Here is a 56,490-nt window from a genome sequence, read left to right as displayed (position 1 = left end):
GGTTTTGGAGCGATCCAACCTGCACTACAAGCATGGATGATTGACCGCGTAGCACCGCATCGACGCGGCGTAGCAACGGCTACATTCTTCTCCGCATTTGACCTTGGAATCGGCGCTGGAGCGATTATATTTGGATTTATTGCTCATTTTACAAACTATGCAACTGTATATCGTTATTCCTCTCTATTACTTATTGCTTTTCTCTTCATTTACATTACAAGCATAAGAAAACAAAAGCATGGCGATAAAAACACGGAAAAAGCTGCTGGATAATTCAGTGGCTTTTTTTATCGTGTTAAAAGAATTGTTTCCCCTCAAGTTACTGTTATAAACTACATGCATTTCCCTACATATTTTCTTAACTTTCATCAAAAAATATACGATGAACTCGCAGATACTTTCCTCGATATTCGACTGAACAATATTATTCTAAAAAGTGTGATTTCTTTACAAAATTAAGATTTATACAAGATAAAAACCAATGAAATGCAGTTGTTTCTTTAAGGGATTGTAAACTTTTATTCCCTTTGTAAATTTAGTGTAAATTTTACTAGCAAACCGTTTACAGTGACTCAAGGTTCAGTTAATAATTACATCGTACATGAAATTTAAGGAGTGGAATGCGTGGAATATAATGTTCAAGATATGATCTTCCAGTTCATTGGTGGATTAGGTATTTTCTTATTCGGGATTAAATACATGGGCGATGGACTGCAACAAGCAGCTGGAGATCGTCTTCGCGATATTCTAGATCGTTTTACAACAAACCCACTTATGGGTGTACTAGCAGGTATGTTAGTTACTGTATTAATCCAATCCAGTTCAGGAACAACCGCTTTAACAGTCGGACTTGTAAGTGCCGGATTTATGACATTAAGACAAGCAATCGGTGTTATTATGGGTGCAAACATCGGTACGACAGTTACTGCATTTATTATCGGAATTAAAATCGGAGAATATGCTCTCCCAGTTATGGCAGTTGGAGCAATCTTACTATTCTTCTTTAAAAATAAAAAAGTACATTCTGTAGGTCAAGTTGTATTCGGTTTTGGTATGTTATTCTTCGGTTTAGAATTAATGAGCGCAGGTATGAAACCTCTTCGTTCTTTAGAATCATTCCAAGAATTAACAGTGAGCATGAGTGATAATCCAATTTTAGGAATTGTTGTCGGTACAGTCTTTACTTTAATTGTACAAAGTTCAAGTGCAACAATCGGTATTTTACAAGAACTATTCGGTCAAGGTGCAATCGATTTACAAGCAGCTCTTCCTGTATTATTCGGTGATAACATCGGTACAACAATTACAGCTGTATTAGCAGCAATCGGTACTTCAATTGCAGCAAGACGTGCAGCATTAGTTCACGTTATCTTTAATATTATCGGTACAATTATCTTTACAATTTTATTAATACCATTTACAAGTTTAATTCAATATTTCCAAACATCATTAAACTTGAATCCAGAAATGACTATTGCATTTGCACACGGAACATTTAACGTAACAAATACAATCATTCAATTCCCGTTCATTGCAGTGTTAGCATGGATCGTAACAAAAATTATTCGTGGTGAAGATGCAGCGATTGACTTCAAACCACAACATTTAAATCCAATCTTTATTGAACAATCTCCAGCCATCGCTTTAACTGAAGCTCAAAAAGAGATTATCCGTATGGCTGAGTTCTCATTACATGGATTAAAAGAAGCAAATCAATTTTTAAATACACAAGACAAAAAACACGCAAACATGGCTACTCAATTAGAAGGAGCTATTAACAATTTAGATAAAAAAATTACCGAGTATTTAGTTTTACTATCAGAAAAGCCACTTTCACCTACGGATTCTGAAAAACATTCTGTTTTAGCAGGTGTTGTTGGAGATATTGAACGTGTCGGTGATCATGTAGAAAACCTTGTAGAACTTGTAGATTTCCAAATTTCAAACCGTGTTTCACTATCAGATGAAGCATTAGCTGAATTAAACGAAATGCTTGAGTTAACAATTTCAACACTGCAAGACTCAGTTGAAGCTTTAACAAACTTCGATACTGAACTAGCTCAAACTGTTATTGCCAAAGAACGCAAAATCGACCAAATGGAACGTGTTCTTCGTAAACGTCACGTATTACGTCTAAACGAACGCAGCTGTTCAGGTGATGCAAGTATCATCTTCGTCGATATGGTAAGTAACTTAGAGCGCATTGGCGATCACGCTGTAAATATCGCTGACGGTGTTTTAGGTGAACAAGGAAAAATCAATCTAAAACAATCATTATAATAAGAAAGAGACGCTAACTTAAGCGTCTCTTTTTTCATTATATTTTAACAACTGTTCTTCCTTTTAACTTTCCTTGCAATATAAGTGCAAACTTCTTCTCTAATTCTTCTAATGTACATTCTTCTGTATAAGATAGTAACTCTTTATTTCCCCATTCTTTCGCTAAAAGCGTCCAAACATCTCTTCTCACATCTACTGGGCATTGCACGGAATCTATCCCTAAAAGGCTTATACCTCTTAAAATAAACGGATATACCGTTGTTTGTAGTTCCTGGCCTGCCACATTACCGCATGTCGTTACACAACCACCATACTTTACTGTTTTTAAAGCTGTTTCTAGCATATGTCCACCTACAGTATCGATAACTCCCGCGTATATCCCTTTTAACATCGGTCTTCCTGATTCATCATTCAATTCCGCGCGATGAATCACTTTTTTCGCTCCTAGACGTAGTAGCATATCTTCCTCTTCCATTTTTCCTGTCGCTCCTACTACGTTAAACCCTAGCTTACTTAATATACTAACAGCTACACTCCCTACGCCGCCTGTAGCACCCGTTACTAAAACATCTCCCATACTCGGCTTGACTCCTGCTCCAATAAGCTTATATACCGACAAAGCCGCAGTAAAACCTGCTGTCCCATACATCATACTTTCCTTTAATGACATTCCTTCCGGTAAAGGAACGACCCAAGATGATGGCACGCGAATATATTCTCCGAAACCACCAGAGGTATTCATACCTAAGTCATATCCCGTTACAATAACTTGATCTCCTGCTTTAATGGTAGCATCTTCACTACTCACAACCACTCCTGCAGCATCAATTCCTGGCGTATGAGGATATGTTCTCGTAACACCCTTATTACCAGTAGCTGAAAGAGCATCTTTATAATTTAATGAAGAATAATGAACTTGTATGAATACGTCTCCCTCAGGTAAACTACTTACTTCTCTCTCAACAACTTTTCTTACAAACTGATGATTTTCCTTTTCGTTCACAACGATTGCTCGGAATGATGTATGATTCATTATGCTCTCTCCTTTATCCGTCAAATTCTTCTTTATTATATAGAAGAAATAAGTAAGCTTACTCATCTCTTCTTGGCTATATTTCAACAAATCTTACTTCTCTATCACTTTCTCACAATATATATTTTCATTTCTACTAAAACAACTTATACTTATTCTACATCTCAAAAATATAATATAGAAAATCTGACTTTTTATAAATATATTGAATTTTTACGAAATGTAAATGTTTTGTAATGTTTTTTTTCGCTAAATTTCATTATAATAAGTGGATATGAGTGTCGTATTTCAATCCAAATGAAGGAGTACAGGAAATGGAGCAAAACCCATCTTTGCAAGAAAATACACGCAATAAACCGAAAAAAAATAAGAAAAAAATAAAAATTATTATAAGCGCTATATTATTCGTTTTATTAATAGGCGGCGGTTATACTTGGTTTTTAGTAAATAAAGCATCTTCTGCTGTTCGAAATGCCGCACACGATTTAGCACGCGGTGATAAATCTGATTTACGTGATAAGGCTGTAAAACCTATTACAAACAACGTCTCTGTTTTAATAATGGGTGTTGATGAAAGCGATGTCCGTGGAAAAGAATATGGTGAAGCTATAAGAACAGACGCGCTTTTACTTGCAACATTTAATAAAGATAGCAAAACTGTTAAACTATTAAGTATCCCACGTGACACATATACTTATATTCCAATAGAAAAGAAAAAAGATAAAATTACACACGCTCATGCATTCGGTTCTGCTAAAAACGGAAAAAATGGTGGACCACAAGCAAGCATTGATGCAGTTGAAAAATTAATGAATGTTCCTGTCGATTATTTTGTAAAATTCAACTTTAAATCATTTATAAAAATCGTCGATGACTTGGGCGGTGTTGAAGTTGATGTACCAGTTGAATTTACTGAGCAAGATAGCAATGATAATGCTGAGGCTATTCACCTAGAAAAAGGTGTTCAAAAGCTAAATGGCGAAGAAGCTCTTGCTCTTGCTAGAACAAGACACATCGATAGTGATGCAATGCGTGGACAACGTCAACAACTCGTTATCGAGGCTATTTTAAAGAAACTAACTAGTGTTGGTTCTGTAACAAAAGTTGGCAACATCATTGATGATATTAACGGCCAATTCGTTACAAACTTAACATTTGATGATATGCTTTCATTCTATAAATATGGATCGGATTCGGAAATTGAGAAATTACAAATCCAAGGTGATGATTGCTATATGGCAAAAGGTGACGATACTTGTAGCAAATCTGCTGGTGGTGGTCGAACTTACTACTACAATCCAGATAAAAAAGAATTAGCTAATGTTACAAATGAACTTCGTACTCATCTTGGACTACCTGCATATACAAAGTTTGACTCAGACTCTGATTCGAAAAAGACAAAAGAATCTAAGTCTGAAAATTCAAGTGAACGCGAATCAAGTAACCATGAAGTGAAAAATAAGAACAAAAATAGCAGTGAAGATACAGAAACATCGTCTAACGACAATGAATAGTAAAGAAGCCGTACTCTATGGAGGTAGAGTACGGCTTCTTTTTATTTCTTCAGAATTAAAAATCAGAACTTTCTAACTATCTTTTTTAATATTTTTAAATTATAATAAATAGTAGCAATCTATTCCAATTATCAGGGGGCTCATACATATGAAAGCTGCAGTAAAACATAACATCTCAGATTTTAAAGACTACTTAAAATCCAACGATATATACATGGAAGAAAATATAGATGAAAATGATGGCTCTGTTCATTTTTCAGTAGGATTAGAGACTGAAGCTGGCGCAAAAATTCAACTTATCGCTGCTTTCCAAAACGAACATCCTACGGTGGATATATACTGCTTCAATGTTGCTCACGTACCTGATGCAACATCAACAAATGATATTTTACATGTCATCAATGAATTAAATACATCTTATCGCTTTGCAAAATTCACATTAAATAAGCAAAATGCAATTGATATTTCAACATCTCTTGCATTCTCAGAACCAAACTTTAATCCAGCACTTGTCTTTGAACATACGAGAATGCTATATAAATTAGCGAATGACGAATATAAAAACTTAATGAAAGTTATTTGGGCATAAATAAAAGGATGGGCTGCAAGCAGCCCATCCTTTTATTTCGATATCATATCAATCCACATCTTAATAGCAGTGCCGACAATTAAAATCGATAACATATATTGTAGTACTTTTTGATTTATCCTCTTCCCGACTCGCGCTCCAAGTGGCGCAGCAAATATACTTGCAACCGCAATAATTAGAGCTGGAATGATAACTACTTGTCCAGTAATCACTTTTCCAGTCGTAATCCCTACTGAGGAAATAAACGTAATAGCGATAGATGTCGCTATCGTCATGCGCAATGGTAATTTTAAAATAACTAGCATAATAGGAACTAAAAGAAACGCACCTCCAGCTCCAATAATGCCCGAAACACCTCCTACAATAAACGCTAACACACTTGCTAACCATTTATTATACTTAACTGCTCCACTATTATTTTTCTTCGGTACAAACATCATCATAGCTGCAATGGTCGCCAATACTGTATAAACAACATTTACAGCGTGTTCATCTAATAGATTTGCACTAAAACTTCCTATAAAACTTCCTATTAATATACTAGCTCCCATATACATAACTAACGTTTTATTCATGTCATTACTTTTCCGGTATGCCCACGCGCCTGCAAAAGTTGCAAAGAATACTTGTACCGCTGTAATACCGCTCACTTCATGTGACGTATAGCCAGTAAATCCTAGCAATACTGGAATGTATAAGATCATCGGATAATTAATAATCGCGCCACCAATCCCAACCATTCCTGATATAAATGATCCTATAAACCCAATTATAAAAAGTAATACGACTAAGCTCATCTTACATCCCCCGCCTTCTAAAAAGAAGGTGATTTAAATGAATAAGTTTACATTCCCATCCGAAGCATCTGCTAAATATGCCCCTACACCTGCAAACTCTACGCCTTCCATAATCTCTTCCTCTTTTAACCCTAATAAATCTACTGTCATTTGACAAGCTACAAGTTTAATCCCCTGTTCTTTTGCCAAATCAATTAAATCTGGCAAAGGCATTGCATTATGTTTTTTCATAATGCCTTTAATCATCTTTGGTCCCATACCAGCAAAATTCATTTTGGATAACCCCATCTTATCAGCACCGCGTGGCATCATTCTTCCAAATACTTTTTCTATAAATGTTTTCTTTACATTCACATATTCATCTTTCCTTAAAGCATTTAATCCCCAGAAAGTATGAAAAATAGTTACCTCTTGATCATACGCCGCTGCGCCATTTGCAATAATATAAGCAGCCATTGCTTTATCGTAATCTCCGCTAAATAAAACGATTGTTGTTTTCTTCTGTTGTTCCATATTGTTCTCCCTCCAATTACCTATAGGGGTATTTTTATTTATAAAAATTGTTTCTCCCTATTCTACTTTTCCTTCCCAAGCTAACATACCACCTACCACATTGATTACTTGAAAACCGTAACTTTCTAAAAATTGAACAGCTCTTGCACTTCTCCCGCCTGAACGACAAACGATAATATATTCCTGATTTTTATTTAATTCATGCATACGAAACTCTAATAGTCCTAGTGGAATATTACATGCTTCTGGAATTTTCCCTTCAGCTACTTCTTCTACTTCACGTACATCCACAATATTTACCGCTTCTTTACGCAACAATTTTTCTTCTAATTCTTTTGTAGTCATTTCTTTCATTTTAAATTTCCTCCTCACAAACCATTCATACCACCTGAAACGTTTATTACTTGCTGAAACCCTAGTTTTTTCAATACCTTTGCTGCTTGCTTACTTCTCATTCCACTTTGGCAAATAACGATTACTTCCTTATTCTTATCTAATTGATTCGCCTTACTTGCTAGATCATTTAGGGGGATATTTTGAAAGCCTTTCATATGATTCCCTCTATATTCACCTACTGTACGGACATCAATAAAATACTTCCCCTTTTTCCCCACTATACTTTTCAATTCTTTGCCATTTATATTTTGAACACCTTTCACTGGTAAAAATCGTGAAATAACAAACCATGCAGCAAGTACAATGAAAAGCGTACTTAATATTGTGTTCATATAACCAACCTCTCTATATTTACAAAACTATTGCTTCACTACGCCTTCCTAATCCAAAACTTCAGCACATCGCCTTCTTCTTCAAGCTTTACGATGTCATGGCCACATTTATTTGCCCACGCTGGAATATCCTTAACTGACCCTTTATCCGTTACATGTATTTCTAACACTTCTCCAGTTTGCAAAGTATCCATTGCTCTCTTTGTTCTTACAATCGGCATTGGACATGCTAAACCTTTCGCATCTAACACTTGTTTTATATTCATCATCAATTCCTCCATTTTTTATTTATTTCATTATTCGTGCACTGCACAACGATTTGGACCAATCTCCATTTCACGCTCTTTATCCACACTTGGGTGAATTTTACCCATATTGGTTTGACGAATTTCTTCATATGCATTTGGCTGAGGTGGTAAGTTTTCTGTTACAACTTTACGGAACTCTCCCTCATCCTCAATATTTAATCCTGCATTATGCTCAAATAAATCTTTTAATTTTGCACTAACAATACCACTTTCGTTCATTTCACTTATTTTTGAATAATGAGCCGGTAACACAACTAAATTTTGAGATAGCTCTTTATATCGGCTATACAAAGTATTACGTAAATCACTCACCCAATCTTCAGCCTTACCAGCAAGATCAGGACGCCCAATTGAATCTACAAATAAAATATCGCCTGATAATAAATAAGAATCATCTACAATGAATGACGTACTTCCAATCGTATGCCCTGGTGAGTATAACGCGTCAATTTCAATTTTAGTACCCCCCACCGTAATAACAGATCCTTCAACGAGCGGTTCGTATGAGAAAACGACTTCCTCCGCATCTTTTGGCGGTAACCAATACGTACCCCCTACTTTTTCCGCTAACTTACGTCCTCCAGAAATATGGTCTGCATGTAAATGTGTATCCATTACATTCTTAATCGTAACGCCATGCTCTTTCGCAAACTCTTCATATGCCTCGGCTGTCCTTACCGCATCAATAACTGCTGCTTCACCGTTTGAAACGACCATATAAGATAAACAGCCTTTTCCTAGGCGGTTAAACTGATACATACTTCCGCCATTTTTTAAATCTCCAACTTTTATAGGCTTTACATATTCACTCCAAGCTTTCATGCCACCAGCTAAATAATAAATATTTTGTAATCCCGCCTCTGTTAATTGCTCTGCCACAAATATAGAAGACCCTTCTTTTGCACATACTACTAAAACATCTTTATCTTTAGGTAATTCACTTACAATATGATCTACACCATCTAACAAGTCAAAGTAAGGTTTATTAATAGAAGAAACTTGTTTCCCTTCAATTTTCCAATCTTCATAATCCGTCTCATTACGAACATCTAAAATGAATAACTCTCCGAATAAAACTTTCTCTGCCACATCTTTTGCTTGTAACGGTTTAACATTCATTTTATTACCCCCATAGGTATATTTTCTTTCAAAAAAATTTACTTCTCTATATTCCCTTTCCACTCTAACATGCCTGGGATGACATTTTTCACATTTGCATAACCTTTCTCTTTCAACATGTGGCAAGCTACATCACTACGGTTACCAGTTCGACAAATAACATAAATTTGCTTCATCTTATCTAATACTGCACTGTCTAATTCACCTAATGGCACCGAAATGGCGGATGGAATATGGCCAAAAGCAAATTCCGCTGCTTCGCGAACATCTAATACAATGCTCTCTTCTCCATGAGACAATATAGACTGTAATTCTGCATTCGTAATTGTATGTGGATATTTCACAACTTCATTCACTTCATGCTCGTTTGCTTTCCTAACATAATGCACCAATACATCACCCTCGTGTTTCGTCCCGATATATTGATGTCCTACTTTACTCGCCCAACTTTTTATATCTACCGTAGATCCTTTATCTGTTGCCTTAACTTCAATCACTTGCCCTGGTGCCAATCCTTCTATCGCCTTCTTCGTTTTCACAATAGGCATCGGACAAGCCAAACCTTTACAATCTAAACTCATATCCACTTTTATACTCATAATCGATTCCTCCACAATTCATATACAAATACCTGTAGGGGTATATTAAAACGTTTTTGAAAATCTGTCAACACTTACGTTTGACAGATTATCGGCTTTTTACAAGTAATTGAACAGCTTCTTTAATTAACTCTTCATTTGAACCATTACCACTTTCAAACTGTTCACGCAAACACTGCTCTAAATTCGTTCCAACAACGAGTCCAATTGTACGATCAAGTGCAGAACGAGATGCTGTTAACTGTGTAATAACTTCTCGGCAATCTTTTCCTTCTTCCATCATACGAAGCACACCACGAACTTGACCTTCAATACGTTTCAATCTATTTTTCATATCTTGATTATATTCCATTCTATAATCACCTCATTACCATTATGTCACCATTTATAACCTATGACAATATATTATACCCTATAGGGTATTTTGTAAACCCCTATTTTTAATTTTTGTCTTATATGTTCGCGAAACAAAAATTAAAACCTTAATCTATAGGTTTTCATCTTTCACTAAATCTTGAAGTAGAAGATGAAAAATATCAATATACAACACGTTCTGGCAATACTGTCCCATACAATTTAAAACCACCATCTACATTCTTTACCTTATATCCTTTTTCCATTAACATACGCGCTGCAACATACCCTCTCATACCAAGTTGGCAAGTGATATATATTTCTTTTTCCATTGGCACTTCATCCAATCGATCACGTAATTCATCTAACGGAATATTAATAGAGCCTTCAATCATTCCCTGTTTTAGTTCGTTAGGCTCTCGAACATCAATAAGGTACCCACCATTTTCAACAATGTGATCTATTTCATGCCATTGCACTGTGTCCACAAAACCATCTACTATATTACTTGCGGCATACCCCACCATGTTTACTGGATCTTTTGCAGAAGAATACGGCGGGGCATATGATAATTCTAAATCTGGTAAATCGATTACAGTTAAATTTGCCTTCATTGCCGTTGCAATAACATCGATACGCTTATCTACTCCATCACGCCCTAAAGCCTGTGCTCCGTAAATTTTTCCGCTTTCTTTATTAAAGATTAATTTTATTAGCACTGGCGTAGCATTCGGATAGTATCCCGCATGAGAATTTGCCTGTACATGTACTACCTCATAGGGTATATTTAATCGTTTTAATATTTTCTCATTTACTCCAGTCGAAGCAACTGTTAAATCAAAAACTTTAGCCACAGAAGTTCCCATCGTACCTTTATATAAAGAATCTGTATGCCCATGAATAATATCTGCTAACATGCGACCTTGACGATTAGCTGGCCACGCTAAAGGAATCATCGTTTCTGTTTCTGTAACAAAATCTTTCACTTCAATCGCATCACCAATTGCATATACATATGGGTCAGATGTTTGAAATTTCTTATTTACCTTTATCGTTCCTTTAACTCCTAATGCTAATCCTGCATCTTTCGCTAAACTACTCTCTGGTTGTACACCAATTGCTAAAATAATCATATCTGTTTTTATAACTGAGCCACTTTTTAAACGTACAACAGTCCCATTCTCTTCTAACGCATCTACACCATCTTCAAAAACAAGCTCAACATTGTGCACCTTCATATGCTCATGTACATATGCCGCCATTTCGTAATCAATTGGTGGCATCACTTGATTTGCCATCTCTACAAGAGTAACCTCAATCCCGCGTTCTCTTAAATTCTCAACCATTTCCACTCCAATAAATCCTCCACCAATAACCGTCACATGACGTGGTTTCTTCTCATCAATATACGCTTTTATACGATCTGTATCAGGTACATTTCGTAACGTAAACAACGCCTTCGCTTCTTCAATGCCCGGAATAGGTGGAACAATTGGTTTCGCCCCTGGTGAAAGAATCAAAACATCATATTCCTCGTTATATGTTTCATCTGTAGTTACATTCTTTATCGTAATTGTTTTCTCTTCTTTATTAATCTTTACAACTTCACTCAATACACGTATATCTAAATTAAAACGTTTTGACATCCTTTCAACAGTTTGTACTAATAACTTTTGTCTTTCTGTAATGACACCGCCAATATAATATGGCAATCCACAGTTTGCGAACGAAATGTATTCACCGCGTTCAAACATAATAATTTCATCTTCCTCACTTAAACGACGAAGCCTTGCAGCTACTGATGCCCCGCCAGCAACTCCGCCTACTACAACAATTTTTCTAGACATATGTCAAACCTCCATACTATTTATTATTTAATTCCCTCATATATCACACATATAAAACCTATACCTGTACGGGTATATAATAAATTATAAAAAATTTAATTTCAATCAATATGTCTTTCACAAATTTGAAACAAAAAAAGAACTTAGATATTTCCAAGTTCTTTACGAATGAATCAATCCATCGTTCTATTATCATACTTCCTATAATCTCTTTGTAAAACTATACTCCATGTTCCCGCCTAGGGCTGCCGCTGTATCACCAGTTTCTCTAAAATCATGTGTATATATTTTTTCAAATGAACCGAAATCTACTTGCTTATAAAATTCAAAACAAGGGAATCCATCATGCTCCCCTTGAATATCAATACTACCATCCTGTTTCACACATACATTTAATACATAATCCACAGGAGGTGCATATACATTTAATGGATTACTTGCACTCGCACTCATTTTGAATTGCACACCTTCAGAATTCCATGTGATATCAGTGCACACAATATTTTCTGTACTTGCTTTCCCTGTTCTTTTACTCACAGAACCATCTGGACTTGTAATCTTCTCGGTCGTAATACCCGTGTTCGCATATGAAAACACTTCTTCTTTATAGAAATCAACTACTACCTCTTGCTCAACTCTAGAGCGCATCGCATTTACCGCATACGGTGTGAATTCACGTGAATCACCTTCGAATTGAATTACTTTTTCTGTTTCCATATCCTTCTTAGCCTCAGTCCAAGACATTGGAATAAATACACTGGCTCTAATTTTCACGATATTAGTCATAAGAAACACCTCTATAATTTTATTTTAGATGCTGAATGCTTATTAAATAAAACAGACCATAATTTCAATCCTAAAACCAATAGATTTCTCTTTTACTTTTCTATTTCCTTCTAAAAAATAGCGCTATATTTATGTTTAGACTGTCGTTTTAAAGCTATATTCCATCTCTCCAGCTAGTGCTGCTGGGGTATCATCCGTTTTTCTGAAATCATGTGTGTATATCAATTCAAACGAACCAAAATCTACTTGTTTATAAAATTCATAGCAAGGGAAACCATCATGTACACCTTCAATATTCACAGTGCCACTTTCATTAGCTCGTATAGTCAAAAAATAATCAGCTGCAGGTGCTGCTGCGTTTAAAGGATTACTTGCACTTGCTCTCATTTCAAATGAAACTTCATCTTCACTCCATACAATATTTGTACATACAATGTTTTCTGTACTTGTTTCTCCCTTTTGATACTCAATTGAGCCATCTGAATTTGTAATCTTCACGGTGACGATACAAGCATCTGCATATGTGAAAATTTCTCTTTTATAAAAATCAATATTCACTTCTTGTTCTAACCTTGAACGCTTTGTGTTCACAGCTTGTGGTGTAAACTCACGTGCATCTCCAGCATATTCAAACACTCTTCCTGTTGCAGGGTCCTTAATAGGTTCCAGCGATGCATACGGTGCAAATACACTCCCTCTAATTTTCACGATATTAACCATGTGAAACCTCCATTGATTCTATATTATATAAATCATTATTTGTTCTACCGACATAATATAGTCAATTTGATTGACTATATTATGTATAGTACAATAGGCATTACATATAGTCAACTTAATTGACTACAAGCGCGGAGGTTATATACATGGATCAAACATTTAACGAGTTAGATCTTACATCGCTTTTATCATTATCATTTAGCACATTAATCACTGAGCTACATGACAAATTAAGTGAATTAGGATTTGAAGATATTAGGCCAGCACATGGTTTTATGTTCAAACGCATCCTTCCTAATGGGGCAACTGGTATAGAGCTAGCTGAGTATTTGGGGATTTCCAAACAAGCTGTAAGTAAAATGGTGGATTCTCTTGAGAGTAATGGCTACGTTACACGCAAAACACATCCTACTGATAAAAGAGGTAAAATCATCGTTTTAACCGCACGTGGTTTGTCAGTAATGAAAGCAAAAGAAGAAATAGTAGCTGAAATAGAACAGCGATGGATTGAAAACATAGGTACAGAACGAATGCAGATGCTAAAAGAAGATTTAACAACATTCGTTACTAAAGAAAATACAGAGAAATTATCATCAAATATACGACCTGTCTGGTAAACAAAAAACGAATTCGTTTTCATTTCATCTTTTTCACATACAAAAACTGTCCCGTAAATACGTTCTTCAACATTATTTATGCCTGTCTCTCTATGATATCCGACAAAATCAATACCTACAGGCGGCGTAATATCAACCTTACATACCCCTATTTTGCTCATTTGGATCACTCCATTTCTCTATGTAACTCCCTTTTTTCAAGAATAGCATATTTTTCCTATTTTAAATAAAAAAAAACGGACACAGTATCCTATGTCCGTTCTTCCCCTCACACATACTTCCGATGCACCATCTTCCCATCATAAGAAAACACAACGCCCTTACTCTCCACAATGGACTCCATATGCACCGTTCTTCCCCATAGCTGATGAAGATATGGTAATACTTTTTCTAAGTATTTTAAATCGAGCTCGATTCCTTCGTAACTATGTTTAATGTATAATTCTCCGTTCTTTAAGTAGTCTCCATCTTCTACTACTAAGTACGGGAACCCACCATTTGTCCGCATATTTACGAGTTGATCACGCACATTCTCCCATTCTTTATCTATTACTTTATATTCTTTTCCTTGGCGCTGGAATAAGTACATATCTTCTCGCATAACAAGATCTTTATTTAAGTAGTTTCTTAGGAACGATACGTCCCATTCAATTTCGCGTACTTCAAACATTTTGTCACGGCCAGATCCTGGTTTTACGCCTCGTCGTTTCATTTCTTCAGTCGGATTATTGTACCGTTCTTCAATATCTTCAAAGATTTTAATACCGAGGTAGTATGGATTAATACTTGTTTTTGATGGCTGTACAACACCTGCATTTAATTTCGCAAATTCAATTGCTTCATCAGAGGTTAAGTCCATTTCACGAAGTATGCGTTGATGCCAGTAGGATGCCCAGCCTTCGTTCATGATTTTCGTTTCAAGCTGTGGCCAAAAATATAACATTTCTTCGCGCATCATCGTTAATATATCACGCTGCCAATCTTCTAATTCACGGCTATATTCTTCAATAAAGAGAAGTAAATCTTTCTCTGGTTGTGGTGGAATTTTCTTCTTTTTACGCACATTGGAACGTTCCTGCTTTTTATTGCGATTATCTAAATTCCATAAATCATCGTATTGCGACACCTTTTTCTTTTCTACTTCTTCCTCTTCTAAATCATCAATACTCCATGCGAGCTTCGGACGCATAAGCGACGGATCAATATGCTCTTGAATGGCAAGTACGGCATCTAAAAATGTTTCTACCTCTGCCTTTCCGTACTTATGCTCATACGCTTTCACACGGTCCGCTGTTGCCGCCATACTCTCTACCATATCTCGCTTCGTATTTGAAAAACGAATATTATTTTTGAAGAAATCACAGTGTGCTAAAACGTGCGCTACAATTAATTTGTTTTGAATTAAAGAGTTCGTATCTAATAAAAAGGCGTAACATGGATCAGAGTTAATAACGAGTTCGTATATTTTACTAAGTCCTAAATCGTATTGTAATTTCATTCTGAAAAATTGTTTTCCAAAACTCCAATGTGAAAACCTTGTCGGCATCCCATATGCACCAAATGTATAAATAATTTCCGCTGGACATATTTCATAACGCATCGGATAAAAATCAAGCCCAAATCCAGTCGCAATTTCCGTAATTTCCGCAATCGCATATTGCAGTGCTTTATCATCACTTGCTCTCATTATTTTCCCTCCTTACACTTTCCCTTAAGAAAGTGTATGATGAAGAACAAGCTTTCATGAGGATTGATTGCATAATAAAAAGACACCCCCGCAAAAACGAGAATGTCTCATCTATTAACCTTCAATAATCTCCATCTTCTCCGTAATCGGAGTACGTGCTTTTCCTTCTGGCGCTTTATCGAAATAGCCGATATGAAGAATTCCAACGATACGTTGGCCTCTTGTTAAACCGATTCCTTCTATAAATAATGGATTGTAGTTTAATCCGCCTGATTTCCAAACGCAACCTAATCCGCGTTCCCAAGCAAGAAGTTGGAAGTTTTGCATGAATGCACATGTTGCAGCATAATCTTCATCACGTTGAATTTGACGCGGATCTTCATTTATATATACAACGATTTGTGCAGGCGTGCTTAAAAAACGATCTGATAAAATTTTACCGCGTTTCGCTCTTTCTTCTTCCGTGAAAGAGTTTAATACTGCATCTACTAATTTCTTGCGGCCTTCTCCGATGTATAGTTTACAATTCCATGGTTCACGGTGCTTATGATTTGGTGCCCATGTTGCATCGTTTAATAGTTCAATTAATAAATCTTTTTCTACTGCTTTGTCTGTAAATGTACGAACAGAGCGTCTTTCTTTAATCACATTAGCGATGGAAGTATATGTAGTCATATTTATCTCTCCCTTATTTTTATCTATATGTATAAGTTTATCGTCATCATTGATATTGATTTTCAATTTCGATTATACCTTAGTTTTTTACTATTAATCAATGTTTTATGTTGGAAAACTTCTAAAAACGTCATTTCATACTGTGAATAAAAAAACTTGATTTGTTCACAAGTATTTCACATTTTATGGAAATGATATGTGTACAGTTTTCTACATTATCCATCTAGGAGGAGTTTACATGTACAAAAAAATCGCTGTTTGTATGACTATGGCAGCATTATTATGCGGGATATCCACCTTCCCTACATCCGCTGCCACACCAAAAGAAGTAACAATGCATCACCATAAACCAATTCCAGAAGAAGAAGTGCAATCGCTAGAAAAACTCGGCTATAACAAACATGAAATTTGGAAAGCTGCTCATATTGCAAGAATTAGTAATAAAGAAATAAAAGATGTTTTAGCTTACTATAAGCAAAATAAATCTTGGGAGAAAACAGCCGAGCATTTCGGTGTAGATCCAAGTAAGCTGAAAAAGCATCATATGAATAAAGAAACAAAGCAAGCACTGCTACAACAGTTAGCAACTATGCAAAAATCCACACCTGATCAGCTAAAGCAAAAAATGAAAGAATATAACATCAAATTGCGTCATCTTACTGTGTTAACAATCATCTCTCAAAAAAGCAATACCCCTCTTGATGATGTATTAAAAATGAAAAAAGATGGAATGGACATTAAACAAATTGCCGAAAAATTAAATGTAAAAAGAGAAGATATACGAGCGGAAATGATGAAATTAGTGAAGTCTATTAAAGAACAAAAAACAAATTAAAATGCTAAAAAGGAAGAGGCTTTCACTACTCTTCCTTTTCTTTATGAACTTTCAATTTTTAAGTATAAATTCCCGTCTTTCCCAAAAACTAACACAAGTAAATGATGTAAGTTAGGGGTGAGAAAATGTTCGGTTTATCATCTAAGAAATCAAAAAAGACTAATACAAAAACACTTTGTTCTATCCCAGAATTTATACAAACCATGAAAGAATCAAGCGATTTTGTCTCTTATAACATACTTAAAGATGAAACGTTGTGCTTGTTTTATTATAAATCTGTCGTGGAAGCACTTATTATTAAACAATTCATTTTAACTCCTATAAAAAAGGAATCGGAACAAATCCAAAACATCTCTGATTTATGTAATATTATCTCTATTGAAGACATTATTACCTCCCCTTCTATTGATGATATTCGTGAAAAATTATTAGGTGGATATATTTTAATACGCTTAAAAAACAATTCGAATCCTGATCAATATGCTTTAATTCGTGCCGAAAGTACTGTTTTAGGAAAACGATTATATAACGATACAGAAAATGAGTATAGCGTAATCGGGCCTAAAATCGGTTTCGTTGAAAACCTTGATACAAATATCCACTTATTACGCCGAAATATCGTAACGGAGCAACTCATTTTTAAAGAAGTTACCGTCGGATCTATATCAAAAACAAAAGTAGCAGTTGCTTATATAGAAGGAATTACAAATGAACAATTTGTCAACACCGCAATTCAACGGCTAGAAGACATTGACTTTGATGTCCCATTTGATTCAACTATGATTGAGCAATTTATTAGTGATAATAGCAATTCACCTTTTCCTGTTCTATTACCTACAGAACGATTAGATCGAGCTGTATTTGCATTAATTAACGGGGAAGTTTTAATTTTAACAGATGGCTCTCCATATGCTTTATCAGGACCAACAACGTTACTGGATTTTTTCATTTCACCAGAAGATTATTATTTACCGTGGATGATTGGATCGTTCTTTCGTATTATTCGTTTTTTCGGAGCTATATTTTCTCTGTTTTCCTCCGCTATTTATACAGCGGCTTTAACATATCATTATCAAATGATTCCTGCCGATTTACTAGGTCCTATTATTTTCTCGAGAGCTAACGTACCTTTCCCTCCTATTCTAGAAGCACTCTTTTTAGAAATTACAATCGAATTACTTCGTGAAGCGGGAGCGCGTTTACCGACAAAAGTCGGACAAACGATTGGGATTGTTGGGGGGATTGTAATTGGCCAAGCATCTGTTGAAGCGGCTTTGACAAGTACAATTTTATTAATTGCAGTTGCTTTATCCGCTCTTGCATCTTTCACAACACCGACTGTAAAGATGTCTTCTACTATCCGGTTGTTACGCTTTCCTCTTATTCTTTTAGCCGGTGCATTCGGAGGATTAGGCCTTATTGTCGGATTTGTATTTATTTTAGCTCATTTAATTAAATTAAAATCACTTGGATCACCTTATTTATTACCTTTATATCCATTTCGTGGTTTAAGTACAGCAGAAGGTTTTCTTCGATTACCATTTAGTCAAACGGCACAAAGACCTTCTTTTCTTAGACCAAAATCAAAATGGCGCTATAATCCAAACAAATCGAAGCAAAAACGTGATGGTGAGAATGAATGAAAAAAGTTTTATTGCACCTTATCATTATCTTCTTCGTTTTACAAACTGGCTGTACACAAACGTATATAGTGGATGCACAGCGTATTATTCATATTGCTGGATTTGACATCACAAAAAACAAAAGATTCCAAGGAACTATCTTATTCCCTGAATACACACATGGTGTAAAATCTAAGCCAGAGACGCAATCAACATCTGCTCGTTCACTTGAAACAATCGCTTCACGATTAAATGCTAAATCTCCTCACAATGTCGTTTTAGGTCAAATGCGTGTTGTCCTATTTGGAAAAGCTCTAGGAGAACGCGGAATGGGAGAGATTATTACTAACTTACAACGTGACCCAAATATCGGACGCGATGTACAACTAGCAATTGTAGATGGATCGGCTGAAGAGCTTTTAAATTACGGAAAAAAAAATGGGTCTTTATATATTGCTGATTTACTCGAACAAAATATAAGAAATGAAAACATTCCACAAACCGAATTAAACATTTTTTTATATAATTATTACTCTTCCGTATGTGATGCCTATGTTCCTTATATTAAAATGGACGATAATCATTCTGTCGCTGTCAAAGGGCTTGCCTTTTTAAAAGGCGATAAAGTCGTCATGTATACGGATAAAAGACATTCTGTTTTAGCAAAATTACTTATTAATCCTACGAAAAATGGACGTTACGAAGCAGCGATAAAAAAGGATAAACATAAAGGTATGGTTGTTATACAAAACTTAGCTGGGGAAAATAAGTATAATATAGATCAAACTGGCGACATACCAAAAGTAAAAATCCATTTAAAATTAAATGGATTAATTAAAAACTCTCCTAATTGGATTGATTTAAGAAAAGAAACAAATATCAACTATATAAAAAAACAAATTGAACGAAATGTTGAAAAAGACTGTGAAGATCTAATAAAACAATTTCAAGAAAAGGAAATTGATCCTTTAGGAATACGAGATGAAATTAGAAGCCATACGAGAAAATGGAATATAACACAAATTCGAAATATGTATAAAAATGTAGCGGTGGATGTAAATTTAGATCTTAATATTGTACAATCTGGAATCGGAGAATAGTGAGGTGAAATAAGCAATGAATACAATGAATACAATGAATAAAACAAAGACAGTCTCTCCATATTTTGCATTTATTTTATTGCATTCTCTCCAGATTGGTATAGGAATTCTCGGATATCAACGTGTAATTTTAAAAAACGCTGGTTATGATGCCTGGATTTCTCTTATTATTGCGGGAATTGCAACTCATATTGTGCTGTTTTGTATGTTAAAAATGCTTGAAAAAGACGGAGATTTAATTAGCATTCATACAACAACCTTTGGAAAATGGGTTGGCTCTATATTTTCTGTAATTTTCACTCTTTATTGCTTATTATTTTGCCTTACTGTTCTTCGTACATATATGGAAGTGATACAAGTTTGGATTTTCCCTACCATTAAGTTATGGAAACTTACGCTTATGTTTTTATTAGTCACTTACTACATTATAAAAGGTGGCTTCCGTTCTGTGACAGGGATATGTTTTTGGGGTATTGTTCTTCCTATGTTCGTTGTATTCTTTTTAGTCTATCCGATGAAGTATGCACATTTTCGTAATATTTTACCTATTTTTACACATTCACCTTTTGACATGCTTATATCTGCAAAACACTCTGCATTGGAATTTCTAGGGTTTGAAACAATTCTTATCTTTTATCCCTTTATTGAAAAAGGAAAATCTTTAAAGCGATGGGCCCATGCTGGAATTGCTTTTAGCACCTTAATTTATGTAGTTTTAGCTATCGTATCTTTTATGTATTATAGCGAGGGACAATTAAATCGTACTATATGGCCTACTTTAACGATGTTAAAAATAATTAAAGTTCCTTTTATCCAGCGCTTTGAATATATTATTATTTTCGTTTGGTTTTTAATTATTTTACCAAACCTCTGCTTAACTATTTGGTCATCATGTCAAACGATGAAGCGTTCCTTTCATATTTCATTTAAATTTACATTACCGTTTTTTATTTCCATCGTCTTTATAGCTTCATTATTTTTCACAAACCGCGAAAGTATCAATACATTAAATACAGTGCTTTCTCAAGCTGGCTTATATATTGTATACGCTTATATCCCGATTTTATTTCTATTCCATTCATTACGATGGCACTTCAAAAATCGTTCAAAAAAAACTTCTCCCTAGGTGTCCCTTAGTCTGATACAATTTGATTAATACATTTGTAAAGGGGACAAGCGAATGAAAAAGTATGTATTTTCTTTACTTGCAGTACTAAGCTTAATTCTTGCTGGGTGCGGAAGTACTAGTACAAATGACCAAAAATCTTCTGAATCAAAAAAAGAAGAACATGACCACGCATCGCACACTCAGCAAGCTGACATTCAAGAGAAAACAAAAGGAGTCGACACACTTCCGACCTTCCTAGATAAGCTTGATCCACAAATGAAAGATATTTACACCGTCGCTGGACAAAATGCAGAGCTATTAGATTGGATTCCATGCTATTGTGGTTGCGGTGAAAGTGTAGGACATAAAAATAATAAAAACTGCTTTATTCGTGAAATTAAAAAGAATGGTGAAGTTGTTTGGGATTCCCACGCAACGACTTGCGTCAATTGCCTAGAAATCGCAGTTGAATCTGCTTCCATGAAACAAAAAGGAAAATCAACGCTTGAAATTCGTAACTATATCGATAATAAATACAAAGAAGGCTATGGCAAACCAACACCTACGCCAATGCCAAAAGCTTAAAAAACGAGGAAACTCCTCGTTTTTTCTTTTCATTCACTTTTTTTCTTAACAAATTCTTTCAAGTGTATTTCCCCTTACTTATCACACACTATATATAACTCTCGGTAAGGAGGGTACACAGTGCAAACATATAACGACTATGATAAAGCTCTCTATTACACGTATTGCTGTAATTGGGATAAATTACTCGTTCTCATGGTTCAAACGAACGATCAATTATTTTCTAAACGTATTGAGCATTTTTTACACGCTTATCAATACAGTAAAGAACTGCCAGAAGTTGATAAACAATTGCAGCTCCTATTTCAATATATTGACCACGCATCCCAAAAGTCGCATGTAGAAGAAGTAGAACAAATTCAAATGTAAAATATAGCGCTATTCTCTTTCGGAGAATGGCGCTTTTTTAAAATGTTTATATCAATAAAAGTTTCTCCTTATAAAACTTTTATTGATAAACATATTTTTTCTTTCTTTTCCATACCACTTCATACTATAATTTAGTATGTAACTATTATAAGAGAGGTATAAAATATGGGACGAGAAAAAAAGCAAGAATATGCTTTACTTACCGCATGGGGAGCTTCTTTTATCGCTACACTAGGAAGTCTGTACTTTTCCGAAATCATGAAATTTGAGCCTTGTGTTCTTTGTTGGTATCAACGTATTTTTATGTATCCATTCGTTTTATGGCTCGGTATCGCTGTAGCAAAGAAAGATTATCGCATTGCAAGTTATTCTTTACCAATCGCAACTATTGGTGCTTGTATTTCTTTATATCACTATGCAATTCAAAAAGTCGCAGCATTTTCAGCTGCTGGGGCAGCTTGTGGACGTGTACCATGTACGGGAGAATACATAAACTGGTTCGGCTTTGTGACAATCCCGTTTTTAGCACTTATCGGCTTTATTACAATCGCTGTTTGTAGCTTTATTGTCATCAAAAACAAATAAGGAGATGAAAGAATGAAAAAAATGCTTATATTTGGTGGTATTATTATCGCCTTGTTTGCGGCAATTTTCGCTGTAACACAAATGGAAGAAAAAAACGCTTCAACTAGCCAAAAAATTGATAATGCTACTGGTAGTCAAACAGATGGTCCTGATTACTACACAAATAAAATCTCACTTTCAGATCTTCAAAAGAACTTAAAAGAGAAAAAAGAAGAAACAGTATACTTTTATCAAACATCTTGCGTTCATTGCCAAAAATTATCTCCTGTCGTAGTGCCAATGGCTAAAGACTTGAACGTTGATATGAAAGTTATGGATATTGAAAAATTAGATGTTCCTTGGGATGAATATAAAATTCAAGGTACACCAACAATCATTCATTTTAAAGATGGCAAAGAAGTGAGCCGTATTAGCGGTGAACAGCCGAAAGACAAATTAAAAGAATGGCTTGAACAAACGAAAAAGTAACGAGAAAAGGAAACTCCTTCTACACATGAAATGGGCGTAAAATCCCACACTAATGTATAAGGAGGGGGTTTTATGCCAGAAGTAAGATGTTCTGTTTCCAACTGTTCTTTTTGGGGACAAGGTAACTTTTGTCAAGCAAGTGCGATCATCGTTCAGCCTGATGCAGATGAAACTGGTCAAACTGAAAATGATTCATATACAGCTGCTGTTTTAACAAACGAGACGCTAGAAAGTTCTGTAGCAACGAGTGTAGAGACTTGTTGTCATACATTTAAGCCTAGATATTAACAATTATTCCACCTCATATACGTGAGGTGGTTTTTTCTTTCCCTCTTCTTGTTTACGTCATCTCTAATTCTCCCTATAATAAAGTTAACATTTTTATGAATACGAAGGTGAAATACTATGGCTAAAACAATTGCAGATATCGCCAAATTGGCTGGAGTTGCAAAAAGCACAGTCTCTCGTTACTTAAACGGCGGATATGTAAGTGATAAAACAAAACTTAAAATCGAAGGTATTATTCAAGAAACAAATTTCTCTCCCAATACATTTGCTCAAAGTTTAAAAGCAAAAACAACAAATTTAATTGGTGTCATCATCCCCCGATTAGACTCCTTCGCTACAATGAAAACACTTATCGGGATCGATAAAACATTACAGGAAAATAACTATCAAATGCTTGTAGCAAATGCAAATCAAACAATCGGAACTGAAATACAAGCAATTGAAAACTTTATAAAACAAAAGGTAGCTGGCATTATTTTATTAACAAAAACATTGACGAATGAACATCAAAAAATTATGGCTAATTCAAACATCCCTATTTTATTCGTCGGGCAAGAATATAAAGATCAATATTGCCTCGTTCACGATGATTATGATGCAGCTTATGAGTTAGGGGCATACGTTTTATCGCAAGGCCATCGACATATTGCTTATTTAGGGATAGAAAAAGATGATATTTCTGTTGGAATAAATCGAAAAAATGGTTTTCAAAAAGCAATTGAAAATTTAGAACCGACTTGCAACGTTTCATATTACGAAACAACTTTCCGCATAGAAGATGCCATGAAACAAGTACAACATATCTTAGATAATAATCGCCCAACTCTTATCGTATGTGCTACAGATAACATCGCTCTTGGCGCAATGAAAGTCATTCACTCCCACTCTCTTTCTGTACCAGGTGATATTTCTGTAACAGGATTCGGTGGATATGATATTTCAGAAATGGTACACCCTAGTTTAACGACAATTGCGTTTGACTATGAGTATGCTGGAAAGCTTGCTGCCACTTCTCTTTCACAGCTTGTTGAAAACAAAACTATACCAAAAATATTACACTCTCGTTATACATTAAAAATCCAAGAAAGCGTTGACAAAATATAAAGGCGCTCTATAATAAAATTAAAACCGGTTCCACATTTTAAAAACAGGATTTTCAACATCATTTCCCTGTTTTTTATTTTAATTTTTTGCGGAACCGGTTCCACAAAAGAAAATTTATAGTAAGGGGGAATTTTTATGGATATGAAACAAATTGCAACTCAAGTAATACAGAATATTGGTGGAAAGGAAAACATTGTTCGTGCCACACATTGCGCGACTCGCCTTCGTCTTATATTGAAGGATGATACGAAAATAAACGCTGCAGAAATCGAAAACATCGATGGAGTAAAAGGTGCTTTTGCAACGACCGAGCAATATCAAATTATTTTTGGAACTGGCATAGTAAACAAAGTATATGATGAATTCTCAAAACTAATTGGAATAGCTGAACTAGATTCTACAACATCAAACGATATACCTAAGAAAAAAATGAATCCTGTCGCCCGCCTAGCAAAGACACTATCTAATATTTTTGTTCCAATTATTCCAGCTATCGTTGCAAGCGGTTTACTTATGGGTCTACTCGGAATGTTGAAAGCGTTTAAATTAGTTCCTGGAGATCACTCACTTATCCAATTACTTGATATGTTCTCAAGTGCAGCTTTCATCATTTTACCTATTTTAATTGGAGTTAGTGCCGCTAAAGAATTTGGTGGAAACATTTTCTTAGGTGCAGTTGTTGGTGGTATATTAACTCACCCAAGCTTAACAAATCCTTGGACTCTTTCAAATGCAAAACCCACTGTTTTACATTTCCTTGGTATGGATATTGATATGATTGGCTATCAAGGTACTGTTTTACCTATTTTATTATGTGTATATGTTATGAGTACAATTGAAAAAGAACTTCGAAAACGTGTTCCGAACTCTTTAGATTTATTAGTTACACCATTCTTAACAATTATTATAACTGGCTTTTTATCACTTATTATTATCGGACCAATTGGATATAAAATCGGTGACGGCATTACGTACCTTTTAAATACAATTTATCAATTTGCAGGACCAGTAGCTGGACTTATATTCGGTGGATTGTATTCAACAATCGTTCTTACTGGCTTACATCATAGTTTTCACGCTATTGAAGCGGGCTTACTCGCAAATAAAGATATCGGTGTCAATTTCTTACTCCCTATTTGGTCAATGGCGAACGTTGCACAGGGCGGTGCTACTTTAGCTGTCTATTTCAAAACAAAAAACAAAAAAACGAAAAAAATTGCAATTCCAGCAGCAGCTTCAGCATTTTTAGGAATTACAGAACCAGCTATCTTTGGTGTCAATTTAAAACTTGGTAAACCATTTATTGCAGCAGCTATTGGCGGCGCAATTGGAGGCGCTTACGTTGTTTGGATGCAAGTAGCGGCTAATGCATACGGTTTAACAGGTATTCCGATGCTTACAATTGTTGCACCTCTTGGCATGATGAACATGATTCACTATATAATTGGTTTCGCTATTGCAGTTATCACTGCTTTTGTTGCCACATTCATTTTATATAAAGAAAGTAAATAATAACGGGGTGAAAACCTATGTCAAAATATAAAACAATACTGCAATCTAATAAAGACGAATTACATTCTTTATATGAAATTGCAAACCAAGATTCATGGAAACCAATTTATCATATCCACCCACCATTTGGATTAATGAATGATCCTAACGGTGTATCATACTACAATGATGAATATCACGTTTTTTATCAGTGGTATCCATTTGGTCCCATTCATGGAATGAAGCATTGGGGGCATGTGAGGTCAAAAGACCTTATTAACTGGGAGCGTATGCCTGTAGCCATCATCCCTACTGAAAGCTATGAATCACACGGTGCATATTCTGGTAGTGCTATCGTAAAAGATGGCCTTCTTCATCTACTTTATACAGGGAATATAAAAAAGCCTGATGATTCCCGTGATGCAAAACAATGTATGGCAACAATGGATTCACAATATACGATGACGAAATATAGTAATAATCCTGTTATTGATATAATTCCTGACGGATATACAAAACATGTACGTGATCCAAAAGTCTGGAAACATAATGATATGTACTATATGTTACTCGGTGCCCAACGTGAAAATAAAACAGGAACTCTATTACTATACAAATCACAAGACCTATACAATTGGCATTTCCAAGGCGAAATTACAACAAACTTAAAAGAATTCGGATTTATGTGGGAATGCCCCGATTACTTCCAATTATCAGGGAAAGATGTACTTCTCTTTTCACCGCAAGGAATTGAAAAAGACGGAGAAAACTTTCACAATGTATACAATGTCGTTTATGCTATAGGCCATTTCGATATTAAAAATTTATATTTCCATGTTGATTCCTATTACGAAGCTGATAAAGGGTTCGATTTTTATGCCCCTCAAACTTTAGAAGACTCTACTAGTCGTCGCCTATTGTTTGCTTGGGCAGGATCAAGTGAAATCACATATCCTTCTGATGATTATATGTGGGCTCATTGCCTAACACTTCCACGTGAATTAACATTAGAAGATAACATCTTAAAACAAAAACCAGTTTCAGAATTAACAAAACTACGAACAACAAAAAAAGACATTTCAGGAGATATAACAGCTGGATTAAATGTATTATCAACGCTTGATGATGAAGACTCCTATGAATTAATTGTTACACTTAAAACAGAAGATGCAAAACGTTTTGGTCTTTCTCTCTTCCACAATGAGGAGGAATGTTTCCCCATTACATTTAATCGGGAACAAGGTACTATTTCTATAGACAGGGGCAACTTCTACCATCAATTTGGCGGAGAATATGGATTTGAACGCTGTAAAAAAATCGATATTCAAGATACGATAGAACTACAAATATTTGTAGATAAAAGCATCGTGGAAATTTTCTTATACGATGGTTCAACAGTCTTTACGTCCCGAGTTTTTCCTCGAAAAGACATGAAACATCATATCGCAATCTTTTCAGATGCAAAACTAAACTTTACCATCACACAATATAAGCTGAAAAGAGGGATTGTATGAGAAATGTCTTTTGTATAGGTGAACTATTAATTGATTTTGTGTGCCGAAATACTAATGTTTCTTTAGTAAACGGTTCAGATTTCGAAAAAAAAGCTGGTGGAGCACCCGCTAACGTTGCTGCTGCGATTACAAAATTAGGTGGACACGCTACATTTATGGGGCAAGTAGGAAACGACCCATTTGGTGAGTTTCTTGAACAAACTTTACAGCGTGCGCAAGTCGATACATCCATGCTCATAAAAGATAAACAAACAACACTTGCATTCGTATCCATCAATCAAGATGGCGAACGTGATTTTACTTTTATGCGTGGTGCAGATGGTGAATATCAATTCAATAGCATTGATTTATCAAAAATACAAACGAATGATTTAATACATTTCGGTTCAGCGACAGCTTTACTATCAAGCCCATTAAAAGAAACGTATTTTCAGTTGTTACAATATGCGAAAGATAAAGGCCATTTCATTTCTTTTGATCCAAATTATCGAAGTGCACTCATTACAAATACAGAACAATTCTCTCAAGATTGTCTAACCTTTATAAAACATGCACACTTCGTAAAAGTAAGTCAAGAGGAAGCTACTATGCTCTCTAAAGAGAGTGATTTACAACAAGCTGCACTCAAATTATTAAATTATGGCGCAAAAGTAGTAGCTATTACACTTGGAAAAGACGGTACCCTTCTTGCGACAAATGAAGGTCAAACTATTGTCTCTTCTATTTCCATTCAACAAGTCGATACAACTGGTGCTGGTGACGCTTTCGTTGGAGCAATGTTATATCAGATTGCCCAAAGTGAACATACACTTTCGTATCATTTCAAAGACTTAACAGCATTTATCTCCTTTGCAAATAAAGTAGGCGCTATCACATGTACAAATTACGGTGCAATTGCCTCTCTTCCATCATTAACAGATATAAAAGCATACGATTAATCGTATGCTTTTTTTACATTCCTCTCCAAAAATCATGCATAATAAAAAAGTACAAAATAACGAGAACGGCCGTCCCGCATAGGGTAATGCGCCGATATATACTCTTCTCTCCTTCCCTCGCTTTCACAAACGCCCAAATAAATCCGAAGAATAATATTAAATCAACATATGGAACATAAAAAGAAAAGACGAGAAACGCATATAAATACACGATAAATAAACAGGTCGTTACTAAGAAAACTTTAAACGCAAATTCACTTTTCATAATATAACCGCCCCCTATCTGTACTGTATTATATTCAGCAAAATACAATAGTTGCAGTTAAACTCCAAGTATAAATAAGCTACCGTCTATAATACGGTAGCCATTACGGAACATTGTATTTCCGTTTATATATATTACTTAAAATCGAAGAAGGAATTTGCTCGTAACGAACTTTCTCTCCTGTTTCATCTATAATATACGAATTGTTTCCTATATAATATATTCCATCTTTTCGTTTTGAGTACACTGGATATCTTTCATTTGGCAATACCGTTTTCACTTTCGTTAACTGTCCATTTGGTTCTTGCCAATATATATCCGCGCGGTCTACTAACGTAAGTACTCCAATTTGTTCTTTTTCTATTTTTCGACCATTCCAGCTCACAACGCGATAACCAAGTTTATTCGCTTCATATTCGGGGCTCGTATGAAAACGAGAAATGATTACTTTTGTTTGTAATTGTACTCGGTCATATAACCATTGTATATCCCTGTCATGCATACGAATACAGCCATTTGATTCCCTACTTCCAATCGTCCATTCCCGGTTCGTCCCGTGAATTGCATATTCATTCTTATCTAGTCCAAGCCACCTCGTACCAAGAGGGTTATTCGGTGCACCCCCAGGTATTTTTTTTCGATGGTATTCTTTATTTTTAAATTTAGTTATAATACAAAAATTACCTTCAGGCGTAGGTGTACGATCTCTTCCAGTCGTTACTGGAAATGTTTTTGTGTAATTTCCATTTTCAAAAAAAGACAACTGGTTCGTCGTAAGATTTACTAATATTAAATGATCTGTATTAGCAAAAGCACTAACCGGTAGGATGAAAAATAATAGTATGATGAAACATAACTTTTTCAGCTATATCCCCCCTAGCGCTCCCTATAATAAGTGGAATTAACATTACTTTGCTCTTATAAATGAAAACTATCCATTTACAATAACGCCCCCATTTACATGTATCATTTGCCCAGTAACATAGGATGAATCACCAGATGCCAAGTATACGTATGCCGGCGCTAATTCATATGGTTGACCAGGCCGTTGCATCGGGACATTGCTCCCAAACTGAGAGACTTTCTTCTCATCAAAGCTCGATGGAATAAGCGGTGTCCAAATCGGGCCTGGTGCAACACCATTTACCCGAATCCCTTTTTGCACTAACGATTGAGAAAGTGATCTTGTAAAAGCTACGATTGCTCCTTTCGTTGCGGAATAATCAATTAACGTTTCATTTCCTTCATATGCAACGATAGATGCCGTATTTATAATGACATCCCCTTTCTTCAAATGAGAAAGGGCTGCTTTCGTAACGTGAAAATAAGAAAAAATATTAATACGAAATGTTTTTTCTAGCTGTTCTGCTGTAATATACTCTAGCCCTTGCTGCGGATATTGCTGTGCAACGTTATTCACTAAAATATTTAAACTACCTAACTGCCGGGCGGTTTCTTCCACAATATCTTTACAATGCTGTTCATTACTCAAATCCCCCGGCAACAATACACACTTTACACCTTCTTTTTCAACACGTTGTTTCGTCTCATTTGCATCTTCTTCCTCATCTAAATAAGCAATCGCAACATTTGCTCCCTCTTTTGCAAAAGCGATGGAAACTGCTCGTCCAATTCCGCTATCTCCTCCCGTAATTAACACATTCTTCCCTTTTAACTTTTCACTTCCTTTATAGTTTGCATCTTCAAACTGCGGAAGGGGGCTCATTAATGATTCAATACCTGGCTGCTTATTTTGATGTTGCGCAGGCATTGTTATAAAGTTTTTTTGCTGTGGCATAGCTGCTTTCAACTCCTTTTCCTTAGCATGTGCACAATAAAAAGCTGAAATTCACACATCGTTTTACGATTAATATTCGAATTTAAGACACAAAATATGAATTGTTATAAACTTTTTATGCAAAACTATTGCAAAATAGATAAAAAACGAATATTATATATAACTGTTGTGAAAATTATTCGTAAACAGAAAGGATGTTTATATGTTTAACCTTTCAAAACATAAAACTTCTATTAAAACTGAAATTATGGCAGGTATTATTACCTTCTTAACAATGGCATATATCATTGTCGTAAACCCTGTTATCCTTGGAGATGCAGGTGTTCCATTTGAACAAGCATTTACAGCAACAATTATCGCTGCTGTTGTCGGAACATTATTTATGGCAATCTTTACAAACTTACCAATCGCAATCGCGCCAGGTATGGGATTAAATGCTTACTTCTCTTACTCTGTTGTAAAAGCGCATGAAGGCATGACTTTCGCAATTGCATTCTCTGCTGTATTCGTAGCAGGTATGATTTTAATTTTGCTATCATTTACATCTTTCCGTACAAAATTAATGGAAGCAATTCCTGAAAACTTAAAACATGCAATTACTGCTGGTATCGGGCTATTTATCGCCTTTATCGGTTTACGTTTAACAGGTATCGTTACAAAAAATGATGCAAACTTAGTTGGACTTGGTGATCTTCACTCTGCTCCAGTACTACTAGCATTAGCTGGACTTGGAATTACAATTGTCCTTATGTCTTTAAATGTAAATGGCGCACTATTTATCGGGATGCTATTAACTGGTATTATCGCTTTCTTCACGGGACAATTATCATTCTCAAACGGTGTTACATCAATGCCTGGTTTACCAGAAGGAATTATCGTTTCAAATCCAATTACTGCTGTATCTGACGTAATTAACTACGGATTATACGGCGTTGTATTCTCATTCTTCCTTGTTACACTATTCGATACAACAGGTACATTACTTGGCGTTGCACAACAAGGTGGATTTATGAAAGACGGAAAGCTTCCAAAAGCAGGACGAGCTCTTCTATCTGACTCATTCTCAGCAACTATTGGTTCTATGTTCGGAACGACACCATCAACAGCTTACATTGAATCATCTGCTGGTGTTGCAGCTGGTGGTCGTACTGGTTTAACAACTGTTACAGTAGCGGTTCTATTCGCACTAGCAGCATTCTTCGGCCCATTAGTAAGTGCTGTTTCTGGTGTATCAGCTATTACTGCACCATCATTAATTATCGTTGGTAGTCTTATGATGGGTTCAGTTCGCCACATCGATTGGGACGCATTTGATGAAGCATTCCCAGCATTCTTAGTAATCTTAAGCATGCCACTTACATCAAGTATCGCAACAGGTATCGCACTTGGATTTATTTCATACCCACTTATGAAAGTGGCAAAAGGTAAATTCCGTGCTGTTCACCCACTTGTATATGTATTTGGAATTTTGTTTGCTTATCAATTGATATTCTTACCACATTAAAATCTCTCATAAAGAGGGATTTTTTTATACATAAAAAGTAGAGCATCGAAATTCGATGCTCTATTTTCCTTTTTTAAAAGCAATATAAAAAGACTGCAGAGAACTCCATCTCCACAGCCTAATTATTATTTTTGCAAGAACGCCTGCAAATCTGCAAATTGCCTCTTTGCATCTTCATAGCCTTGCTCGTATAAATTTTGTAGTTTTGCTGTATCTTTTTCCATACGATCTACTTGAAGCGGCACTTCTGGGCGAATAACAAATAAATTGCCAGCTTGTTCTTCTTTTTCAATATAGTGAAGTGTTTCATTATACACTTCATAACGATTCAGCATCGTGTTAACAAGGTTCGGATATTTTTTATAAGCTTTCGCAGCAATCCACCCAAATCTTGATTTTTTCTTTGTGTAACCATGATTTCTCGTTAAAATTACGACTGATTTTTTAAATCCATCTTCCTGTGCTTTACGAACTGGAATTGGATCAGAAATCCCACCATCTAACAGTTGTTTACCGCGGTAATTTACTACTGGTGCAATGAAAGGCAATGAACTAGACGCTTGTAATAAATTTAGCGCATCATCATTCGTTCCTTCTTTTTCAAAATAAACAGATTGCCCTGTTTCACAATCCGTCGTTCCTACAAGGAAACGTTCCGGGCTATTAAAGTATGTTTCAAAATCAAACGGCACATGCTTTTCTGGAATTTCGTGGAAAATGAAATCCATATCAAATAGCTGACGTTTTCTCCATAAGTTTTTATACGATAAATATTTCGGATGTGATGCATAATCAATATTGACCGTTTTATTTCTATTTCTTTGTCTGGAAAGATACGACGCTGCATGACAAGCACCAGCTGATACACCGATTACATATGGAAAATATAAATCTTGTTCCATAAAGTATTCTAATATCCCGCCCGTGTATACACCACGCATACCGCCGCCTTCTAATACTAACCCCGTATTTTCAAGCATGTTACTCTCTCCTCTATATATATTGACTCTTTAATTATTCACCATGTTAAGTATCTTTTTCTATTATATATGAGTTCTTTCAGAAATTATATTTAAAAGACTTGAGAAAAAGGAGTTTTTTCTTCCAATTATATTTCCAAATGACCGGAGACATCCTTTATAAACCTTTGAATAAAGTCTTGCTCTTCTTTCGTATATCCATCTAAAAGTAACAACCACTTTTCTTCAGCTTGCTTATGCAATTTTTCATGAGCTTTATATATTTCATTCCCACTCTCCGTTAAGCTGAAGAAGATTTCTTTTTGATTATCTAACATTTGCAGCTTCTCAACGAATTGCTTTTGAAACAACTTTGTACAAATTTTAGAGATTGCTCCCTTCGTCATGCCCATTTCTGTCGTAATTGCCGTTACATTCATCAAACCATTTTTTCCGATACATTCGATTACATGTAACTCAGATAAAGACATACTACTTACACCTGTCTCACGAAGAAACTTCTCGTTTTGTCGTTTTAAATGTTCTTCTTTTTTATGCAAAAGTGTACGAATGTCCGACAGTATTTCCATTTGCTTCCTTGTATACTTCAATCCGTTCGCCTCCTAAGTTTCCAAAGAAACAATTTAACTATATACCATTTTAAAATTATTTTTTCATCTTTACAAGTGAGAAAATCATGTTAAAATAAATTTAGTTTCCAAGGAAACTAAAATACAAGGAGGTTAACAAGATGAAAAAATCTAAACTAACTTTCATTTTATATGTTGTCTGTATTAGTGCCTTACTCGGTTCCTTCGCTCAAAATATTTACACACCTATCTTACCGATGATTCAAAATTCTTTTCACACTTCTCTTTATCTTGTAAATGTAACAGTTTCACTTTTCACATTCGTTCTTGCAATTATGCAGCTCGTATATGGACCTTTAATTGATACAAAAGGGAGAAAATCTGTCCTTATCCCTAGTTTAGTCATTAGTACAATTGGTTCAATCGGATGTGCTTTTTCGGCAAACATTTATTTATTTCTCTTTTTTAGAGCTGTTCAAGCTATAGGAATAGCGGCTATACCTGTAGTTTCAGCAACGATTATCGGCGATTTATTTGAAGGAAAAGAACGCGGAGAAGCGATGAGCCTATACCAAATGTTACTTGCCCTCGCACCTGCAATGGCTCCTCTCATAGGTGGTTATCTTGGCAGTATAAATGGTCACTTATCTGTATTTCTCTTTTTATCTACACTTGGCATTATCTTATTAATTATAAACATTTCACTACTCCCAGAAACAAAGCCAAATATAATTAAACAATCTAAAGCACAAAAGAATTACTCTCTTATCTTAAAAAATAAAACTGGATTTTCTATTACTCTTATTGGCTTCATTCAATTTTGTATTTACTTTTGCTTTCTCGTTTTTTTACCGAGTATTTTAACAAATTCATTTCATTTAACTGTAAATAAAATTGGTCTTATGTTTGTACCAATGTCTCTTTCTATCATGCTAGGAAGTTTTTGCTACAAGTTTTTGCAAAAACGCCTCACAACAAAGCAAGCTTTATTTATTACGAGTTTCTTCAATATTATATGTGTCGTTTTATTCTCTTTCACATATAACATCAATATCCCATTCATCATTATCGTTACATCTTTGTACGGTTTTAGTATGGGACTTTCTATGCCAACTCACACTACTTTATTAACAGAAGAATTCGTACAAGAACGCGCAACAGCTATCGGTATGTACAACTTCATCCGCTATCTTGGTATGGGCACAGGGCCACTTATAGGTGGATTTCTTTTATTTAACCAAAATTACTTTTGGATTTTCTTCCTAGGCGCAATTATGTTTTTACTTGTAATCTTATATACAATGAAAATGCTAAGTTTTCATTCTGTACAAAAAGCAAAATAGAGCCCCCAAAAAGGTCGGCTCTATTTATCCTCTTTGATCCGCAACAATATGAATATCAATATACTTTGTTTGTCTCATAATTTCATTTACAATAGAGCCTTTTCGTATTTCTTCCCACCTTGTTCTAGCCGATTGTCCAAGTAAAATTTGCGTCACCTGTAATCTTTTTGCCACTTCAATAATAACATCTGCTGGCTTTCTTCCCTTTGCTTCTTCTAATACAAAACTTGCATCAAATTGATTCGTTAGCAACTTCCACTCTTCAATCGTCTGCTTTTTTCCAGCTGAAATAGAATCTATATTTTCCCTCTCAACGTTTAATACGTACAATTCAGCGTTTAACCGATCAGCCATGCGCCATCCCCGTCTTATTAATTTCTCCGCTGTTGAACTGTATTGTACACAAACGAGAATTTTTTCTTTCACTCCGATTGGTTCTATCACTGTTTGACTAATCTTTTCGTCCATATCGTCAGCGACTTCACGAAGCGATAATTCCCTAAGTGCTCCTAAATTATTAAGCGTAAAGAAATTTTGTAAGCTTTGCTGAATTTTTTCTTCTTTATATATCTTTCCGTCTATTAACCTCTTCCGAAGTACTTCCGGTGTTGCATCAACGAGCTGAATTTCATTTGCTTTTTGTAAAATAAAATCTGGAATTCGTTCTCTTACTTTTACATTCGTAATTTGAGCTACAATATCATGAACACTTTCTAAATGTTGAATATTAAAAGCTGATAATACCGATATACCAGCCTCTAACAATTCCTGCACATCCATATAACGTTTCTTATGTTTAGAACCAGGAACATTACTATGCGCAAGTTCATCCACTACGACTACTTGAGGCGCGCGTTTTTTTATTCCTTCCACATCAAGCTCATAAAATACCTTTCCTTTATACTGTATTTCTTTCAAAGGAACTTTTTCTAAATCAGCAATTGCTTCTTCCGTCTCTTTTCTTCCATGCGTTTCAATCAAACCAATTACAATATCAATTCCATCTTTTTTCATTTCCCTTGCATCAAAGAGCATTTTATAACTTTTTCCTACGCCTGGAGCTGCTCCTACATATAACTTTAACTTTCCCCGATTTTGTTGCCGAATATATTCTAAATATTCCTCTGGCGTTCGCCTTTGAAACTTCGGTTCATAATCATCCGCATACAAAATAAACACTACCTTTCATTCGAAACAACGCTACCTCAATCCGTTAGATTGAGGTAGCACTGTTACTATTTCATTAATTTTTGTAATGCTAAATTTAGCTTTAAGACATTCACTCGATCTTCTCCAAATAAACCAAGTGCAGCACCTTCTGTTTGATCTTTAATCAATTGATTAAGTTTTTCTTTCGGAATATTCGTTAATTTCGAAATGCGATCCACCTGCACCGAGGCCGCCTTTGGACTAATATCAGGATCAAGCCCTGAACCTGAATTTGTCACTAAATCTATCGGTACTTCTGTTACTGGAACTCTCGGATTTTGTTTCTTCCACTCTTCAATACTTTTCTCTACTCGTTTCTCTAAATCTGGATTAGATGGTGCATAGTTATTTGAACCAGATGCTTCAGCCTTATATTCAATACTAGAAACACGCCCTTGAAAATAACGTGGATCCGTGAAGTTTTGCCCGATTAATTTAGAACCAATCACTTCATTTTTATCATTATATATTAGACTTCCATCCGCATTATCCTTCATCACGGCTTGTGCAATACCAGTAACAATAAGCGGGTATACAAGTCCGCACAACACTAGAAATGTAAAAGTAATACGGATAATTGGTGATAGTATACTTTGTTTCTTCTCCATCTTTTTCCCCTCTTCCTTATATAAACAAGCCGATAATCATATCAATTAACTTAATTCCAATGAACGGAACGATAACTCCGCCAAGCCCATAAATAAGTAAGTTTCGGCTAAGCAATGCATTAGAACTCATCGGTTTATATGCAATACCTTTCATCGCTAACGGAATGAGTAATGGAATAATAACAGCGTTAAATATTAATGCTGATAAAATCGCTGACAGTGGTGATGTTAATTTCATAATGTTCAATGCCTCCATTTGCGGAATCGCAAGTGTAAACATTGCTGGAATGATTGCAAAATATTTTGCTATATCATTCGCAATACTAAACGTCGTTAAAGCACCTCGCGTCATTAACAATTGCTTACCGATTCCTACAACCTCAATAATTTTCGTTGGATTTGAGTCTAGATCAATCATGTTTGCCGCTTCTTTCGCTGCTGTCGTACCACTGTTCATCGCTAATCCAACGTCCGCCTGTGCTAATGCTGGAGCATCATTTGTACCATCACCTGTCATCGCTACAAGTTTCCCTTTATCTTGCTCTGCTTTAATGACAGCAATTTTATCTTCCGGTTTACACTCGGCAACGAATTCATCTACTCCAGCTTCTTTTGCAATGGTTGCTGCTGTTAACGGATTATCACCTGTACACATAACCGTTTTAATCCCCATTTGGCGTAACTGTTCAAAACGCTCACGCATACCCGGTTTTACTGTATCCTTTAAATAAATTAAACCGTAAATACGATTATCTACTGCAACTACAAGTGGTGTTCCGCCCTCTTTTGAAATTAAGTCTGCTTTTTGATTTACATCTTTCGGAATTGTTCCGCCTTGTGACTCAACCCATTCAATAACGGCACCTACAGCACCTTTTCTCACTTTCGTTCCGTCTTGTAAATCAACACCACTCATTCTCGTTTCTGCTTTAAACGGAACAAACTCACCTTGTTCTGCAAGTTCTCTATTATATGATATAGATTTTCCCTGCACATACTCGATAACAGATCGACCTTCTGGTGTTTCATCTAAAACAGAACTAATAGCGGCCCACTTTCCAACTTGCTCAATCGTTTCATTTCCTACAGGCAATAATGTATGAGCCATTCGGTTCCCAAAAGTAATTGTACCTGTTTTATCTAAAATAATTGTATTAATATCGCCCGCAGCTTCTACTGCTTTCCCTGACATCGCTAGCACGTTAAATTTTGTCACCCGATCCATCCCCGCAATACCAATCGCTGATAGCAAACCACCAATTGTCGTTGGAATTAAACATACTAACAACGCTACAAGTACAGCAGTATCAATTTGAAAACCTAAATAATTTGTAAAAATCGGCAACGTCACAACGACGATTAAGAAAATAAGAGTTAAGCTCGTTAATACTGTATTTAAAGCAATCTCATTCGGCGTTTTTTGACGAGCAGCTCCTTCTACTAAAGAAATCATTTTATCGATAAATGATTCACCAGGATTACTCGTAATGACAATTGTAATTTCATCACTTACGACCATCGTTCCACCTGTTACGGAACAAAAATCACCGCCTGCTTCTTTTATAACAGGAGCTGATTCACCTGTAATTGCAGATTCATCTACAGATGCTAATCCTTTGATTACTTCGCCATCACTTGGAATCATTTCTCCTTGTTTTACGATAACAACGTCACCTTTTCTAAGATCAGTTGCTGAAACTTGGACAATGTCTCCATTTTCTTTTACTACATTTGCAAACACATCTTTCTTCGACTGCTTTAAAGAATCGGCTTGCGCTTTACCACGACCTTCTGCTAATGCTTCTGCAAAATTCGCAAATAAAACTGTAAATAATAGAATGAGAGAAACTGTTATATTAAACCATCCTGGTATACTACTAGAACTGCTTGGAAGAAAAGATAAAATGAACGTAATGATAAATCCAATTTCCACAACGAACATAATCGGATTCTTTATCATGACTTTCGGATTCAATTTCGCAACGGATTGCTTCATCGCATGTGTTACGATATCACGATCCATCGTTTTCGCTTGTCTAACTTCATCTTCTACAGCATGTATTTGTGACTCATTTAATTGTTTTTCTTTTACTACTACCGGTCTCATCATTTACCCTCCATTACTTCAATGTAAGAAATTCTGCAATTGGACCGAGTACTAACATCGGGAAGAATGTTAATGCACCGACAATTACAATTGTTCCGATGAAGATGCCACCAAATAAACTATTATCTGTACGGAACGTTCCGACTGTTTCTGGCACTACCGTTTTTTCTTTCAATGAAGCTGCCACAGCTAGCATCGTAATTAAACTGAAGTAACGTCCTAAAAACATAACTAAACCAGTCGTAATATTCCAAAACGGTGTATTATCTCCTAATCCTTCAAATCCAGATCCGTTATTCGCAGCTGACGATGTATATTCATATACCACTTGCGTCAAACCGTGGAAACCGGAATGAGAAATAGCATCCGTCCCTAAATTTGTTGAAAGAGCTAATGCCGAAAATCCTAAAATGAGCAATGGATGAAATAAAATCGTGACCGCGATTAATTTCATTTCCTTACCTTCAATCTTTTTACCTAAAAACTCTGGTGTCCGTCCAACCATTAACCCAGATATAAACACCGCGATAATTGCATACATAATAATGTTTACAAAACCTGCTCCAACGCCGCCATACACAGTATTTAACATCATATTTACAAGCGGAACTAAACCGCCAATTGGTGTTAACGTATCATGCATCGTATTAACAGCGCCTGTTTCAGCAGCTGTCGTTACCGTTGCGTATAGTGAAGAAAATACTGTTCCAAATCGTACTTCTTTCCCTTCTGTACTTCCTTGTACATGTTCGATACCCATTCCATTTAATGCCGGGTTCCCGTTTAGTTCAGATGTCGTAATCGTTATAAACCCTAGTAAAAATACCATAAATAGTGACACGAAAAGGATGCGGCCTTGTTTTTTATTTCCGACCATTCGTCCGTACGTAAATGGAAGTGCTGTTGGTAATAACATCATAAGCATCATTTGCAAAATATTACTCATTTGTCCTGGATTTTCGAAAGGATGCGTAGAGTTTGCTCCGAAAAATCCACCGCCGTTATTTCCAAGTTCCTTAATGGAAACGAATGATGCAACAGGTCCACGTAAAATACTTTGCTTTGCACCTTCAATCGTTTGTGCTGTAACCGCCCCATCTAACGTTTGTGGTACGCCAAGTGCGACAAAAACTAGTGCCGCAATAAATGCAATAGGAAGAAACACTCTCGTTAACGCTCTCGTAAAATCAACGAAAAAGTTACCAAGTTCTTTTCCAGCAAGTCCTCTTATAAAAGCCATAACGAGCGCTAATGTCGTTGCTGGTGCCGCAAACATTAAAAATGTAATTCCGATTAATTGTGATAAATAAGATAAACCATTTTCACCGCTATAATGCTGTAAGTTTGTATCAGCCATAAAACTAATTGCTGTATTAAAAGCGAGCGTAGGCTCCATCCCTTCAATATGCGCTGGATTTAGTGGCAGCACACCTTGTAATCTGAAAATGAAGTATACGACAACGATCATAAATCCATTTAATAAAACTAATGATAATGCGTACTGTTTCCACGTTTGATTGTATGCTTTTACACCCGTAATTTTAAAAATAAGTTTTTCAAAAGGCCCGAATACTTTATCTAACGTTTTGCTACCTTGAAAAGCTTTTTCTAAATAAATCCCCGTTGGCTTTGCTACTAAAATAAACAAGAGCATTGTAATAATGACTGCAACCCAAATCATAATGAATGATTCCCCCTAATTAAAACTTCTCTGGATTTAATAATGCATACACTAAATACACTGTAATTGCTGCGACAATAACCGATAAGACAATCATCATGATTGCTTTCCTTCTTTCACAACTTTATCTGACCAACTTGCAAGACTTGCCATCGATGCAACTAATAAAATAAAAATCCCGACCATTACAACATCTAACATAACTATCCCTCTCTTTTTGTTAAAATTTACCATTTAAATATTGAAAAAGAACACTGAGCTCTACTCAGTGTTCAAAAAATGAACAACAAAAAGTAAACCTCCTCTCTAAACGCTTACGAGGTTAGCTGTCGGATTCGGGCCTAAAGAGTAGCCCTACTTTCAAAACTGAAAGATTCACCCCAAGTGACGATGCACAAAATTGGTTCCCCCGCTCCATTTCTGGAACTCAGCGATTTTAGGTTTTTTTGGAAATTTTATGAATGATTTATGAGAGTAAATATACTCCTCTATATTTCACTTGTAAAGGGGTAAATTACTGAAAATAATAATATTTACATTCATTTAAACGCTTACATTGAAGATTATTACTGTTATTTCATCTATTTTCTTTATTTCTCTTTTCTTTTCTTAAAAATGACCTTTTAAATATGAAATAAAAAGAGCGAATGACATGAAGTGCATAGCTTGTTGCACTCAGCATTCGCTCTTTTTTATTCAACCTTTATTCTCCTCGTAAAAATGCACGTAAATTTCTCCCACGAATATAAACTTGTGTCAATTCTGCATGTAGCTGCTCATACTCGGTAATATCCATCTCTAAATACAAAGCATCTTTTGATGGTAATATAATATATGGCCCTGGAAAAAGGGGATCAATCTGGACCAATTCTTGAACTCGCTCTACCGATACTGCCCAACGATTTGCTATATCTCCAAGTAATAGTACCTTCATCATTTCTTCCCCCGCCCTATTCAAAAAATAAAAAAGAAATATTATCACAATTTGTAAACACGACAAACTTAGCTCCAATGGTTTCATAGAGCCTCGCTGGATATCGTTTATTCCTTGTAACAACAGTAATAGGTGCTTGAAAAGAAAAACGAATGTGTTCTGTGAAGAAACTAACGATTGGAAGCTCATCCCCTAGTAAAATGACCTTCTTAATACACTCACAAATACTAGTAAAATCCTGCTCCTTACTACAACTATAAGTCCAATCAAACCCACAATTCCTAACTTCAGCCGCTACCTCTTCATTTGCTGTAAAAATAACTAACTCATGTTGAAATGCAACTAGATCTCTTAAACTATTTACCTTACTTTCTTCTCCAACACAAATAAGTGTTAGTTCCATGTACCTCATCCTCCTTAGTATAAAAGAAATCAAACATAGATTGATATTCCCCTATACTAATCAGATCGATGAAGTGATGTATCCATCATGGCACCGTCCTCTCTCAAGACGCTTACGAAGTTAGCTGTCGGATTCGGGCTTTGAGAGTAGCCCTACTTTCAAATTTGAAAGATTCACCCCTAGTGACACTGCACAAATTGGTTCCTCCGCTCCATATAATTGGACTCAGCGTTTACAAAAAAATATATTCTGGCTGATATATTACTCCTGTATTTTGAAAAAGTAAACAGAAAAAAAGCCAGTTATAAAACTGGCTTTTCACTTATCTATACACGCGTTCTATTCACTTTATACGCAAAATGATTCGTTGGTCCATGACCACTACCAATATTCAATGGCTCTTCAATTGCTATACTAATAAATCGTTTTGCTTCTTGAACAGCATCTTCAATTGAGTATCCTTTCGCAAGTCCTGCTGTAACCGCTGAAGCAAATGTGCACCCACTTCCGTGCGTTTGCTTTGAAGGAATTCGCTCGCTTCTAAACTCAATAAATTCTTCTCCATCAAAGAGGAAATCAATTACTTCATTACCTTGATATTCTGCATGTCCGCCCTTCATAAGCACATATTTAGCACCTAATTCGTGCAATACTTTTGCAGCTTCCTTACTATCTTCAACATTATGAATCTCCACCCCAGTTAACACTTCTGCTTCTGGAACATTCGGTGTTATAACGGTTGCTACTGGTAATAAATATTCTTTTAATGCATGAACTGCTTCTTGCTGTAATAATGATGCACCGCCTTTTGCGATCATAACGGGATCTAGCACAATATTATTCCAGCCAAATTTTTTAATTTGTTCTGCAACAATTTGAATTATTTCACTACTAAATAACATTCCTAGTTTCACTGCATCTGGTGTTAAATCCGTACCAATTGAATTCAGCTGTTCTGTAATACCTTCTAACGGAACAGGATATACCCCTTGAACGCCAAGCGTGTTTTGAGCAGTAATTGCCGTAATAGCCGTCATTCCGTATACACCAAGCTCTTGGAATGTTTTTAAATCTGCCTGAATTCCAGCACCGCCGCCGCTATCAGACCCTGCAATTGTTAAAGCTTTATTCACTTTCATCCCACTCATCCTTTTCTATCCAAAATAGCGATGATAAATTGTTTTTGCTTCGCTTATATCTTTCGTTCCATGTACGAGCACACGGCCATCTTTAAAGGCTACTAACCTCTTGTCTTCAACAGAAAATGATAGTAAATATGGATTTATATTTAAATCATTTACACGACCTTCCAACAACTCTTTATATTGTTCAAAATTCATTTCATCTTTATGAGGTGGTCTAATTTGAACTGTATTTCGCCCGCATAAAACTGCTGTTTTTGATGTGTTTTCTTTATTTAAATACGGATATAATGCATTCTCTCCGCATGAAGGACAATTATGCTGGCGAAGTTTTTGCACATTCATACATGAATACTCATTCTTCCACATATCAAACGATACAAGCCCATCTCGAAGTGATTCGTAATCTTCTACTAACAGTTTAAGAGCTTCTGTTACTTGATGAGAAACGACAAGAGATACAGCAGGTGATATAATACCCGCTGTATCACATGTTGCCCCGCCAAGCGGAATCGACTGTAATAAACATGATAAACATGGTGTTTTACTAGGAAGGATTGTGTAAGAAAGACCGTAACTACCTACACATGCACCGTAAATCCATGGAATAGAATATTTTTGTGATATATCATTTACAATAAAGCGCGTTTCGAAATTATCAGTCGCATCAATAATTACATCAACATTTATAACAAGTTCTTCTAGCTCTTCAGCTGTTACATCTTGAACGAGAGCTTCTATTGTTACATCACTATTAATCTCTTCTAAACGTTTTTTAGCCGCTATAGCTTTTGGAAGATTATTCTTTACGTCGCTCTCTGCATACAATTGTTGTCTTTGTAAATTACTCCAATCTACATAATCACGGTCAACAATTGTTATCTTGCCAACACCTGCTCTTACAAACATCTCTGCATTTGCACTACCTAATGCACCTGCACCGATAATAAGCACATGCTTTTCTCTTATCTTTTGCTGTCCTTCTTCTCCAATTGGAGAAAATAGTTCTTGGCGAGAATATCGATTATTCAACTACGCTCATTCCTTCTAAAGGACTACTTGCAGTTGCACAACGCTTACGTGCAATGCGACCTGCTTCAAATCCTAAACGGCCTGCTTCAATACTTAATTTCATTGCTTGTGCCATTTTAATAGGATCTTTTGCTCCTGATACAGCTGTATTTAATAACACGCCATCTGCTCCTAATTCCATTGCAAATGCCGCATCAGCTGGGCTACCAATACCGGCATCAACGATAACTGGTACTGTCGCTTGTTCAATAATGAAGCTCAAATTTAATGGATTTACAATACCAAGTCCTGATCCGATTGGAGATGCTCCTGGCATAATCGCATGCACGCCAAGCTCTTGTAATTTACGTGCTAATACAACATCATCAGATGTATACGGAAGTACGATAAATCCTTCTTCCAGTAACATTTCAGATGCCTTTAATGTTTCTACCGGATCAGGTAATAACGTTCTATCATCACCAATAACTTCTACCTTTATCATGTCACAAAGCCCAGAAGCTTTTGCTAATTTTGCAATACGAACAGCCTCTTCAGCGTTTTTTGCTCCTGCTGTATTTGGTAATAACGTATATTTTTTCACATCAAGTTTCTCTAATAAATTAGGTTGCTTTGCATCAAAGATATCCATACGACGTACTGCAAACGTTAAAATTTCAGCTTCAGAAACGTCAATTGCCTTTTGCTGTACGTCAAAATCAGGGAATTTACCTGTTCCTAATAAAAGTCTAGAATGAAATGAAAATGGTCCAATGTTTAACATAATCAACCGCCTCCTACGAAAGTTACAATCTCAATTTGGTCTCCATCAAAAACAGATGTATCTGTATGATTATCTTTTTGTAAAATATCTTTATTACGCTCTACTACAACAATTCTGTTATCTAGCTCTAAATGTGTAAGTAGCTCAGCTACTGTTTTTACACTCGCTGGCACTTCAATTTGGTTACCATTAATTTTTAAATTCAAACTTCCATCCCCTTTCTAAACTCTTCTAGAAAGCAATGAATCTAGCAAATGATTCTCTTGCGTTCCTTCTATTAAATCAGCCATATATTGGCCAGAAATAGGACTTAATAAAATACCGTTTCGATAATGGCCCGTGCAAGCATATAAACCTTTTATTTCTTCATGCTCTCCCATATAAGGAGCTTCATGATTCGATTGTGGTCTTAATCCTGCCCACGTGCTTTCCCATTCTGCTTCTTTTAAAGCTGGCAATATTGTATAAGCACGCTCTAATATAGAAGTTATACTTTCTGGCTGCACAGTTTTATTGAACGTATGTGGCTTCATTGTTGCCCCAATTACGTAACGTCCACCGCGCTTTGGAGTAATGTAAAATCTTTCTTGAAAAATAGGTGCTTTTAAAAGTTGTTTTCTACTTCTTACCGCAACCACTTCTCCTTTAACTGGATATGTACCCCAATCGCGGTGAAAATAACTGAGTAACTTCGTGCTCCATGAACCTCCTGCAATAACGACTTTCTCACATGTGACAATACCTTCACTTGTAATAACTCCAGTCACTTTATTATTTTCAATACGGATATCAAATACTTCTGTCTGTTCATATATATCAGCACCGGAAATCGCTGCAGAATGTGCGAATGCTTTCGTAAGCTCTGGTGCAATAACATGACCGTCTTTCGGATAATATACTGCTCCTATAATAGATTCGGATAGATATGGCTCTTTTTCCCGCACATGGTCTCCCGTTAGAAAATAAGAATCTTCACCTGTTTTCTGCTGCCAATCCATAATGTGAAGAATTCTTTCCTTCTCATCTTCATTTTGAGCAATACGATAAATTCCTTTTTCTTCATATCCAATATCAACACCCGTCTTTTCACGTAAAACTGCTGCAAGTTGTGGAAATATAGCTCGGCTTTCTCTAGCAAGTTCAAATAGCGGATCATACGCATCCCATTCTGCCTGAACACCAAGTAAACCAGCAGCTGCTTTTGAAGCTTCCGATGCAATACTTTGCTTCTCCACAATCGCTACTTTATGTCCTCTTTCTGCTAGAAAATGTGCAACTGAACTACCAATTACACCACCACCAATAATCGCTACATCATACTTCTCACACATGTTTTTCCGCCCACTTTCTTATTGATTCCTTATAAGATTTCGCTTTGCTATACGGGTTACTACTACTTACAATTCCAGACATAACTGCTATACCGCTTACACCGTTAGTAAGAACATCCACTGTGTTTTCTGGGGTAATTCCTCCAATTGCTGTAATCGGTATAGATAAACACCTTGCAATGTCTGAAATTTCTTCAAGCCCTCTCGCTGGCACACCTTTTTTACAATCTGTCGGAAATACATGGCCATAAACGAGTGAATCCGCTCCATTTTTAAAAGCTACTATTGCTTCATCTAGCGAATGCACAGAATAACCGACATGCAAATACGAAAACTTTTCTTTCACTGACTTTACATCTGTACTTCGATATCCTAGTTGAACACGAGGAATATTTAATAAAATTGCAATATCAATTCGATCGTTTATGACAATTTTAGAAGCTGGAAAGCCCTCCATTAATAGACTTTCCACACCTTCATATAATTCCTTCGTACTCTTCTCACGCTCACGAATATGCAAATAATCAATCTCACTCTCAATTTGCATCGCTACATTCACTAACTCTTCGAATGGCATATGGCCATTTGAGATTACGTGGAGCTCATTTTTCATATTCATTCGCCTACTTTAAAATATTTTCGAATAATTCATCGGCTGGGACGGTTTCTTTCGTCATTCCTTTGTCCTTCAGCCACTTATTTTGTTTCTCCCAAGATTCTTTTGAATCTGATAAGAATGGCTCATCTTTCGTTTCCATCTTCTCTAATAAAATTTTCATACTTTCCTTTTCAACTTCTGGCACAAGTGGGAAGTTTTCTTTTTCTTGATGATTTAATAAAATATTCAATGCTTCATCTGGGTTTTTCTTCATGAAATCATAGCCTTTTTTCGTACCACGTAAGAAAGCTTGCAACGCCTCTTTATCTTTTTTCAACGTTTTATCACCTGTTACAAACACAAGCTCATGATAGTTTGGTACTCCGTAATCAGCTGGATTAAAGTACGCTGGTTCATGGCCTTCATGACGCATAACAGGTACTTCATGGTTAATGTATGCCCCTGTTACCGCATCTACTTTCTTCGTAATTAATGCTGGTACTAAATCAAAGCCAACATCTACTACTTTCACTGTATCAGGATTACCACCAGCTTCTTTTACCATCGTTTTTAAATACATCTCACTTAATGGTGTTCCAGAGTATCCTACTGTTTTTCCTTCTAAATCTTTCGGTGATTGAATGCCCGCTGATTTCAGTGATACAACATGATTTAATGGTGAACGTACGACAGCCCCAATTGATTTCACTGGAATTTGCTCATTCGCTTTCGCCATAACAACATCTGGCTGATAATACAAGCCAACTGTCACCTTCCCTGCTGCTGCCAGCGTTAATGGATCAGTCGGATTAGAAGGGAATTTAATATTTACCTTTACACCTTCTTCTTTAAAGTATCCTTTTTCAATTGCTGCATAGATAAAGCTATGTACCGCATTTGGATACCAATCTAACATGACTGTTATTTCTTTCTCTTTTTTACTTTTGTCTGATGCTGAATTACTCGAACATCCTGCAATTATTGCAATTAATAATGTAAACACAAAGATGTGCTTTAAAAATTTCATGAATGCTTCCTCCAACTAATGAATTTCTTTTCTAATATGGAAATAATTACGACGAAGAAAATAGCTAATAATGATAACAATACAATAGGTGCAAATACGCCAGCTCCATCTAACTGCGTCATCATTCTCTTACTGAAATATCCAAGCCCAGCTTGTGCACCGAGCCATTCTCCAATTGCTGCTCCGATAACACTAAGCGGAACTGCAATTTTTAAAGCTGAGAAAAAATAAGGAAGAGCAGACGGCAACTTTAATTTAAGAAAAATATCTCTTTTTGTTGCTCCATATGTAACTAAGAGCTCCTCCCATTCTTTTTTCGTACTACGCAGTCCATCATACGTATTGACCGCAATTGGGAAAAACGTAATTAAAACTGTGACAACAACCTTACTCCAAATTGTATATCCAAACCATAAAACAAATAGCGGAGCAAGCGCAGTAATCGGAATCGTTTGTGAAGCAACTAATAATGGATAAAATGCTCTCTCCATCCATGTACTCGCATTCATTAACATCGCTAGCCCTACACCTAATACGATAGAGATAACAACACCTATTAAAACGACGTATAACGTTGCAGGTAAATGAACTGTAAATAATATGTCTTTTAGTTTCCATATCTTCATTAAAATCGCAGAAGGTGACGGTAAAATGTACATCTCATCTACAATTCTTGCTCCTATTTCCCACACAGCTAGTAAAATACTAGAAAGTGTAATAGCAGGAACTAATTCTTTCAATCGGTTCATCACACAAGTACCTGCCTTTGTAACATACTAAGAAGCTCATCTTTCAGCGCTAATACTTCCGGTTTATATAAATCTTTTCGTGTTCTGTTATGATCAAGCGGTACAGTCCGCTCAGTCAAAGTCGTTATCGGCTGCTGTTCCACTACTAAAACTCTGTTTGAAAGAAATAACGCTTCTTCAACATCATGAGTAATGAATAAAATTGTTTTTTCCCACTCTTGCCATTGTTCAAACAACCATTCTTGCAAAGAGGCCTTCGTTAAAGCATCCAACGCACTAAACGGTTCATCTAACAGCAATATCTCCCCGCCTGTTAATAAAGTTCGAATAAAAGATACACGTTGTCTCATACCACCAGATAAATCTTTCGGATATTTTTTCTCATACCCTTGCAAACCAAATTTATGTAACAGTTCCTTTGCCTTTACTTCTGCTTCTTTCTTCTGTACACCTTGGCACTCTAGCGGCAGGGCAGCATTCTCAATAATTGTTCTCCACGGCAAAAGCATATCTTTTTGCGGCATATATCCTACAGGATGGTTCTTTGTTTCTGTCAGTTCTATCTGTCCAGTACTTACCTTTTCTAGACCTGTAATAAGGCGAAATAAAGTACTTTTTCCACATCCACTCGGTCCGATAATACTGACAAACTCTTTCTCATGTATAGAAGCATTTAATTCATGGATGATTGGTTTCTCATCGTAATGAAAAGAAACATTATGAAACTGTAGTATGTTCTTGCTCCTCAAATCCCCACATCTCCTTACGATAGGACATATCCCAGAATAAATATTCAAATCGACTGGAATATAAGAAGATCTCCTCTAATCTTTCTAGTTCTTTCTCAGACTTTCCAACTGCCATTTCATTTAATAAATCTATTAACCAAATACAAAGATTACCGTATTCTTCCGAACTATATCCTTGAATCCACTCACCAAAAAACTCATGATCTCTTGCTCCAGGAATATCATTTAAACGCTTTCCAATTTCCCAATAGCTCCACATACATGGAAGAAGCGCTGCTATTAATTCCGCAAGTGTGCCATTTTGAGATACAGACATCATGTAATTTGTATAAGCTAAATTTTTAGCAGATGGTTTCGCAGACTCTATCTCCTCTATAGAAATTCCAAGTCTTTTTGCATATTGTTTATGGATTGTCATTTCGCCATTTAATATTCCATCAATTTGTTCAGCGAACTTTCCCATTACTTGTGGATTCGTTGCTTTTACAACACCAATCGCATATAACTTTGCATAATCTAGCAGATATAAATAATCTTGAATAATATAATACTGAAATTTATCTTTTTCTAACGTGCCATCTCCCATACCCACTACAAACGGATGATTATGACTCATCTCCCAAACCGGTTGCACAGTTTCTAATAATCTATCGCAAAATTTCATTTCTCTATCCCCTTTCAATATATGTATCTAAATAAAAAACCACTTCTATATATAAGAAGTGGTTACAGCAAATAAAGTTATACATTTATTCGATGTTCCACTTCCCTTCGCTAGTATTACCTAGATCAGGTGTTGTAAGGGTTAAGGATTATTCCTCTCTCAGCAAGTCAAGCACCCCTAGTGGTTTCAATATGAAATTTTCAAATAAAAAAGCCCCGTTTCTATACGCAAAGAAACGGGGACTCATTGTTAGTGTCCGAATTGCTTCCCTACGCTAGCATAATCTAGATCAGGTAATAAAAAGGATCAAAGGCTTACGGCCTACTCTCAGCTGGCAACACCAGCTCTCCTAGCAAACTATAAAATTATCACTGTCAGTATAACACCCTAATAAGACATCATCAACTTTTTTAATTTTCTTAATTATCAACATAATATCAAAATTATACAATACATACATTCTATTTTAGAAAATAAAACCCCAATTAATTGTATAAAAAGGAATCATTATCCTCAAAAAATTTATTTTTATATTGATTTCATATTACATTTATGTGAATACCCCCACTATATTATATCTTTATACTATAATAAAATTACAACTATACAACTAGAGGAGGTCTCTATTCCATGAATATGAAAGCTACTGCTTTAACAGCAACTACTGTAGCGATTGCTTCTTTACTTCCTTCTATGGGTGAAACAAATGTACAAAAAGCAAACGCTGAACAATTATCTAATATTAAAACTGGGTATGTCAAAGTCGATCAAGTAGCATTACATACAGAAGATAACGTAAAAAGCACATCAATTGATACAATTCGCTTTAATACAAAAGTGAACATCATTGAAACAACTAATGGTTGGTATAAAGTATCTGTTCATAATAAAGTAGGTTATGTACAAAAAGATGCTATTTTACTAAAAAACAAACTTCAATCTAATGATCAATACATCGTTAATGCTAATGCATTAAACGTTCGCTCTGAACCTAATTTAGAATCTTCCATTTTAGATGTATTACCAAATGGTAAGTTTATTACCGTTCAAGAAGATCAAGGCGAATGGTATAAAATATCACATAATGGCCAAACAGGTTACGTACAAAAAGCATTCATCTCTAATGGTTCACAACCCTTAGTAAAAGGAATCACCGTTCAAAATAATACAAAATATACTGTTGCAACACCTAATCTAAATGTACGTAGCACCGCTAGTACAAGTAGCGCTCTACTCGGTTCATTACAAAACGGTACTCAAGTACAAGTAGTAGAAACTGTAGGTACTTGGTATAAAATTCGTTTTGGCACAGGATACGGATATGTAGCAAAACACTATGTAGTACAAAATCAACCACAAGCTAAAACAGATCAGCCTTCATCAATTCCAGCTGCTTTCAAATTCCCCGCTCAAGGAAGAATTAGCTCAACCTTTGATATACGCTGGGAACAAATGCATTATGGTATAGATATTGCCGCTCCAGGAAACGTCTCTATCCAAGCTGCTGCTGCAGGTAAAGTTGTGAAATCTTATTATTCAGCTAGCTATGGCAATGTTGTTTTCATTGCGCATCAAATCAATGGGAAATTATATACAACTGTTTATGCTCATATGAAGGATCGCACTGTACAAGCTGGTGATCAAGTACAAACTGGACAATTAATAGGTCATATGGGAAACACAGGTCATTCATACGGGCAACATCTTCATTTTGAATTACATAATGGAGAATGGAATTTTGAAAAAACAAATGCAGTAAATCCACTGCCATATTTAGTTAGGTAAATTGTATGCCACGCAATATACCTCTTATAATTGAATACGTAGCCTTTTTAGGTTTAATCTGTTGTTTAATCATTTACAATACAAACATTGTATTTTTATCTATTATTATTGCTTTTGTTGCATTAGAAATTATGATGGAATCATTTCAAGTGCAACTAAAACAAAAAATTGCCCATATTTATAATGCTATTTTTCTTTTGAGTGCTCTCATAACAAATATAATTAGTAATGGCTTTTATTTATCTACTGTATTTCCAGTATTCTTTATGGCTGTTTTATTATTTGTAGCTAGATATATTAATGTCCCTTATAACCAAAAACAAAAACAAGAAGCTTAGAAAGAGGAGACACTGTGTACCAATCTTTCAAAGATACTCCAATAAAATACACATTGAATTTGTATAAGAAAGCCAATACTTTTTTTGGTATACAAGGAAGTTATACTGCACAACTCCTCCTATATGGAATGTTGTTTCTTGTCTTAATCACTTTCTCCTTGTTTTACTAACAAAAAAGGATCTCACATAAACTGGAGATCCTTTTTAATTTATATTAATTTTTCATATCGAAAATATTGTTTATCCACAAGCATATTTTTCATAAATAAAGCTCAGATTATATTTTTTCTCTAAGCTCATTCGTTGTTCGTCATCGCACCAATAGAAAAGAATATCATGAATCGTTGCGTAACGCTTATTTTTAAGAAATAGCCTAAAAAATGATGGTAAACAATCATGTAATTGTATAAATATATAATTGCGTAGTGTTTCTTCTTTATATTCAATGCCCTTACAAATATACAGTAATTCTTCACAATAATATGCATGCTGTGGAACTTGTATCATTTCGAAAAATGGCACATAAGATAGTAGCTTTCCAATAAAATGACCATATCGATCCATTACTCCTATCGTCATATGCTCCATCATTTCTTTCATCACATATAAATAATCATCTACATGCGTTGTCTTTAATGGGTCTAAGCGATCGGAAATTTGAGATAATACAGCTCTTTGACATGCTAAAACTGCCTGACTAGGTCCATAATATGATAGGAAATCTGTACACTTACGATATTTCCGTAATAAATCATGTGTATACAAATCATATACAAAAGTATTACAATACATTGCTAAACTCATCATATCACTATTTAATTGCTCTTTTGATAATGATTTCGCTCTCTTGCACATATAAAAGAATGTAAATTCCAATACTTCTTTATGAGATAATAAATGTTTACAATCGGTTATACACTTCTCATTAAATTTAACTCTATCCCAAATTTCAATATCCCTATCTGTCAATTCACCTATACGATATTTAATAATTAAATAATTTAAAGCAACTGATTGCGTCAAAAGATCCCATGTTTCATATTCCAATGAAGTATGAACAAACTCAGCTAATCCTTGCGCTATCATAAAATCATTTGCCTCTTCATACCAACCAATCTCTTGGCATAAGCGAAGAATACGCACTAAAGTTGGAATTTCATCTTTATGAAACTGCGGTAATTTCTTTGCTTTATTCATGCCATATACGATAAATGCCGCTAAATTTTCTTCTTTATAAAATTCTTTCTCTTTCCATACTAATATAGTTCGTTCTTTCCCCTCACCTTTTGGGTGACAAGGTACAAGCAAAGAAAATAATTCAGCGAAATTATTTGGTTCTATATATGTATCTGTAACCAAATTCCAATTTGGATCGCCCTGTACAGCCTTCATATAATTCCCCTTCCCTTTTCATCTATGTAGGAAATATTAATTTATTATCGCACCACTAAAAATTAATATTGTTATATTCAAAATCTCTCATAACACTTATATCTATCAGTATATCATCTTTTCTCTTATTAAAAATTAAGAATAACAAATTTTAAAAAAATGTCGAAATTATTAACCACATACTTATTATATAATGTCTCAGATACATCACGCTAACATATTAGTTTAATCCATATATACTAGAATAATGTATCTGAAATTTATATATAATTTAGCTCTTTATGAGTGACCATTAAACTCTCGGTTAATGAAAGTTTCAATTTACTCTGTACGCTCTGAGATTTCGCTCAAGGCAAATCCAGCTTGATCATCTGCTGATTCCCTTATAGCTAAATCTCCTAGTGCTAACATGCCAATAAGTTGACCACTATCAACTACTGGTAATCGTCTAATTTGATGCTGTGCCATTAGCTCTGTAGCTTTTTCAATAGAATCATTTGGAGAAACTGAGATAATATTTGTTGTCATTACATTTGTAATCTTATTAGATCCAGGATGTTTTTCAGCAATCCCTCGAACGACTAAATCACGATCAGTAACAAGCCCAACAACTTGCTCATTTTCAACAACAGGAATTAATCCAATCGATTCTTCCTTCATTTTTACAGCTGCCTCATATACATTGTCTAGCGGTGTACAATGTACAATATGGGTACTCATTAAGTCTCTCACTCGTGTCATTATGATTTCCTCCTTTTTATACATACCATAGCTTTTCCAAAATTCCTTTATTTATTTCTGGAAAGTAACGTAATAAAAAGGATTAACAAAATAAAAAAGAGCCAGCATAATGCTGACTCTTTTTTGTATGACCCGTACGGGATTCGAACCCGTGTTACCGCCGTGAAAGGGCGGTGTCTTAACCACTTGACCAACGGGCCATGGCTCCGCAGGTAGGACTCGAACCTACGACCGATCGGTTAACAGCCGATAGCTCTACCACTGAGCTACTGCGGAATAATATATGGTGGGCCTAAATGGACTCGAACCATCGACCTCACGCTTATCAGGCGTGCGCTCTAACCAGCTGAGCTATAGGCCCATATACTTTACAGGGGCAGTAGGAATCGAACCCACACTGGAGGTTTTGGAGACCTCAGTTCTACCTTTAAACTATGCCCCTAAATGATGCCGGCTAGAGGACTTGAACCCCCAACCTACTGATTACAAGTCAGTTGCTCTACCAATTGAGCTAAGCCGGCATAAAAAAATGGTGGCTCGGGACGGAATCGAACCGCCGACACGAGGATTTTCAGTCCTCTGCTCTACCGACTGAGCTACCGAGCCAACATAAATGGCGGTCCCGACCGGGGTCGAACCGGCGATCTCCTGCGTGACAGGCAGGCATGTTAACCACTACACCACGGGACCATTTGGTTGCGGGGACAGGATTTGAACCTGCGACCTTCGGGTTATGAGCCCGACGAGCTACCGTGCTGCTCCACCCCGCGACAATATAAAGTTTTAAAAATGGAGGAGGTAGAGGGATTCGAACCCCCGCGCGACTCTCGCCGCCTGTCGGTTTTCAAGACCGATCCCTTCAGCCGAACTTGGGTATACCTCCATGAAGGAAAAAATAAATATTTTATTATTATATGTCTAAACCATTAAAGAAAAAATGGAGGAGGTAGAGGGATTCGAACCCCCGCGCGATTCTCACCGCCTGTCGGTTTTCAAGACCGATCCCTTCAGCCGAACTTGGGTATACCTCCGAGACATATATTAAATAAAGTGGAGCCTAGCGGGATCGAACCGCTGACCTCCTGCGTGCAAGGCAGGCGCTCTCCCAGCTGAGCTAAGGCCCCATGTTTTTTGGGAATATCGGGAAGACAGGATTTGAACCTGCGACCCCCTGGTCCCAAACCAGGTGCTCTACCAAGCTGAGCCACTTCCCGTTAATAAAAGCGCGCCCGAGAGGAGTCGAACCCCTAACCTCTTGATCCGTAGTCAAACGCTCTATCCAATTGAGCTACGGGCGCATATGGTGCCGAGGGCGGGGGTCGAACCCGCACGGTGGTCACCCACCGCAGGATTTTAAGTCCTGTGCGTCTGCCTGTTCCGCCACCCCGGCATGTCATATTGAAAATTGGAGCGGAAGACGGGATTCGAACCCGCGACCCCAACCTTGGCAAGGTTGTATTCTACCACTGAACTACTTCCGCAAGACATGTATGAGTTATTTTATTAAAAGTGCGGGTGAAGGGAGTCGAACCCCCACGCCAAAGGCGCTAGATCCTAAGTCTAGTGCGTCTGCCAATTCCGCCACACCCGCATATTTCATTAAAATGGTGAGCCATGAAGGACTCGAACCTTCGACCCTCTGATTAAAAGTCAGATGCTCTACCAACTGAGCTAATGGCTCTTAATGGCTGGGCTAGCTGGATTCGAACCAGCGCATGACGGAGTCAAAGTCCGTTGCCTTACCGCTTGGCTATAGCCCATTAATTAAGAATGGTGGAGGGGGGCAGATTCGAACTGCCGAACCCGAAGGAGCGGATTTACAGTCCGCCGCGTTTAGCCACTTCGCTACCCCTCCGACATATATGGTGGAGGATGACGGGATCGAACCGCCGACCCCCTGCTTGTAAGGCAGGTGCTCTCCCAGCTGAGCTAATCCTCCATTTTGCCTGGCAACGTCCTACTCTCACAGGGACAAGGTCCCAACTACCATCGGCGCTAGAGAGCTTAACTTCCGTGTTCGGTATGGGAACGGGTGTGACCTCTCTGCCATCATTACCAGACTGTATTCATTTAAGACAAGAATCATTTTAACTCATTTGACCTCGAAAGTCAACAAGTTTTTTATATTCTTTCAAAACTAGATAACATTTGCTACATATTATATGGTTAAGTCCTCGATCTATTAGTATTCGTCAGCTCCACATGTCACCATGCTTCCACCTCGAACCTATCAACCTGATCATCTTTCAGGGATCTTACTAGCTTACGCTATGGGAAATCTCATCTTGAGGGGGGCTTCATGCTTAGATGCTTTCAGCACTTATCCCTTCCGCACATAGCTACCCAGCTATGCCCTTGGCAGAACAACTGGTACACCAGCGGTGCGTCCATCCCGGTCCTCTCGTACTAAGGACAGCTCCTCTCAAATTTCCTACGCCCACGACGGATAGGGACCGAACTGTCTCACGACGTTCTGAACCCAGCTCGCGTACCGCTTTAATGGGCGAACAGCCCAACCCTTGGGACCGACTACAGCCCCAGGATGCGATGAGCCGACATCGAGGTGCCAAACCTCCCCGTCGATGTGGACTCTTGGGGGAGATAA

Annotated in this window: 62 protein-coding genes, 20 tRNA genes, 2 rRNA genes, 1 pseudogene and 4 riboswitches (2 of these 89 running past the window's edge); of the genes and pseudogenes, 22 read left to right on the top strand and 63 right to left on the bottom strand. The window is 36.2% G+C overall.

Going from position 1 to position 56,490, the window contains the following annotated elements; translation table 11 throughout:
* Together ACTL4X_RS04170 and ACTL4X_RS04165 are read left to right on the top strand one after the other, a co-directional pair.
* A protein-coding gene (locus ACTL4X_RS04170; protein ID WP_000503239.1) for an MFS transporter crosses the window boundary here: on the top strand, positions 1-273 show its 3' portion. The gene continues 930 nt to the left of window position 1, outside the view; 273 of the gene's 1,203 nt are visible here — the last part of the coding sequence; its start codon lies off the left edge, out of view; its stop codon occupies positions 271-273.
* A 351-nt stretch (positions 274-624) separates the two neighbouring features.
* Entirely contained in the window at positions 625-2,280 is a 1,656-nt protein-coding gene (locus tag ACTL4X_RS04165) for a Na/Pi cotransporter family protein (RefSeq protein ID WP_000456278.1), read from the top strand.
* Between the two features lie 37 nt (positions 2,281-2,317).
* Here ACTL4X_RS04165 and ACTL4X_RS04160 read toward each other — a convergent pair whose 3' ends face one another.
* Complete coding sequence (locus ACTL4X_RS04160; protein WP_001016960.1) at positions 2,318-3,313, bottom strand: YhdH/YhfP family quinone oxidoreductase; 996 nt, start codon at positions 3,311-3,313, stop codon at positions 2,318-2,320.
* 314 nt (positions 3,314-3,627) lie between these two features.
* On the opposite strand from ACTL4X_RS04160, the gene ACTL4X_RS04155 reads away from it, so the two are divergent.
* Both ACTL4X_RS04155 and ACTL4X_RS04150 read left to right on the top strand, forming a co-directional pair.
* On the top strand, positions 3,628-4,827 hold the full coding sequence (locus ACTL4X_RS04155; protein ID WP_048655907.1) for an LCP family protein: 1,200 nt from the start codon (positions 3,628-3,630) through the stop codon (positions 4,825-4,827).
* 148 nt (positions 4,828-4,975) lie between these two features.
* Positions 4,976-5,416, top strand: a complete 441-nt coding sequence (locus ACTL4X_RS04150) for a hypothetical protein (protein ID WP_000642362.1) — start codon at positions 4,976-4,978, stop codon at positions 5,414-5,416.
* Between the two features lie 32 nt (positions 5,417-5,448).
* On the opposite strand, the gene ACTL4X_RS04145 is transcribed toward ACTL4X_RS04150, so the two are convergent.
* The 11 genes from ACTL4X_RS04145 to ACTL4X_RS04095 form a co-directional block, all read right to left on the bottom strand.
* Positions 5,449-6,213, bottom strand: coding sequence for a sulfite exporter TauE/SafE family protein (locus ACTL4X_RS04145; RefSeq protein ID WP_048655908.1), 765 nt, complete (start codon positions 6,211-6,213; stop codon positions 5,449-5,451).
* A 33-nt stretch (positions 6,214-6,246) separates the two neighbouring features.
* Positions 6,247-6,726 (bottom strand): DsrE/DsrF/DrsH-like family protein, encoded by a 480-nt coding sequence (locus tag ACTL4X_RS04140; RefSeq protein ID WP_000437746.1) that lies wholly within the window; start codon positions 6,724-6,726, stop codon positions 6,247-6,249.
* A 57-nt stretch (positions 6,727-6,783) separates the two neighbouring features.
* Positions 6,784-7,080 carry a rhodanese-like domain-containing protein gene (locus tag ACTL4X_RS04135; protein WP_000661810.1) on the bottom strand — a complete coding sequence of 99 codons (297 nt, stop codon included), beginning with the start codon at positions 7,078-7,080 and terminating at the stop codon, positions 6,784-6,786.
* 14 nt (positions 7,081-7,094) lie between these two features.
* A complete protein-coding gene (locus tag ACTL4X_RS04130; RefSeq protein WP_001092318.1) occupies positions 7,095-7,454 on the bottom strand; it encodes a rhodanese-like domain-containing protein in 360 nt (119 codons plus the stop codon).
* A gap of 38 nt (positions 7,455-7,492) precedes the next feature.
* A complete protein-coding gene (locus ACTL4X_RS04125; protein WP_002182462.1) occupies positions 7,493-7,723 on the bottom strand; it encodes a sulfurtransferase TusA family protein in 231 nt (76 codons plus the stop codon).
* Between the two features lie 27 nt (positions 7,724-7,750).
* Positions 7,751-8,881, bottom strand: a complete 1,131-nt coding sequence (locus tag ACTL4X_RS04120) for an MBL fold metallo-hydrolase (protein WP_048655909.1) — start codon at positions 8,879-8,881, stop codon at positions 7,751-7,753.
* A gap of 38 nt (positions 8,882-8,919) precedes the next feature.
* Positions 8,920-9,480, bottom strand: a complete 561-nt coding sequence (locus tag ACTL4X_RS04115) for a sulfurtransferase TusA family protein (RefSeq protein ID WP_000023951.1) — start codon at positions 9,478-9,480, stop codon at positions 8,920-8,922.
* Positions 9,481-9,568: 88 nt separating this feature from the next.
* Positions 9,569-9,832: a metal-sensitive transcriptional regulator gene (locus tag ACTL4X_RS04110; protein ID WP_000456206.1), complete on the bottom strand. Its 264-nt coding sequence runs from the start codon at positions 9,830-9,832 to the stop codon at positions 9,569-9,571.
* Positions 9,833-10,016: 184 nt separating this feature from the next.
* Entirely contained in the window at positions 10,017-11,681 is a 1,665-nt protein-coding gene (gene cdr / locus ACTL4X_RS04105; protein WP_078187585.1) for a CoA-disulfide reductase, read from the bottom strand.
* 201 nt (positions 11,682-11,882) lie between these two features.
* The gene (locus ACTL4X_RS04100; RefSeq protein WP_000182101.1) at positions 11,883-12,467 is read right to left on the bottom strand and encodes a DUF3238 domain-containing protein; all 585 of its coding nucleotides are present in this window, start codon (positions 12,465-12,467) and stop codon (positions 11,883-11,885) included.
* A gap of 135 nt (positions 12,468-12,602) precedes the next feature.
* Positions 12,603-13,187, bottom strand: coding sequence for a DUF3238 domain-containing protein (locus tag ACTL4X_RS04095; protein WP_000247265.1), 585 nt, complete (start codon positions 13,185-13,187; stop codon positions 12,603-12,605).
* A 146-nt stretch (positions 13,188-13,333) separates the two neighbouring features.
* On the opposite strand from ACTL4X_RS04095, the gene ACTL4X_RS04090 reads away from it, so the two are divergent.
* On the top strand, positions 13,334-13,804 hold the full coding sequence (locus ACTL4X_RS04090; protein WP_139847157.1) for a MarR family winged helix-turn-helix transcriptional regulator: 471 nt from the start codon (positions 13,334-13,336) through the stop codon (positions 13,802-13,804).
* Positions 13,805-13,814: 10 nt separating this feature from the next.
* On the opposite strand, the pseudogene ACTL4X_RS04085 reads toward ACTL4X_RS04090, so the two are convergent.
* From ACTL4X_RS04085 to ACTL4X_RS04075, 3 genes and pseudogenes are all read right to left on the bottom strand, one after another.
* Positions 13,815-13,965, bottom strand: a pseudogene (locus tag ACTL4X_RS04085) (neutral/alkaline non-lysosomal ceramidase N-terminal domain-containing protein); the annotation flags it as partial.
* Positions 13,966-14,072: 107 nt separating this feature from the next.
* A complete protein-coding gene (spoVR, locus tag ACTL4X_RS04080; protein WP_001202702.1) occupies positions 14,073-15,491 on the bottom strand; it encodes a stage V sporulation protein SpoVR in 1,419 nt (472 codons plus the stop codon).
* Between the two features lie 114 nt (positions 15,492-15,605).
* Positions 15,606-16,166: a nitroreductase family protein gene (locus ACTL4X_RS04075; protein ID WP_000214819.1), complete on the bottom strand. Its 561-nt coding sequence runs from the start codon at positions 16,164-16,166 to the stop codon at positions 15,606-15,608.
* A 238-nt stretch (positions 16,167-16,404) separates the two neighbouring features.
* On the opposite strand from ACTL4X_RS04075, the gene ACTL4X_RS04070 reads away from it, so the two are divergent.
* From ACTL4X_RS04070 to ACTL4X_RS04010, 13 genes are all read left to right on the top strand, one after another.
* The gene (locus tag ACTL4X_RS04070; RefSeq protein WP_000276968.1) at positions 16,405-17,001 is read left to right on the top strand and encodes a hypothetical protein; all 597 of its coding nucleotides are present in this window, start codon (positions 16,405-16,407) and stop codon (positions 16,999-17,001) included.
* 125 nt (positions 17,002-17,126) lie between these two features.
* Entirely contained in the window at positions 17,127-18,644 is a 1,518-nt protein-coding gene (locus ACTL4X_RS04065; RefSeq protein WP_071740637.1) for a spore germination protein, read from the top strand.
* On the top strand, positions 18,641-19,723 hold the full coding sequence (locus ACTL4X_RS04060) for a Ger(x)C family spore germination protein (RefSeq protein WP_441394985.1): 1,083 nt from the start codon (positions 18,641-18,643) through the stop codon (positions 19,721-19,723). The genes ACTL4X_RS04065 and ACTL4X_RS04060 overlap by 4 nt, the downstream gene beginning before the upstream one ends.
* Before the next feature lie 25 nt (positions 19,724-19,748).
* A complete protein-coding gene (locus ACTL4X_RS04055; protein WP_071740653.1) occupies positions 19,749-20,849 on the top strand; it encodes a GerAB/ArcD/ProY family transporter in 1,101 nt (366 codons plus the stop codon).
* Positions 20,850-20,903: 54 nt separating this feature from the next.
* The gene (locus tag ACTL4X_RS04050) at positions 20,904-21,416 is read left to right on the top strand and encodes a PCYCGC domain-containing protein (protein WP_000761036.1); all 513 of its coding nucleotides are present in this window, start codon (positions 20,904-20,906) and stop codon (positions 21,414-21,416) included.
* A 120-nt stretch (positions 21,417-21,536) separates the two neighbouring features.
* Entirely contained in the window at positions 21,537-21,785 is a 249-nt protein-coding gene (locus tag ACTL4X_RS04045) for a YhdB family protein (RefSeq protein WP_001195459.1), read from the top strand.
* 165 nt (positions 21,786-21,950) lie between these two features.
* On the top strand, positions 21,951-22,370 hold the full coding sequence (locus tag ACTL4X_RS04040; protein WP_000532265.1) for a disulfide formation protein C: 420 nt from the start codon (positions 21,951-21,953) through the stop codon (positions 22,368-22,370).
* Positions 22,371-22,382: 12 nt separating this feature from the next.
* Positions 22,383-22,838, top strand: coding sequence for a thioredoxin family protein (locus ACTL4X_RS04035; RefSeq protein WP_000738436.1), 456 nt, complete (start codon positions 22,383-22,385; stop codon positions 22,836-22,838).
* A gap of 72 nt (positions 22,839-22,910) precedes the next feature.
* On the top strand, positions 22,911-23,126 hold the full coding sequence (locus ACTL4X_RS04030) for a DUF1540 domain-containing protein (RefSeq protein WP_001115482.1): 216 nt from the start codon (positions 22,911-22,913) through the stop codon (positions 23,124-23,126).
* A gap of 117 nt (positions 23,127-23,243) precedes the next feature.
* Positions 23,244-24,230, top strand: a complete 987-nt coding sequence (locus tag ACTL4X_RS04025) for a LacI family DNA-binding transcriptional regulator (protein WP_071740635.1) — start codon at positions 23,244-23,246, stop codon at positions 24,228-24,230.
* A 135-nt stretch (positions 24,231-24,365) separates the two neighbouring features.
* Entirely contained in the window at positions 24,366-25,742 is a 1,377-nt protein-coding gene (locus ACTL4X_RS04020; RefSeq protein WP_071740634.1) for a sucrose-specific PTS transporter subunit IIBC, read from the top strand.
* 17 nt (positions 25,743-25,759) lie between these two features.
* Complete coding sequence (scrB, locus tag ACTL4X_RS04015) at positions 25,760-27,235, top strand: beta-fructofuranosidase (RefSeq protein WP_000049750.1); 1,476 nt, start codon at positions 25,760-25,762, stop codon at positions 27,233-27,235.
* Entirely contained in the window at positions 27,232-28,173 is a 942-nt protein-coding gene (locus ACTL4X_RS04010; protein WP_071740633.1) for a carbohydrate kinase family protein, read from the top strand. Before scrB ends, ACTL4X_RS04010 begins: the two co-directional genes overlap by 4 nt.
* 13 nt (positions 28,174-28,186) lie before the next feature.
* Here ACTL4X_RS04010 and ACTL4X_RS04005 read toward each other — a convergent pair whose 3' ends face one another.
* The 3 genes from ACTL4X_RS04005 to ACTL4X_RS03995 form a co-directional block, all read right to left on the bottom strand.
* The gene (locus ACTL4X_RS04005) at positions 28,187-28,438 is read right to left on the bottom strand and encodes a hypothetical protein (protein WP_000834195.1); all 252 of its coding nucleotides are present in this window, start codon (positions 28,436-28,438) and stop codon (positions 28,187-28,189) included.
* 103 nt (positions 28,439-28,541) lie between these two features.
* Positions 28,542-29,303, bottom strand: coding sequence for a L,D-transpeptidase (locus ACTL4X_RS04000; RefSeq protein ID WP_025921749.1), 762 nt, complete (start codon positions 29,301-29,303; stop codon positions 28,542-28,544).
* A 66-nt stretch (positions 29,304-29,369) separates the two neighbouring features.
* Positions 29,370-30,236 carry an SDR family oxidoreductase gene (locus tag ACTL4X_RS03995; RefSeq protein WP_001136261.1) on the bottom strand — a complete coding sequence of 289 codons (867 nt, stop codon included), beginning with the start codon at positions 30,234-30,236 and terminating at the stop codon, positions 29,370-29,372.
* A 202-nt stretch (positions 30,237-30,438) separates the two neighbouring features.
* On the opposite strand from ACTL4X_RS03995, the gene ACTL4X_RS03990 reads away from it, so the two are divergent.
* Positions 30,439-31,740 carry an NCS2 family permease gene (locus ACTL4X_RS03990; RefSeq protein WP_000482713.1) on the top strand — a complete coding sequence of 434 codons (1,302 nt, stop codon included), beginning with the start codon at positions 30,439-30,441 and terminating at the stop codon, positions 31,738-31,740.
* A 125-nt stretch (positions 31,741-31,865) separates the two neighbouring features.
* On the opposite strand, the gene ACTL4X_RS03985 is transcribed toward ACTL4X_RS03990, so the two are convergent.
* Entirely contained in the window at positions 31,866-32,720 is an 855-nt protein-coding gene (locus tag ACTL4X_RS03985) for a patatin-like phospholipase family protein (RefSeq protein ID WP_441394984.1), read from the bottom strand.
* 128 nt (positions 32,721-32,848) lie between these two features.
* Positions 32,849-33,310 (bottom strand): MarR family transcriptional regulator, encoded by a 462-nt coding sequence (locus ACTL4X_RS03980; protein ID WP_071740632.1) that lies wholly within the window; start codon positions 33,308-33,310, stop codon positions 32,849-32,851.
* A 140-nt stretch (positions 33,311-33,450) separates the two neighbouring features.
* Between ACTL4X_RS03980 and ACTL4X_RS03975 the strand changes: the two genes are divergently transcribed.
* Entirely contained in the window at positions 33,451-34,632 is a 1,182-nt protein-coding gene (locus ACTL4X_RS03975) for an MFS transporter (RefSeq protein ID WP_000748727.1), read from the top strand.
* A 24-nt stretch (positions 34,633-34,656) separates the two neighbouring features.
* On the opposite strand, the gene kdpDN is transcribed toward ACTL4X_RS03975, so the two are convergent.
* The 19 genes from kdpDN to tenA form a co-directional block, all read right to left on the bottom strand.
* Entirely contained in the window at positions 34,657-35,811 is a 1,155-nt protein-coding gene (kdpDN, locus tag ACTL4X_RS03970) for a KdpD-like non-kinase potassium sensor (protein WP_003269552.1), read from the bottom strand.
* Positions 35,812-35,867: 56 nt separating this feature from the next.
* A complete protein-coding gene (kdpC, locus tag ACTL4X_RS03965; RefSeq protein ID WP_000412604.1) occupies positions 35,868-36,449 on the bottom strand; it encodes a K(+)-transporting ATPase subunit C in 582 nt (193 codons plus the stop codon).
* 16 nt (positions 36,450-36,465) lie between these two features.
* On the bottom strand, positions 36,466-38,556 hold the full coding sequence (kdpB, locus tag ACTL4X_RS03960) for a potassium-transporting ATPase subunit KdpB (protein WP_071740631.1): 2,091 nt from the start codon (positions 38,554-38,556) through the stop codon (positions 36,466-36,468).
* Positions 38,557-38,569: 13 nt separating this feature from the next.
* Positions 38,570-40,237 carry a potassium-transporting ATPase subunit KdpA gene (gene kdpA, locus ACTL4X_RS03955; RefSeq protein WP_000638330.1) on the bottom strand — a complete coding sequence of 556 codons (1,668 nt, stop codon included), beginning with the start codon at positions 40,235-40,237 and terminating at the stop codon, positions 38,570-38,572.
* A gap of 19 nt (positions 40,238-40,256) precedes the next feature.
* Positions 40,257-40,334 carry a K(+)-transporting ATPase subunit F gene (gene kdpF / locus ACTL4X_RS03950; protein WP_223153441.1) on the bottom strand — a complete coding sequence of 26 codons (78 nt, stop codon included), beginning with the start codon at positions 40,332-40,334 and terminating at the stop codon, positions 40,257-40,259.
* A complete protein-coding gene (locus ACTL4X_RS03945; RefSeq protein WP_000887894.1) occupies positions 40,334-40,438 on the bottom strand; it encodes a SipW-dependent-type signal peptide-containing protein in 105 nt (34 codons plus the stop codon). Before ACTL4X_RS03945 ends, kdpF begins: the two co-directional genes overlap by 1 nt.
* Before the next feature lie 96 nt (positions 40,439-40,534).
* A riboswitch (cyclic di-AMP (ydaO/yuaA leader) is annotated at positions 40,535-40,680 on the bottom strand.
* A 134-nt stretch (positions 40,681-40,814) separates the two neighbouring features.
* Positions 40,815-40,937, bottom strand: coding sequence for a hypothetical protein (locus ACTL4X_RS03940; protein WP_001034421.1), 123 nt, complete (start codon positions 40,935-40,937; stop codon positions 40,815-40,817).
* Between the two features lie 3 nt (positions 40,938-40,940).
* Positions 40,941-41,174 carry a hypothetical protein gene (locus ACTL4X_RS03935; RefSeq protein WP_002025339.1) on the bottom strand — a complete coding sequence of 78 codons (234 nt, stop codon included), beginning with the start codon at positions 41,172-41,174 and terminating at the stop codon, positions 40,941-40,943.
* 13 nt (positions 41,175-41,187) lie between these two features.
* Entirely contained in the window at positions 41,188-41,574 is a 387-nt protein-coding gene (locus ACTL4X_RS03930; protein ID WP_000424087.1) for a hypothetical protein, read from the bottom strand.
* A gap of 93 nt (positions 41,575-41,667) precedes the next feature.
* Positions 41,668-41,815, bottom strand: a riboswitch (cyclic di-AMP (ydaO/yuaA leader).
* Positions 41,816-41,900: 85 nt separating this feature from the next.
* Entirely contained in the window at positions 41,901-42,713 is an 813-nt protein-coding gene (gene thiD / locus ACTL4X_RS03925) for a bifunctional hydroxymethylpyrimidine kinase/phosphomethylpyrimidine kinase (protein ID WP_000867372.1), read from the bottom strand.
* A 15-nt stretch (positions 42,714-42,728) separates the two neighbouring features.
* Complete coding sequence (gene thiF, locus ACTL4X_RS03920; RefSeq protein WP_001065417.1) at positions 42,729-43,748, bottom strand: thiazole biosynthesis adenylyltransferase ThiF; 1,020 nt, start codon at positions 43,746-43,748, stop codon at positions 42,729-42,731.
* Positions 43,741-44,511: a thiazole synthase gene (gene thiG / locus ACTL4X_RS03915; protein WP_000931981.1), complete on the bottom strand. Its 771-nt coding sequence runs from the start codon at positions 44,509-44,511 to the stop codon at positions 43,741-43,743. Before thiG ends, thiF begins: the two co-directional genes overlap by 8 nt.
* A gap of 2 nt (positions 44,512-44,513) precedes the next feature.
* Positions 44,514-44,717: a sulfur carrier protein ThiS gene (gene thiS, locus ACTL4X_RS03910; RefSeq protein WP_071740630.1), complete on the bottom strand. Its 204-nt coding sequence runs from the start codon at positions 44,715-44,717 to the stop codon at positions 44,514-44,516.
* A 15-nt stretch (positions 44,718-44,732) separates the two neighbouring features.
* Complete coding sequence (gene thiO, locus ACTL4X_RS03905) at positions 44,733-45,842, bottom strand: glycine oxidase ThiO (protein WP_071740629.1); 1,110 nt, start codon at positions 45,840-45,842, stop codon at positions 44,733-44,735.
* On the bottom strand, positions 45,835-46,455 hold the full coding sequence (tenI, locus tag ACTL4X_RS03900) for a thiazole tautomerase TenI (RefSeq protein WP_000787170.1): 621 nt from the start codon (positions 46,453-46,455) through the stop codon (positions 45,835-45,837). The genes thiO and tenI overlap by 8 nt, the downstream gene beginning before the upstream one ends.
* A 10-nt stretch (positions 46,456-46,465) precedes the next feature.
* Positions 46,466-47,467, bottom strand: coding sequence for an ABC transporter substrate-binding protein (locus ACTL4X_RS03895; RefSeq protein ID WP_000670347.1), 1,002 nt, complete (start codon positions 47,465-47,467; stop codon positions 46,466-46,468).
* Positions 47,464-48,216: an ABC transporter permease gene (locus tag ACTL4X_RS03890; RefSeq protein WP_001080853.1), complete on the bottom strand. Its 753-nt coding sequence runs from the start codon at positions 48,214-48,216 to the stop codon at positions 47,464-47,466. Before ACTL4X_RS03890 ends, ACTL4X_RS03895 begins: the two co-directional genes overlap by 4 nt.
* Positions 48,216-48,965: an ABC transporter ATP-binding protein gene (locus ACTL4X_RS03885; protein ID WP_001256795.1), complete on the bottom strand. Its 750-nt coding sequence runs from the start codon at positions 48,963-48,965 to the stop codon at positions 48,216-48,218. Before ACTL4X_RS03885 ends, ACTL4X_RS03890 begins: the two co-directional genes overlap by 1 nt.
* On the bottom strand, positions 48,934-49,629 hold the full coding sequence (gene tenA, locus ACTL4X_RS03880) for a thiaminase II (RefSeq protein WP_000666827.1): 696 nt from the start codon (positions 49,627-49,629) through the stop codon (positions 48,934-48,936). Before tenA ends, ACTL4X_RS03885 begins: the two co-directional genes overlap by 32 nt.
* Before the next feature lie 85 nt (positions 49,630-49,714).
* Positions 49,715-49,818, bottom strand: a riboswitch (TPP riboswitch).
* A gap of 60 nt (positions 49,819-49,878) precedes the next feature.
* Positions 49,879-49,990: riboswitch (TPP riboswitch) on the bottom strand.
* Positions 49,991-50,259: 269 nt separating this feature from the next.
* Between tenA and ACTL4X_RS03875 the strand changes: the two genes are divergently transcribed.
* Both ACTL4X_RS03875 and ACTL4X_RS03870 read left to right on the top strand, forming a co-directional pair.
* On the top strand, positions 50,260-51,414 hold the full coding sequence (locus ACTL4X_RS03875; protein WP_001056030.1) for an SH3 domain-containing protein: 1,155 nt from the start codon (positions 50,260-50,262) through the stop codon (positions 51,412-51,414).
* Between the two features lie 5 nt (positions 51,415-51,419).
* On the top strand, positions 51,420-51,752 hold the full coding sequence (locus ACTL4X_RS03870) for a hypothetical protein (RefSeq protein ID WP_001137823.1): 333 nt from the start codon (positions 51,420-51,422) through the stop codon (positions 51,750-51,752).
* Positions 51,753-51,992: 240 nt separating this feature from the next.
* On the opposite strand, the gene ACTL4X_RS03865 is transcribed toward ACTL4X_RS03870, so the two are convergent.
* From ACTL4X_RS03865 to ACTL4X_RS03750, 24 genes are all read right to left on the bottom strand, one after another.
* Entirely contained in the window at positions 51,993-53,144 is a 1,152-nt protein-coding gene (locus ACTL4X_RS03865; protein ID WP_000648912.1) for a DUF3965 domain-containing protein, read from the bottom strand.
* A gap of 321 nt (positions 53,145-53,465) precedes the next feature.
* Complete coding sequence (locus tag ACTL4X_RS03860) at positions 53,466-53,885, bottom strand: CBS domain-containing protein (protein ID WP_000199006.1); 420 nt, start codon at positions 53,883-53,885, stop codon at positions 53,466-53,468.
* Between the two features lie 128 nt (positions 53,886-54,013).
* A tRNA-Glu gene (locus tag ACTL4X_RS03855) sits at positions 54,014-54,085 on the bottom strand.
* 1 nt (position 54,086) lies between these two features.
* Positions 54,087-54,161 (bottom strand) — tRNA-Asn (locus ACTL4X_RS03850).
* An 8-nt stretch (positions 54,162-54,169) separates the two neighbouring features.
* A tRNA-Ile gene (locus ACTL4X_RS03845) sits at positions 54,170-54,246 on the bottom strand.
* Positions 54,247-54,256: 10 nt separating this feature from the next.
* Positions 54,257-54,327, bottom strand: a tRNA-Trp gene (locus ACTL4X_RS03840).
* A 6-nt stretch (positions 54,328-54,333) separates the two neighbouring features.
* Positions 54,334-54,406 (bottom strand) — tRNA-Thr (locus ACTL4X_RS03835).
* Positions 54,407-54,415: 9 nt separating this feature from the next.
* Positions 54,416-54,491, bottom strand: a tRNA-Phe gene (locus ACTL4X_RS03830).
* An 8-nt stretch (positions 54,492-54,499) separates the two neighbouring features.
* Positions 54,500-54,575 (bottom strand) — tRNA-Asp (locus ACTL4X_RS03825).
* Positions 54,576-54,578: 3 nt separating this feature from the next.
* Positions 54,579-54,655 (bottom strand) — tRNA-Met (locus ACTL4X_RS03820).
* A 20-nt stretch (positions 54,656-54,675) separates the two neighbouring features.
* Positions 54,676-54,768: transfer RNA gene (locus ACTL4X_RS03815), tRNA-Ser, on the bottom strand.
* 55 nt (positions 54,769-54,823) lie between these two features.
* Positions 54,824-54,916, bottom strand: a tRNA-Ser gene (locus tag ACTL4X_RS03810).
* Between the two features lie 20 nt (positions 54,917-54,936).
* Positions 54,937-55,009: transfer RNA gene (locus tag ACTL4X_RS03805), tRNA-Ala, on the bottom strand.
* 16 nt (positions 55,010-55,025) lie between these two features.
* Positions 55,026-55,099 (bottom strand) — tRNA-Pro (locus ACTL4X_RS03800).
* A 10-nt stretch (positions 55,100-55,109) separates the two neighbouring features.
* Positions 55,110-55,183: transfer RNA gene (locus ACTL4X_RS03795), tRNA-Arg, on the bottom strand.
* A 3-nt stretch (positions 55,184-55,186) separates the two neighbouring features.
* Positions 55,187-55,275, bottom strand: a tRNA-Leu gene (locus ACTL4X_RS03790).
* A gap of 16 nt (positions 55,276-55,291) precedes the next feature.
* Positions 55,292-55,366 (bottom strand) — tRNA-Gly (locus ACTL4X_RS03785).
* A 29-nt stretch (positions 55,367-55,395) separates the two neighbouring features.
* Positions 55,396-55,476 (bottom strand) — tRNA-Leu (locus tag ACTL4X_RS03780).
* Between the two features lie 14 nt (positions 55,477-55,490).
* Positions 55,491-55,566 (bottom strand) — tRNA-Lys (locus ACTL4X_RS03775).
* Between the two features lie 4 nt (positions 55,567-55,570).
* Positions 55,571-55,645, bottom strand: a tRNA-Gln gene (locus ACTL4X_RS03770).
* Between the two features lie 11 nt (positions 55,646-55,656).
* Positions 55,657-55,740: transfer RNA gene (locus ACTL4X_RS03765), tRNA-Tyr, on the bottom strand.
* An 8-nt stretch (positions 55,741-55,748) separates the two neighbouring features.
* Positions 55,749-55,824 (bottom strand) — tRNA-Val (locus ACTL4X_RS03760).
* A 5-nt stretch (positions 55,825-55,829) separates the two neighbouring features.
* Positions 55,830-55,945 (bottom strand): 5S ribosomal RNA (gene rrf, locus ACTL4X_RS03755).
* Positions 55,946-56,047: 102 nt separating this feature from the next.
* A 23S ribosomal RNA gene (locus ACTL4X_RS03750) occupies positions 56,048-56,490 on the bottom strand; it runs 2,479 nt beyond the window's last position.

This window comes from Bacillus sp. RE35 (assembly GCF_052146655.1).
GTDB lineage: Bacteria > Bacillota > Bacilli > Bacillales > Bacillaceae_G > Bacillus_A > Bacillus_A cereus.
The sequence above is the reverse complement of the archived record's forward strand: the minus strand, read 5'-3'. Positions and strand labels throughout refer to the sequence as shown.

Bases quoted from the DNA above. Each gene is read 5' to 3' on its own strand.
- ACTL4X_RS04040 (WP_000532265.1), top strand. From the start codon at position 21,951: ATGGGACGAGAAAAAAAGCAAGAATATGCTTTACTTACCGCATGGGGA.
- spoVR (WP_001202702.1), bottom strand. From the start codon at position 15,491: ATGAGAGCAAGTGATGATAAAGCACTGCAATATGCGATTGCGGAAATT.
- ACTL4X_RS04115 (WP_000023951.1), bottom strand. From the start codon at position 9,480: ATGAGTATAAAAGTGGATATGAGTTTAGATTGTAAAGGTTTGGCTTGT.
- ACTL4X_RS04140 (WP_000437746.1), bottom strand. From the start codon at position 6,726: ATGGAACAACAGAAGAAAACAACAATCGTTTTATTTAGCGGAGATTAC.
- thiO (WP_071740629.1), bottom strand. From the start codon at position 45,842: ATGTGTGAGAAGTATGATGTAGCGATTATTGGTGGTGGTGTAATTGGT.
- ACTL4X_RS04125 (WP_002182462.1), bottom strand. From the start codon at position 7,723: ATGATGAATATAAAACAAGTGTTAGATGCGAAAGGTTTAGCATGTCCA.
- kdpA (WP_000638330.1), bottom strand. From the start codon at position 40,237: ATGATTTGGGTTGCAGTCATTATTACAATGCTCTTGTTTATTTTAGTA.
- ACTL4X_RS04095 (WP_000247265.1), bottom strand. From the start codon at position 13,187: ATGGTTAATATCGTGAAAATTAGAGGGAGTGTATTTGCACCGTATGCA.
- ACTL4X_RS03975 (WP_000748727.1), top strand. From the start codon at position 33,451: ATGAAAAAATCTAAACTAACTTTCATTTTATATGTTGTCTGTATTAGT.
- ACTL4X_RS04160 (WP_001016960.1), bottom strand. From the start codon at position 3,313: ATGAATCATACATCATTCCGAGCAATCGTTGTGAACGAAAAGGAAAAT.
- ACTL4X_RS03945 (WP_000887894.1), bottom strand. From the start codon at position 40,438: ATGTTAGATGTTGTAATGGTCGGGATTTTTATTTTATTAGTTGCATCG.
- kdpB (WP_071740631.1), bottom strand. From the start codon at position 38,556: ATGAGACCGGTAGTAGTAAAAGAAAAACAATTAAATGAGTCACAAATA.
- thiD (WP_000867372.1), bottom strand. From the start codon at position 42,713: ATGAAAGTGAATAAAGCTTTAACAATTGCAGGGTCTGATAGCGGCGGC.
- ACTL4X_RS04025 (WP_071740635.1), top strand. From the start codon at position 23,244: ATGGCTAAAACAATTGCAGATATCGCCAAATTGGCTGGAGTTGCAAAA.
- ACTL4X_RS03870 (WP_001137823.1), top strand. From the start codon at position 51,420: ATGCCACGCAATATACCTCTTATAATTGAATACGTAGCCTTTTTAGGT.
- ACTL4X_RS03930 (WP_000424087.1), bottom strand. From the start codon at position 41,574: ATGGAACTAACACTTATTTGTGTTGGAGAAGAAAGTAAGGTAAATAGT.
- ACTL4X_RS04030 (WP_001115482.1), top strand. From the start codon at position 22,911: ATGCCAGAAGTAAGATGTTCTGTTTCCAACTGTTCTTTTTGGGGACAA.
- ACTL4X_RS04070 (WP_000276968.1), top strand. From the start codon at position 16,405: ATGTACAAAAAAATCGCTGTTTGTATGACTATGGCAGCATTATTATGC.
- ACTL4X_RS04110 (WP_000456206.1), bottom strand. From the start codon at position 9,832: ATGGAATATAATCAAGATATGAAAAATAGATTGAAACGTATTGAAGGT.
- ACTL4X_RS04005 (WP_000834195.1), bottom strand. From the start codon at position 28,438: ATGAAAAGTGAATTTGCGTTTAAAGTTTTCTTAGTAACGACCTGTTTA.
- ACTL4X_RS04055 (WP_071740653.1), top strand. From the start codon at position 19,749: ATGAATACAATGAATAAAACAAAGACAGTCTCTCCATATTTTGCATTT.
- ACTL4X_RS04035 (WP_000738436.1), top strand. From the start codon at position 22,383: ATGAAAAAAATGCTTATATTTGGTGGTATTATTATCGCCTTGTTTGCG.
- ACTL4X_RS04020 (WP_071740634.1), top strand. From the start codon at position 24,366: ATGGATATGAAACAAATTGCAACTCAAGTAATACAGAATATTGGTGGA.
- ACTL4X_RS04155 (WP_048655907.1), top strand. From the start codon at position 3,628: ATGGAGCAAAACCCATCTTTGCAAGAAAATACACGCAATAAACCGAAA.
- ACTL4X_RS03995 (WP_001136261.1), bottom strand. From the start codon at position 30,236: ATGCCACAGCAAAAAAACTTTATAACAATGCCTGCGCAACATCAAAAT.
- tenI (WP_000787170.1), bottom strand. From the start codon at position 46,455: ATGAAAAATGAGCTCCACGTAATCTCAAATGGCCATATGCCATTCGAA.
- ACTL4X_RS03985 (WP_441394984.1), bottom strand. From the start codon at position 32,720: ATGCTTGAAAATACGGGGTTAGTATTAGAAGGCGGCGGTATGCGTGGT.
- ACTL4X_RS03865 (WP_000648912.1), bottom strand. From the start codon at position 53,144: ATGAAGGCTGTACAGGGCGATCCAAATTGGAATTTGGTTACAGATACA.
- ACTL4X_RS03860 (WP_000199006.1), bottom strand. From the start codon at position 53,885: ATGACACGAGTGAGAGACTTAATGAGTACCCATATTGTACATTGTACA.
- ACTL4X_RS04150 (WP_000642362.1), top strand. From the start codon at position 4,976: ATGAAAGCTGCAGTAAAACATAACATCTCAGATTTTAAAGACTACTTA.
- ACTL4X_RS03890 (WP_001080853.1), bottom strand. From the start codon at position 48,216: ATGAACCGATTGAAAGAATTAGTTCCTGCTATTACACTTTCTAGTATT.
- ACTL4X_RS04100 (WP_000182101.1), bottom strand. From the start codon at position 12,467: ATGACTAATATCGTGAAAATTAGAGCCAGTGTATTTATTCCAATGTCT.
- kdpC (WP_000412604.1), bottom strand. From the start codon at position 36,449: ATGGAGAAGAAACAAAGTATACTATCACCAATTATCCGTATTACTTTT.
- tenA (WP_000666827.1), bottom strand. From the start codon at position 49,629: ATGAAATTTTGCGATAGATTATTAGAAACTGTGCAACCGGTTTGGGAG.
- kdpF (WP_223153441.1), bottom strand. From the start codon at position 40,334: ATGATTGTCTTATCGGTTATTGTCGCAGCAATTACAGTGTATTTAGTG.
- ACTL4X_RS04075 (WP_000214819.1), bottom strand. From the start codon at position 16,166: ATGACTACATATACTTCCATCGCTAATGTGATTAAAGAAAGACGCTCT.
- ACTL4X_RS04145 (WP_048655908.1), bottom strand. From the start codon at position 6,213: ATGAGCTTAGTCGTATTACTTTTTATAATTGGGTTTATAGGATCATTT.
- ACTL4X_RS04060 (WP_441394985.1), top strand. From the start codon at position 18,641: ATGAAAAAAGTTTTATTGCACCTTATCATTATCTTCTTCGTTTTACAA.
- ACTL4X_RS04090 (WP_139847157.1), top strand. From the start codon at position 13,334: ATGGATCAAACATTTAACGAGTTAGATCTTACATCGCTTTTATCATTA.
- ACTL4X_RS03875 (WP_001056030.1), top strand. From the start codon at position 50,260: ATGAATATGAAAGCTACTGCTTTAACAGCAACTACTGTAGCGATTGCT.
- ACTL4X_RS03895 (WP_000670347.1), bottom strand. From the start codon at position 47,467: ATGAAATTTTTAAAGCACATCTTTGTGTTTACATTATTAATTGCAATA.
- ACTL4X_RS04130 (WP_001092318.1), bottom strand. From the start codon at position 7,454: ATGAACACAATATTAAGTACGCTTTTCATTGTACTTGCTGCATGGTTT.
- ACTL4X_RS03935 (WP_002025339.1), bottom strand. From the start codon at position 41,174: ATGATGAAGGTACTATTACTTGGAGATATAGCAAATCGTTGGGCAGTA.
- scrB (WP_000049750.1), top strand. From the start codon at position 25,760: ATGTCAAAATATAAAACAATACTGCAATCTAATAAAGACGAATTACAT.
- ACTL4X_RS04120 (WP_048655909.1), bottom strand. From the start codon at position 8,881: ATGAATGTTAAACCGTTACAAGCAAAAGATGTGGCAGAGAAAGTTTTA.
- ACTL4X_RS04135 (WP_000661810.1), bottom strand. From the start codon at position 7,080: ATGAAAGAAATGACTACAAAAGAATTAGAAGAAAAATTGTTGCGTAAA.
- ACTL4X_RS03990 (WP_000482713.1), top strand. From the start codon at position 30,439: ATGTTTAACCTTTCAAAACATAAAACTTCTATTAAAACTGAAATTATG.
- thiG (WP_000931981.1), bottom strand. From the start codon at position 44,511: ATGTTAAACATTGGACCATTTTCATTTCATTCTAGACTTTTATTAGGA.
- cdr (WP_078187585.1), bottom strand. From the start codon at position 11,681: ATGTCTAGAAAAATTGTTGTAGTAGGCGGAGTTGCTGGCGGGGCATCA.
- ACTL4X_RS04050 (WP_000761036.1), top strand. From the start codon at position 20,904: ATGAAAAAGTATGTATTTTCTTTACTTGCAGTACTAAGCTTAATTCTT.
- ACTL4X_RS04010 (WP_071740633.1), top strand. From the start codon at position 27,232: ATGAGAAATGTCTTTTGTATAGGTGAACTATTAATTGATTTTGTGTGC.
- ACTL4X_RS04065 (WP_071740637.1), top strand. From the start codon at position 17,127: ATGTTCGGTTTATCATCTAAGAAATCAAAAAAGACTAATACAAAAACA.